Source organism: Paraburkholderia sp. TE9906 (assembly GCF_056279605.1).
The window spans coordinates 57,206-113,852 of sequence record NZ_JBWCCT010000021.1; the positions used below are offsets into that span (position 1 = coordinate 57,206).

General features: G+C 64.6%; 48 protein-coding genes and 1 pseudogene (1 of these 49 only partly in view). 33 read left to right on the forward strand and 16 right to left on the reverse strand.

Going from position 1 to position 56,647, the window contains the following annotated elements; genetic code table 11:
• On the forward strand, window positions 1-1,213 hold the 3' portion of the coding sequence (locus tag ACZ9H4_RS34330) for an ABC transporter substrate-binding protein (RefSeq protein WP_408150364.1). Its footprint begins 374 nt before the window's first position; only the last 1,213 of its 1,587 coding nucleotides appear in the window; its start codon lies beyond the left edge, outside the window; the stop codon is at window positions 1,211-1,213.
• An 86-nt stretch (window positions 1,214-1,299) separates the two neighbouring features.
• Here ACZ9H4_RS34330 and ACZ9H4_RS34335 read toward each other — a convergent pair whose 3' ends face one another.
• Window positions 1,300-2,373, reverse strand: a complete 1,074-nt coding sequence (locus ACZ9H4_RS34335) for an MBL fold metallo-hydrolase (protein ID WP_476122589.1) — start codon at window positions 2,371-2,373, stop codon at window positions 1,300-1,302.
• Window positions 2,374-2,563: 190 nt separating this feature from the next.
• On the opposite strand from ACZ9H4_RS34335, the gene ACZ9H4_RS34340 reads away from it, so the two are divergent.
• The 12 genes from ACZ9H4_RS34340 to bioB all read left to right on the forward strand — a co-directional run bounded on the left by ACZ9H4_RS34340 (window position 2,564) and on the right by bioB (window position 16,905).
• Window positions 2,564-2,968: a MerR family transcriptional regulator gene (locus ACZ9H4_RS34340; protein ID WP_168669483.1), complete on the forward strand. Its 405-nt coding sequence runs from the start codon at window positions 2,564-2,566 to the stop codon at window positions 2,966-2,968.
• Between the two features lie 295 nt (window positions 2,969-3,263).
• On the forward strand, window positions 3,264-5,105 hold the full coding sequence (gene aceK, locus ACZ9H4_RS34345) for a bifunctional isocitrate dehydrogenase kinase/phosphatase (protein ID WP_408157411.1): 1,842 nt from the start codon (window positions 3,264-3,266) through the stop codon (window positions 5,103-5,105).
• A 92-nt stretch (window positions 5,106-5,197) separates the two neighbouring features.
• Window positions 5,198-5,974: a carbonate dehydratase gene (gene can, locus ACZ9H4_RS34350; protein WP_408157409.1), complete on the forward strand. Its 777-nt coding sequence runs from the start codon at window positions 5,198-5,200 to the stop codon at window positions 5,972-5,974.
• On the forward strand, window positions 5,967-7,187 hold the full coding sequence (locus tag ACZ9H4_RS34355; RefSeq protein ID WP_408157407.1) for an acetyl-CoA C-acetyltransferase: 1,221 nt from the start codon (window positions 5,967-5,969) through the stop codon (window positions 7,185-7,187). Before can ends, ACZ9H4_RS34355 begins: the two co-directional genes overlap by 8 nt.
• A gap of 58 nt (window positions 7,188-7,245) precedes the next feature.
• A complete protein-coding gene (locus ACZ9H4_RS34360; protein ID WP_408149267.1) occupies window positions 7,246-7,923 on the forward strand; it encodes an SDR family oxidoreductase in 678 nt (225 codons plus the stop codon).
• Window positions 7,924-7,935: 12 nt separating this feature from the next.
• A complete protein-coding gene (locus tag ACZ9H4_RS34365; protein ID WP_476122593.1) occupies window positions 7,936-9,066 on the forward strand; it encodes an acyl-CoA dehydrogenase family protein in 1,131 nt (376 codons plus the stop codon).
• A gap of 7 nt (window positions 9,067-9,073) precedes the next feature.
• Window positions 9,074-9,523 (forward strand): YchJ family protein, encoded by a 450-nt coding sequence (locus ACZ9H4_RS34370; RefSeq protein WP_476122594.1) that lies wholly within the window; start codon window positions 9,074-9,076, stop codon window positions 9,521-9,523.
• A gap of 619 nt (window positions 9,524-10,142) precedes the next feature.
• Complete coding sequence (locus tag ACZ9H4_RS34375; protein ID WP_476122596.1) at window positions 10,143-11,450, forward strand: dienelactone hydrolase family protein; 1,308 nt, start codon at window positions 10,143-10,145, stop codon at window positions 11,448-11,450.
• Between the two features lie 1,052 nt (window positions 11,451-12,502).
• Window positions 12,503-13,864: an adenosylmethionine--8-amino-7-oxononanoate transaminase gene (gene bioA, locus ACZ9H4_RS34380; RefSeq protein ID WP_476122598.1), complete on the forward strand. Its 1,362-nt coding sequence runs from the start codon at window positions 12,503-12,505 to the stop codon at window positions 13,862-13,864.
• Complete coding sequence (gene bioF / locus ACZ9H4_RS34385) at window positions 13,864-15,048, forward strand: 8-amino-7-oxononanoate synthase (protein WP_408149257.1); 1,185 nt, start codon at window positions 13,864-13,866, stop codon at window positions 15,046-15,048. Before bioA ends, bioF begins: the two co-directional genes overlap by 1 nt.
• Window positions 15,045-15,785 (forward strand): dethiobiotin synthase, encoded by a 741-nt coding sequence (bioD, locus tag ACZ9H4_RS34390; RefSeq protein WP_476122600.1) that lies wholly within the window; start codon window positions 15,045-15,047, stop codon window positions 15,783-15,785. The genes bioF and bioD overlap by 4 nt, the downstream gene beginning before the upstream one ends.
• Window positions 15,786-15,822: 37 nt before the next feature.
• A complete protein-coding gene (bioB, locus tag ACZ9H4_RS34395) occupies window positions 15,823-16,905 on the forward strand; it encodes a biotin synthase BioB (protein WP_408323090.1) in 1,083 nt (360 codons plus the stop codon).
• Between the two features lie 93 nt (window positions 16,906-16,998).
• On the opposite strand, the gene ACZ9H4_RS34400 is transcribed toward bioB, so the two are convergent.
• Both ACZ9H4_RS34400 and ACZ9H4_RS34405 read right to left on the reverse strand, forming a co-directional pair.
• Entirely contained in the window at window positions 16,999-18,024 is a 1,026-nt protein-coding gene (locus ACZ9H4_RS34400; RefSeq protein ID WP_476122602.1) for a sulfate ABC transporter substrate-binding protein, read from the reverse strand.
• 141 nt (window positions 18,025-18,165) lie between these two features.
• Window positions 18,166-18,768: an RBBP9/YdeN family alpha/beta hydrolase gene (locus ACZ9H4_RS34405; RefSeq protein ID WP_476122604.1), complete on the reverse strand. Its 603-nt coding sequence runs from the start codon at window positions 18,766-18,768 to the stop codon at window positions 18,166-18,168.
• Window positions 18,769-19,073: 305 nt separating this feature from the next.
• Between ACZ9H4_RS34405 and ACZ9H4_RS34410 the strand changes: the two genes are divergently transcribed.
• Genes ACZ9H4_RS34410 through ACZ9H4_RS34435 form a run of 6 tightly spaced genes read left to right on the forward strand, consistent with a single transcriptional unit; the run spans window position 19,074 to window position 23,210 of the window.
• The gene (locus tag ACZ9H4_RS34410) at window positions 19,074-20,015 is read left to right on the forward strand and encodes a 2-hydroxyacid dehydrogenase (protein WP_408156622.1); all 942 of its coding nucleotides are present in this window, start codon (window positions 19,074-19,076) and stop codon (window positions 20,013-20,015) included.
• A gap of 52 nt (window positions 20,016-20,067) precedes the next feature.
• Window positions 20,068-21,000 carry a hydroxymethylglutaryl-CoA lyase gene (locus ACZ9H4_RS34415; protein ID WP_408323093.1) on the forward strand — a complete coding sequence of 311 codons (933 nt, stop codon included), beginning with the start codon at window positions 20,068-20,070 and terminating at the stop codon, window positions 20,998-21,000.
• A 51-nt stretch (window positions 21,001-21,051) separates the two neighbouring features.
• Window positions 21,052-21,573, forward strand: a complete 522-nt coding sequence (locus tag ACZ9H4_RS34420; protein ID WP_408149243.1) for a YbaK/EbsC family protein — start codon at window positions 21,052-21,054, stop codon at window positions 21,571-21,573.
• 4 nt (window positions 21,574-21,577) lie between these two features.
• Window positions 21,578-21,829 (forward strand): DUF1289 domain-containing protein, encoded by a 252-nt coding sequence (locus ACZ9H4_RS34425; protein ID WP_476122607.1) that lies wholly within the window; start codon window positions 21,578-21,580, stop codon window positions 21,827-21,829.
• Window positions 21,826-22,293: a MaoC family dehydratase gene (locus ACZ9H4_RS34430; protein WP_408323095.1), complete on the forward strand. Its 468-nt coding sequence runs from the start codon at window positions 21,826-21,828 to the stop codon at window positions 22,291-22,293. Before ACZ9H4_RS34425 ends, ACZ9H4_RS34430 begins: the two co-directional genes overlap by 4 nt.
• Window positions 22,290-23,210: an MBL fold metallo-hydrolase gene (locus ACZ9H4_RS34435; RefSeq protein ID WP_476122609.1), complete on the forward strand. Its 921-nt coding sequence runs from the start codon at window positions 22,290-22,292 to the stop codon at window positions 23,208-23,210. The genes ACZ9H4_RS34430 and ACZ9H4_RS34435 overlap by 4 nt, the downstream gene beginning before the upstream one ends.
• 330 nt (window positions 23,211-23,540) lie before the next feature.
• Here the strand turns inward: ACZ9H4_RS34435 and ACZ9H4_RS34440 are convergent, their stop codons facing one another.
• On the reverse strand, window positions 23,541-24,440 hold the full coding sequence (locus tag ACZ9H4_RS34440; RefSeq protein WP_476122611.1) for a DMT family transporter: 900 nt from the start codon (window positions 24,438-24,440) through the stop codon (window positions 23,541-23,543).
• A gap of 114 nt (window positions 24,441-24,554) precedes the next feature.
• On the opposite strand from ACZ9H4_RS34440, the gene ACZ9H4_RS34445 reads away from it, so the two are divergent.
• Complete coding sequence (locus tag ACZ9H4_RS34445; RefSeq protein ID WP_408149233.1) at window positions 24,555-25,025, forward strand: Lrp/AsnC family transcriptional regulator; 471 nt, start codon at window positions 24,555-24,557, stop codon at window positions 25,023-25,025.
• 52 nt (window positions 25,026-25,077) lie between these two features.
• Here ACZ9H4_RS34445 and ACZ9H4_RS34450 read toward each other — a convergent pair whose 3' ends face one another.
• The gene (locus tag ACZ9H4_RS34450; RefSeq protein ID WP_408156605.1) at window positions 25,078-25,968 is read right to left on the reverse strand and encodes an alpha/beta fold hydrolase; all 891 of its coding nucleotides are present in this window, start codon (window positions 25,966-25,968) and stop codon (window positions 25,078-25,080) included.
• 323 nt (window positions 25,969-26,291) lie between these two features.
• Between ACZ9H4_RS34450 and ACZ9H4_RS34455 the strand changes: the two genes are divergently transcribed.
• Window positions 26,292-27,263 (forward strand): NAD(P)H-dependent flavin oxidoreductase, encoded by a 972-nt coding sequence (locus ACZ9H4_RS34455; RefSeq protein WP_408156603.1) that lies wholly within the window; start codon window positions 26,292-26,294, stop codon window positions 27,261-27,263.
• Window positions 27,264-27,352: 89 nt separating this feature from the next.
• On the opposite strand, the gene ACZ9H4_RS34460 is transcribed toward ACZ9H4_RS34455, so the two are convergent.
• From ACZ9H4_RS34460 to ACZ9H4_RS34470, 3 genes are all read right to left on the reverse strand, one after another.
• Window positions 27,353-30,835: a methylmalonyl-CoA mutase family protein gene (locus ACZ9H4_RS34460; RefSeq protein WP_476122639.1), complete on the reverse strand. Its 3,483-nt coding sequence runs from the start codon at window positions 30,833-30,835 to the stop codon at window positions 27,353-27,355.
• Window positions 30,836-30,993: 158 nt separating this feature from the next.
• Window positions 30,994-31,926: a LysR family transcriptional regulator gene (locus ACZ9H4_RS34465; protein WP_408149225.1), complete on the reverse strand. Its 933-nt coding sequence runs from the start codon at window positions 31,924-31,926 to the stop codon at window positions 30,994-30,996.
• A 290-nt stretch (window positions 31,927-32,216) separates the two neighbouring features.
• The gene (locus ACZ9H4_RS34470; RefSeq protein WP_408149224.1) at window positions 32,217-33,302 is read right to left on the reverse strand and encodes a porin; all 1,086 of its coding nucleotides are present in this window, start codon (window positions 33,300-33,302) and stop codon (window positions 32,217-32,219) included.
• A gap of 123 nt (window positions 33,303-33,425) precedes the next feature.
• Here ACZ9H4_RS34470 and ACZ9H4_RS34475 point away from each other — a divergent pair, with 123 nt between their 5' ends.
• Window positions 33,426-33,710, forward strand: a complete 285-nt coding sequence (locus ACZ9H4_RS34475) for a hypothetical protein (protein ID WP_476122615.1) — start codon at window positions 33,426-33,428, stop codon at window positions 33,708-33,710.
• A gap of 264 nt (window positions 33,711-33,974) precedes the next feature.
• On the opposite strand, the gene ACZ9H4_RS34480 is transcribed toward ACZ9H4_RS34475, so the two are convergent.
• Window positions 33,975-34,520, reverse strand: coding sequence for a hypothetical protein (locus ACZ9H4_RS34480; RefSeq protein ID WP_476122616.1), 546 nt, complete (start codon window positions 34,518-34,520; stop codon window positions 33,975-33,977).
• A 562-nt stretch (window positions 34,521-35,082) separates the two neighbouring features.
• Between ACZ9H4_RS34480 and ACZ9H4_RS34485 the strand changes: the two genes are divergently transcribed.
• The 9 genes from ACZ9H4_RS34485 to ACZ9H4_RS34525 all read left to right on the forward strand — a co-directional run bounded on the left by ACZ9H4_RS34485 (window position 35,083) and on the right by ACZ9H4_RS34525 (window position 47,497).
• Window positions 35,083-36,111, forward strand: coding sequence for a bile acid:sodium symporter family protein (locus tag ACZ9H4_RS34485; protein WP_476122618.1), 1,029 nt, complete (start codon window positions 35,083-35,085; stop codon window positions 36,109-36,111).
• Window positions 36,112-36,392: 281 nt separating this feature from the next.
• Window positions 36,393-38,255: an EAL domain-containing protein gene (locus ACZ9H4_RS34490; RefSeq protein ID WP_476122620.1), complete on the forward strand. Its 1,863-nt coding sequence runs from the start codon at window positions 36,393-36,395 to the stop codon at window positions 38,253-38,255.
• A gap of 200 nt (window positions 38,256-38,455) precedes the next feature.
• Window positions 38,456-39,442 (forward strand): LacI family DNA-binding transcriptional regulator, encoded by a 987-nt coding sequence (locus tag ACZ9H4_RS34495; RefSeq protein ID WP_476122622.1) that lies wholly within the window; start codon window positions 38,456-38,458, stop codon window positions 39,440-39,442.
• Window positions 39,439-40,749, forward strand: a complete 1,311-nt coding sequence (locus tag ACZ9H4_RS34500) for an AGE family epimerase/isomerase (protein WP_408323102.1) — start codon at window positions 39,439-39,441, stop codon at window positions 40,747-40,749. Before ACZ9H4_RS34495 ends, ACZ9H4_RS34500 begins: the two co-directional genes overlap by 4 nt.
• Window positions 40,746-41,663, forward strand: coding sequence for a carbohydrate kinase family protein (locus tag ACZ9H4_RS34505; protein WP_476122625.1), 918 nt, complete (start codon window positions 40,746-40,748; stop codon window positions 41,661-41,663). Before ACZ9H4_RS34500 ends, ACZ9H4_RS34505 begins: the two co-directional genes overlap by 4 nt.
• A gap of 121 nt (window positions 41,664-41,784) precedes the next feature.
• On the forward strand, window positions 41,785-42,015 hold the full coding sequence (locus tag ACZ9H4_RS34510) for a hypothetical protein (protein ID WP_408149210.1): 231 nt from the start codon (window positions 41,785-41,787) through the stop codon (window positions 42,013-42,015).
• Between the two features lie 60 nt (window positions 42,016-42,075).
• Window positions 42,076-42,321 carry a hypothetical protein gene (locus tag ACZ9H4_RS34515; protein WP_168664289.1) on the forward strand — a complete coding sequence of 82 codons (246 nt, stop codon included), beginning with the start codon at window positions 42,076-42,078 and terminating at the stop codon, window positions 42,319-42,321.
• Between the two features lie 321 nt (window positions 42,322-42,642).
• On the forward strand, window positions 42,643-43,617 hold the full coding sequence (locus tag ACZ9H4_RS34520; protein WP_476122628.1) for an ion channel: 975 nt from the start codon (window positions 42,643-42,645) through the stop codon (window positions 43,615-43,617).
• A 292-nt stretch (window positions 43,618-43,909) separates the two neighbouring features.
• Window positions 43,910-47,497, forward strand: coding sequence for an indolepyruvate ferredoxin oxidoreductase family protein (locus ACZ9H4_RS34525; RefSeq protein WP_476122630.1), 3,588 nt, complete (start codon window positions 43,910-43,912; stop codon window positions 47,495-47,497).
• Window positions 47,498-47,623: 126 nt separating this feature from the next.
• Here the strand turns inward: ACZ9H4_RS34525 and ACZ9H4_RS34530 are convergent, their stop codons facing one another.
• Complete coding sequence (locus ACZ9H4_RS34530; RefSeq protein WP_476122632.1) at window positions 47,624-48,346, reverse strand: copper homeostasis protein CutC; 723 nt, start codon at window positions 48,344-48,346, stop codon at window positions 47,624-47,626.
• A gap of 35 nt (window positions 48,347-48,381) precedes the next feature.
• Window positions 48,382-49,659: a sensor domain-containing phosphodiesterase gene (locus tag ACZ9H4_RS34535; protein ID WP_408156584.1), complete on the reverse strand. Its 1,278-nt coding sequence runs from the start codon at window positions 49,657-49,659 to the stop codon at window positions 48,382-48,384.
• Between the two features lie 554 nt (window positions 49,660-50,213).
• Here ACZ9H4_RS34535 and ACZ9H4_RS34540 point away from each other — a divergent pair.
• Window positions 50,214-51,869: a Na+/H+ antiporter gene (locus tag ACZ9H4_RS34540; protein ID WP_408149201.1), complete on the forward strand. Its 1,656-nt coding sequence runs from the start codon at window positions 50,214-50,216 to the stop codon at window positions 51,867-51,869.
• Between the two features lie 137 nt (window positions 51,870-52,006).
• Here ACZ9H4_RS34540 and ACZ9H4_RS34545 read toward each other — a convergent pair whose 3' ends face one another.
• The 5 genes from ACZ9H4_RS34545 to ACZ9H4_RS34565 form a co-directional block, all read right to left on the reverse strand.
• Window positions 52,007-53,314, reverse strand: a complete 1,308-nt coding sequence (locus ACZ9H4_RS34545) for a solute carrier family 23 protein (RefSeq protein WP_408149199.1) — start codon at window positions 53,312-53,314, stop codon at window positions 52,007-52,009.
• Between the two features lie 240 nt (window positions 53,315-53,554).
• Entirely contained in the window at window positions 53,555-54,256 is a 702-nt protein-coding gene (locus tag ACZ9H4_RS34550; RefSeq protein WP_408149197.1) for an NAD(P)H-binding protein, read from the reverse strand.
• A 40-nt stretch (window positions 54,257-54,296) separates the two neighbouring features.
• The gene (locus ACZ9H4_RS34555; RefSeq protein WP_408323108.1) at window positions 54,297-54,437 is read right to left on the reverse strand and encodes a hypothetical protein; all 141 of its coding nucleotides are present in this window, start codon (window positions 54,435-54,437) and stop codon (window positions 54,297-54,299) included.
• 42 nt (window positions 54,438-54,479) lie between these two features.
• Complete coding sequence (locus ACZ9H4_RS34560; protein ID WP_408149193.1) at window positions 54,480-55,352, reverse strand: oxidoreductase; 873 nt, start codon at window positions 55,350-55,352, stop codon at window positions 54,480-54,482.
• A 58-nt stretch (window positions 55,353-55,410) separates the two neighbouring features.
• Entirely contained in the window at window positions 55,411-55,983 is a 573-nt protein-coding gene (locus ACZ9H4_RS34565; protein ID WP_408149191.1) for a TetR/AcrR family transcriptional regulator, read from the reverse strand.
• A 454-nt stretch (window positions 55,984-56,437) separates the two neighbouring features.
• Here ACZ9H4_RS34565 and ACZ9H4_RS34570 point away from each other — a divergent pair.
• Window positions 56,438-56,557: pseudogene (locus ACZ9H4_RS34570) on the forward strand (CHASE3 domain-containing protein); the annotation flags it as partial.
• Window positions 56,558-56,647: the final 90 nt, after the last annotated feature.

The following is a 56,647-nucleotide window of genomic DNA, read 5'->3' on the forward strand; positions in this document are numbered from 1 at the left end:
CAAGGTGACGGGCGCGAGCGGCTTTCCGCATGCGCAGTCGATGGGCTTGCCGAAGCTGATCAAGTCGATCAGCAAGGTCGACGACAACACCGTCAAGTTCGAACTGACTGTACCGAACGCGACCTTCGTGCCGATCCTGACGATGGGTTTCGCATCGATCTATTCGGCCGAATACGCCGACGAGTTGCTTAAGGCGGGCAAGCAGACCGATTTGAACGCGAAGCCGATCGGCACCGGCCCGTTCGTCCTGAAGAGCTACACGAAGGACGCGGTGATCCGCTACGACGTGAACCCGACCTTCTGGGGGCCGAAGCCGAAGATCGACCGCCTGATCTACGCGATCACGCCGGACGCCACCGTGCGCGCACAGAAAGTGAAAGCGGGTGAATGCCAGATCGCGCTGTCGCCGAAGCCGCAGGATCTCGCCGACGCGAAGCAGGACAAGTCGCTCGCGATCGTGCAGACGCCCGCGTTCATGACCGCGTTCGTCGCGTTGAACACGCAGAAGAAGCCGCTCGACAACCAGAAGGTGCGCGCGGCGCTGAACATGGCGTTCGATCGCAGCACCTATCTGAAGACCGTGTTCGACAACACCGCGACACCGGCCACGAACCCGTATCCGCCGAACACGTGGAGCTACAACAAGTCGATCAAGGGCTGGCCGTACGATCCGGCGAAAGCGAAGAAGCTGCTTGCCGATGCGGGCTATCCGAACGGCTTCGAAACGACCATCTGGGTGCGTCCGAACGGCAGCGTGCTGAACCCCAATCCGAAGGCCGGCGCCGAATTGCTGCAGGCCGACTTCGCGAAGATCGGCGTGAAGGCGGACGTGAAGGTGATCGAGTGGGGCGAGCTGATCAAGCAGGCCAAACAAGGCCAGCATGATTCGCTGTTCATGGGCTGGGCCGGCGACAACGGCGATCCGGACAACTATCTGACGCCGCTCTTCAGTTGCAACGCGGTGAAGTCGGGGATCAACTTCGCGCGCTTTTGCGATCAGGATCTCGACAAGCTGATCACCGACGGCAAGGCCACGCCGGACCAGGCCAAGCGCACCAAGGCGTATGAACAGGCGCAGCAGATCATCCACGATCAGGCGCTGTGGATTCCGCTCGGCTATCCGACCGCCTCGGCGATCACGCGCACGAACGTCAGCGGTTATCACGTGAGCCCGTTTGGCCGGGTCAACTTCGGGACGGTCTCGGTGCAGTAATTCGCGCTTGCCCGAAGGTACACAGAAAAAAGCCCGGTTTGCATAACCGGGCTTTTTTTATCGACGCATCAACGCGATCTCATCACTCACGACGCTGAAAAACGGATCACGCCGTCCGCGTCCTGAGTGCGCTTCAACTCGCCCGCGAGCCACAGCAGATGCAAATGCGCGAGCGCCTCACCCAGCGCGAACGTCATCTGATGGATGTCGAGCTGGCGCTTGAACATCAAAGGCACGATGTCGGCGGCGCTCCGCGGCTTCTGAGTACATGCTTCGCGCACTTCGGCCAACCGCGCGTCGTGATGCTCGCGCAGTTGCCGGATACGCGTGCGCACGCCGCGAAACGGCTTGCCATGCGACGGCAGTACCAGTGTCTCTTCAGGCATGGTCTCGTAGCGGCCGAGCGACTCCAGATACAGCGCGAGCGGCGAGCCTTCCGGTTCGATATCGAACACCGACACGTTGGTCGAAATGCGTGGCAGCACCATGTCGCCGGAAATCAGCACGCCGGTTTCTTCGCAATGCAATGCGCAGTGTTCCGGCGAATGGCCGAAGCCCGTCACCACCCGCCACGTCCTGCCGGCGATCTTCACGCCATCGGCTTCGCGCAGACGCCGGTATTGCCCCGGGATCGCCGGCACGAGGCTCGAGTAGTAGCTCTTGCGATTGCGCAGCTTCTCGAGCGAATCCTCATCGTTCAGACCGTGGCGCGCGAAGTGCCGCGCCGCCGCCTCGCCGCCTGCATTCGAACCGTCGCCGGCGGCCATCACGCGAGCCTGCATGTATTCGCCGAGCGTCATCCAGAGCCGCGCGTCCCAGCGCTTCCTGTCACCGCCGCTGCACACCCAGTGCGCGAGGCCGATATGGTCCGGATGGCAGTGCGTGACGATCACGCGCAACACCGGTAGGCCGTCGAGCAGCGAGTCGAACACGCTCTCCCAGTTCTGCTTGATCGTGTCCGACGTGATGCCGCAATCCACCACCGTCCAGCCCTGCTTGCCGTCGATCTCGTCACGCAGCAGCCACAGGTTGATGTGGTCGAGCGCGAAAGGCAGCGGCATGCGCAGCCAGAACACGCCGCGCGCGACTTCCATCGTCTGGCCGGCTTCCGGCAAGCTGTCGTTGAATGGGTATTGGAGTTGATGTTCGAGTGCATTCATTGGGGATGTCTTCCTCCGTCGGCCGTCCGGCATGGCGAGGTGTGCGATGCCGGTCGGCGTGGTTGTGGCGCGCGCTTGCCGTGTCGCGCCGTGGTTGCAGCAATGGTTGCGTTCAGCTCAGGTTGACGATAACGTAAACGTCGATTCTATCGTCCAATCCGATTTTCTGCCCGGCCACGGGATGCCCCGTATGAATACGCAATACACGATCACCGAGCTCGCGCGGGAATTCGACGTTACGCCACGCGCGATCCGCTTCTACGAAGATCAGGGTTTACTCTCGCCGAGCCGCGAAGGGTCGAGCGGTTTGCGGCGCGTCTATTCGGGCCGCGACAGAACGCGTCTGAAGCTCACGCTGCGCGGCAAACGGCTCGGCTTCACGCTGTCGGAAATTCGCGAACTGCTGGACGTGTATGAATCGCCGACCGACACCGTGCCGCAATTGCACGCGTTTCTTGCCACGGTGGCGCGTCATCGCGAGGTATTGGAGCGTCAACTGGAAGACCTGAACGCGACGCTCGAAGATCTCGCGCAATACGAAGCCCAGGCGCGCGCGTTGCTCGACGGTGGCGCACGCGAGGCGAAGCCCGCATGAGCGAAGCGTGACGTGGCACGGCGTGGCGTGGCGCGGCACGGCACGGCACGGCACGAGCCGGATAAACGCAACGTAACGCAGTCAAGCGCAGCACGAAGCAATTTTTTTGCCGGAATTTGCGCCGGTTAGCGATGCCAAACCGGCGCATTGAGCGAAGATAGCTGGAAAGTCGGTGAACGCCTGACAACGCCCACAAGGCGGCAAGGCGCGAGCCGAGCGGCGCGATGCGTCGCGGGCCCACCCGGACGATACAATCACGGGTGTCTTCACGACATGGGACGAATGCACGGTCGACATGAATCACTTCCCCAAACTGCTGTCGTCGCAAATCGGCTTTGACGTCGCCCAGACGATGCTCGAAGGATTCGACCGCCATTACCGGATCTTCCGCGACGCCGCGATCCACGCGAAGACGCTCTTCGAAACCGGCGACTGGCACGGCCTGCAAAGGCTCGCGCGCGATCGCATTACCTCCTACGACGAGCGCGTCGAAGAATGCGTCGAACTGCTCGAAGACGAATACGACGCGGAAAACATCGACAGCGAAGTGTGGCAGCAGATCAAGCTGCACTACATCGGTCTCCTGACCACGCACCGCCAGCCTGAGTGCGCGGAAACGTTTTTCAATTCGGTGTGCTGCAAGATCCTGCACCGCTCGTATTTCAACAACGACTTCATTTTCGTGCGCCCGGCCATCTCGACCGAATACATCGAGAACGACGAACCGGCCGCGAAGCCGACTTATCGCGCGTACTACCCGGCGAGAGACGGACTCGCCGCGACGCTCGAGCGCATCGTCACGAACTTCCAGCTCGACCCGCCGTTCGAAGACCTGACGCGCGACGTCGGCTGCGTGATGCAGACGATCCACGACGCGTTCGGCGTCTTCGACGAAGCGCCGAACTTCCAGATTCACGTGCTTTCGTCGCTGTTCTACCGCAACAAGTCGGCGTATATCGTCGGACGGATCATCAACGGCGACGCGCTGCTGCCGTTCGCCGTGCCGCTGCGCCATGTGAAGCCGGGCGTGCTCGCGCTCGACACCGTGCTGCTCAGGCGCGAGCAACTGCTGATCATCTTCAGCTTCTCGCATTCGTATTTCCTCGTCGACATGGAAGTGCCGTCCGCTTACGTCGAATTTCTCGGCACCATCATGCCGGGCAAGCCGAAGGCGGAAATCTATACGTCGGTGGGTTTGCAGAAGCAGGGCAAGAATCTGTTCTATCGTGACCTGCTGCATCACCTGTCGCATTCGAGCGATCCGTTCATCATCGCGCCCGGCATCAAGGGGCTCGTGATGCTGGTGTTCACGCTGCCGTCGTTCCCGTATGTATTCAAGCTGATCAAGGACAACTTCCCGCCGCCGAAAGACACCACGCGCGCGCAGATCCAGGCGAAGTATCAGCTCGTCAAACGGCACGACCGCCTCGGCCGCATGGCCGACACGCTCGAATATTCGAGCGTCGCGTTGCCGGTGGCGCGGCTCGATGAAGCGCTCGTGCGCGAACTCGAAAAGGAAGTGCCGTCGCTGCTCGAATACGAGGGCGAGAACCTCGTGATCCGCCATATGTACATCGAGCGCCGCATGGTGCCGCTGAACCTGTTCCTGCAAACCGGCAACGACGACGACGTCGAGCACGGCATCAAGGAATACGGCAACGCGGTGAAGGAACTGATGCAGGCGAACATCTTCCCCGGCGATATGCTGTACAAGAACTTCGGCGTGACGCGTCATGGCCGCGTCGTGTTCTACGACTACGATGAAATCGAATATCTGACCGACTGCAACGTGCGCGCGGTGCCGGCGCCACGTAACGAGGAGGACGAAATGTCGGGCGAGCCGTGGTACTCGGTCGGCCCCCACGACATTTTCCCGGAGACGTACGGCACGTTTCTGCTCGGCGACCCACGCGTGCGCCGCTCCTTCATGCAGCACCACGCGGACTTCTTCGATCCTGCGCTATGGCAACGGCACAAGGATCATCTATTGAAAGGCGAACTGCCCGACTTTTTCCCGTACGACAGCCACGAGCGCTTCTGCATCCGTTATCCGGAACGCTTTGCCGATGCATCGGCATCCGCTTCACCGGATGCACCGCACGCGCCACCCGACGAGCGCAGCGTGCGCGTGGCGTAAAGCCCGCGCCGCCCGCCTCGTTGAATGTCTCGTCCGAACTTTATGTAACGACTTCGACCGGTCAAGCGGTCGAAAAACCACCAAGACGCACCATGAACACAAACGCTTCAAGCTCCTCCCATCCGCTCTCGCATCTGTTCGACAACAACGACGCGTGGGTGGCCCGCAAGCTGTCCGAAGACCCCGAATTCTTCTCCCGCCTCGCGCATCAGCAGGCGCCGGAGTATTTGTGGATCGGCTGCTCGGACTCGCGCGTGCCGGCGAATCAGATCATCGGCTTGCCGCCGGGCGAAGTGTTCGTGCACAGAAATATCGCCAACGTGGTCGTGCATACCGATCTGAACTGTCTGTCCGTGATCCAGTTCGCCGTCGATCTGCTGAAGGTCAAGCACATCATGGTGGTCGGCCACTACGGCTGCTCCGGGGTCGGCGCGGCGCTGCACGGCCGCCGCGTGGGTCTCGCCGATAACTGGCTCGCGCACGTGCAGGACGTGCGCGCGAAGCACGCCGCGCTGATCGAAGAATGGCCGCTCGGCGAAGCGCGGCATCGGCGGCTCGTGGAACTGAATACGATCGAACAGGTGGTGAACGTGTGCCGCACCACCATCGTCAACGACGCGTGGGCGCGCGGCCAGGAACTGACCGTGCACGGCTGGGCGTACGGCGTGCATGACGGCAAGATCCGCAACCTCGGCATGACGATCAGCGACGCGGCCACGCTCGAAGCAACCTACAAGGAGTGCGTGGCCGCCGTGTCGGCGAGCGGCCCGCGCAACGCGGACAACGACGTGGTCGCCGCGGACGCGGCGCAGCTCGGCGACGTGCCGGCCATCGTCGAAGGTGTGATCAAGGAGCTAAAACATGAGTGAGACAGACATGACTGAAAAGCGAACCGAAGCGAGTGCCGATCCGGTTGTCATCGTGAGCGCCGCGCGCACGCCGATGGCGGCATTTCAGGGCGACTTCGCATCGCTCACCGCGCCGCAACTCGGCTCGGCGGCGATCGAAGCCGCCGTGCGGCGCGCGGGCCTCAAGCCCGACCAGATCGACGAAGTGGTGATGGGCTGCGTGCTGCCCGCCGGCCTCGGCCAGGCGCCCGCGCGGCAAGCCGCGCTCGGCGCGGGCCTGCCTTTGAGCACCGGCAGCACCACGGTCAACAAAATGTGCGGCTCCGGCATGCGCGCGGCGATGTTCGCGCACGATATGCTGGCCGCCGGTTCGGTCGACGTGATCGTGGCGGGCGGCATGGAGAGCATGACGAATGCGCCATATCTGCTGCCGAAGGCGCGCGGCGGCATGCGCATGGGTCACGGCCAGGTGATCGATCACATGTTCTACGACGGTCTCGAAGACGCGTACGAGAAAGGCCGTCTGATGGGCACCTTCGCCGAGGAATGCGCGGCGTCGTTCGACTTCACGCGCGAGGCGCAGGACGCGTTCGCGGTCGAGTCGCTCAACCGTGCGAAGCGCGCGAACGAAGACGGCTCTTTCGCGTGGGAAATCGCACCGGTGAAAGTGGCGAGCCGCAAGGGCGAAGTCACGATCGATCACGATGAGCAGCCGTTCAAGGCCAACCTCGACAAGATTCCGACGCTCAAGCCCGCGTTCAGCAAAACCGGCACAGTGACGGCGGCGAATTCGTCGTCGATTTCCGATGGCGCCGCCGCGCTCGTGATGATGCGCGAATCGACGGCGAAACGTCTCGGCGTCGAACCGATCGCGCGCGTGGTCGGCCACTCGACGTTCGCACAGGAACCGGCGAAGTTCACCACCGCGCCGGTCGGTGCGATTCGCAAGCTGTTCGAGAAGAACGGCTGGCGCGCTGACGAAGTCGATCTCTATGAGGTGAACGAAGCGTTCGCCGTCGTGACCATGGCCGCGATGAAGGAACACCGCTTACCGCACGAGAAGGTCAACGTGAACGGCGGCGCTTGCGCGCTCGGCCATCCGATCGGCGCATCGGGCGCGCGCATTCTCGTCACGCTGATCGGCGCGCTGAAGCGGCGCGGCCTGAAGCGCGGCGTCGCGACACTGTGCATCGGCGGCGGCGAAGCGACGGCGATGGGCGTCGAACTGGTTTGACGCGCGGATCGTGGCAATCGCCGCATCTGAAGCGGCGTCCTGAAAACTGGGGTATTCGATGAAGACAGTATTGATCGTCGGTGCGTCGCGTGGCATCGGCCAGGAATTCGTCCGGCAGTACCGGCATAGCGGCTGGCGCGTGCTCGCCACCGCGCGCGACGGCGCCGCGCTCGATGCGCTGAACGAACTCGGCGCGCAGACTTTCGCGGTGGACGTGACCGCGCCCGAGGACATCGCCGCGCTCGGCTGGAAGCTCGACGGCGAACGGCTCGATGCGGCAATTCTGGTGTCGGGTGTGTACGGCCCGCGCACCGAAGGCGTCGAGGCGATCACCGCCGAAGACTTCGATCACGTGATGCACACCAACGTGCGCGGTCCAATGCAATTGATGCCGATCCTGCTTCCCCTCGTCGAAGAAGCGGGCGGTGTGTTTGCGGTCATCTCGAGCAAGATGGGCAGCATCGCCGAGCCGAGCGGCACGAGCGGCTGGTTGTATCGCACGAGCAAGGCGGCGCTGAACGACGCGCTGAAGCTCGCGTCGCTGGAGGCAAGGCGCGCGACCTGCGTGTCGCTGCATCCCGGCTGGGTGCGCACCGACATGGGCGGTGCGCAAGCCGCCATCGACCCGGCGCGCAGCGTCGCCGGCATGCGTGACGTGCTCGCGCAGGCTGCGGGCGCACGCGATGCGTTCAACGGCCGCTTCTATCAATACGACGGCACGCAACTCGACTGGTGAGGAGACCGCGCCATGGTGCTTGATCAGGATCACCTGATGGTCCGCGACGCGCTGCGCACCTTCGTGCGCGACGCGATCACGCCGCATGCGGCCACGTGGGACCGCGAGCGCACCTTTCCGCGCGAGGTGCACCGCCAACTCGCCGAACTCGGCGCCTATGGCGTGCTGGTGCCCGAAGCGTACGGCGGCGCCGGCATGGATGCGCTGGCGCTCGCGCTGATCCTCGAAGAGATCGCGGCAGGCGACGGCGGCACGTCGACGGCAATCTCCGTGAACAACTGCCCGGTGTGCAGCATCCTGCTGAGCTACGGCAACGACGCGCAGAAACGCGACTGGCTCACGCCGCTCGCGCGCGGCGAGATGCTCGGCGCGTTTTGCCTGACCGAGCCGCAAGCCGGTTCCGACGCGTCCGCGCTGCGCACCACCGCCACCCGCGACGGCGACGCGTACGTGCTGAACGGCGTCAAGCAGTTCATCACGAGCGGCAAGAACGGCGACGTCGCGATCGTCATGGCGGTGACCGACAAGGCGGCAGGCAAGCGCGGCATCAGCGCGTTCATCGTGCCGACCAGCACGAAGGGCTATATCGTCGTGCGCGTCGAGGAGAAGCTCGGCCAGCATTCGTCGGATACCGCGCAGATCGTGTTCGAAGACTGCCGCGTGCCCGCCGCGAATCTGATCGGTGCAGAGGGCGAAGGCTACCGGATCGCGCTGTCGGGGCTCGAAGGCGGGCGCATCGGTATCGCGGCGCAAAGTGTCGGCATGGCGCGCGCCGCGTTCGAGGCAGCGTTGAGCTATGCGAAGGAACGCGAGAGCTTCGGCGCACCGCTCTTTTCGCACCAGGCCGTGCAGTTCCGTCTCGCCGACATGGCGACGCAACTCGAAGCCGCGCGCCAATTGATCTGGCACGCGGCGTCGTTGAAAGACGCCGGTCAGCCGTGCCTCACCGAAGCCGCGATGGCCAAGCTGTTCGCCTCCGAAGCCGCCGAGCGGATCTGTTCAGCAGCCCTGCAGATTCATGGCGGCTACGGGTATCTGAGCGACTTCCCGGTCGAGCGGATTTATCGCGACGTGCGCGTGTGCCAGATTTACGAAGGCACCAGCGACATCCAGAAAATATTGATCGCACGCGGTCTTGATTGAACGCTTAATGAATAAACCAATTTTGTCGATGCAAAGACCTTCCGACTGCCCCTGCGGCGGCACCGCGCCAGGGCAGCCCAGCGGCGTCACAGCGCCCCGCTTCGCGCAATGCTGTGGCCGCTATATCGACGGTGGCGAAGCGGCGCCGCGCGCGCTCGAACTGATGCGCTCGCGTTATAGCGCGTATGTTGTCGGCGCGACGGACTATCTGCGCGCCACCTGGGCGCCGCACACCTGCCCCGCCGATCTCGATGCGGATCCTACAGCGCCCGACGCGCCGCGTTGGCTCGGACTGCAGATCAAGGCCTTCGCCGAAACCGACGCGGATCACGCAACCGTTGAATTCGTCGCGCGGTACAAGGTGGGCGGCCGCGCGCACCGGCTGCACGAATTGAGCCGCTTCGTGCGCGGCGAGGATGGACGTTGGCGCTATGTCGACGGCGACGTCAGCGAGTAGTGCGCGGCACGCGAACCTTTCGCGATCTTTCACGATGCAGCGGCACGCATTGCGCCGCGATCGAATAAGGCCCTCATTGCAGGGCTTTTTTTTCGTGTTGGCCCGGCACCACAGCCCGCGTGCCGAGCCGCCTGTCGCTTGATCCGGCAATCATCCCGCCCTCGTCCAGCCGCTACGCAGTTACGCGGCGAGCGCGGCCTTTCAGCCGCGCTGAAATTAGCCCAAAACACGAGCGGCAATTTTTTCGGCGCGGGTTCTCCTTGATTGCACAAAACAAAATTGTCGTGCCAGGATGAGGCCGTAGCTTCATGACGTCACGTTGCGAGAGTCGGTCGAACCAGCTCCGCAAAATGCGCACGAAGCCCTGCCGCTCGCCAGACAGTGTGGGTGCGGCGGCGGCTCCGGGCAGCAGGTGTGGCGCTCATCATCGGCGCGTGGGGTCGCGTCGGCCGTTTGGGTTCATCCCGTGCGATCTCGATTGGCATGCGTGTGCTTGGCGCACTGCATACGCGAGTGTGTTTTTGTTTGTCGAAAACGCGGACGAAAGGAAAACGTCAGCAACTAAATCGGCGAGCGGACATCACGGTGTTCAGGGCAGGTCTTCGAGGCAGGTGCGTCAATGGTGTTCAGCAAGGTTCTGACGAAGTGTGCGGTGATCTGTGCAGCGGCCACGTGCGCTGTCGCAGTCGCGCACGCCGATCCGCTCGGTGAGGCGTACGCAGCCCCGCACGCCGACTCGCAGGCGGGACCGCTGGCACGTGCACACGTGCCGCGCATCGCGCTCGACGACGACGTCTACCTGCCCACCGCGCGTCTGAACGAACAGATCATCCGCGTGCCGGTGGACGCCGCCGGCACGATCACGCTCGAAACGACGATCTACAAACCGGACGGCGCTGGCCCGTTCCCGATGATCGTGTTCAACCACGGCAAGATTCCCGGCGATCCGCATACGCAGGAGCGCAGCAACCCGCTGCCGCTCGCACGCGAGTTCGTGCGTCGCGGCTACGTGGTGGTCGCGCCGAACCGCCAGGGCTTCGGTCATTCGGACGGCGTGTACGAGCAGGACGGTTGCGACGTCGAACGCAATGGCATTGGCCAGGCCGGCGACGTCGCGGCAACGATCAGCTACATGTCGAAGCAGCCGTATGTGGACGCGGCGCATATCGTCGTGGCTGGCACCTCGCACGGCGGTCTCGCAACGATGGCCTACGGCACCGAGGCGGCGCCGGGCGTGCGGGCGCTGATCAATTTCTCTGGCGGCTTGCGGCAGGATGCCTGTACCGACTGGCAGAGCAACCTGACGCACGCATTCGGCGCGTATGGCGAGAAGACCACGGTGCCGTCGCTGTGGATGTACGGCGATAACGATTCAGTCTGGAACGCGCCGCTGGTGGCCGGCATGTATGCCGCGTACAGCGCGCATGGCGCGAGCGCGAAGATGGTGGACTTCGGCAACTACAAGAACGACGCGCATCGGCTAGTTGGTGACCGCGATGGCGTGCATGTGTGGTGGCCGGCTGTCGAGGCGTTCCTTGCCCGCGTGGGGATGCCCACGGGCGTGCAGTATCGGGTGGCCGATCCGTCGGCGCCGAAGCCGAGCGGCTTCGCTGCCGTCGACGCGGTGGACGCCGTGCCCTTCGTCGATGAAGGCGGGCGCAATGGTTATCGGAATTTCCTGCATCAGTATCCTAGCCGCGCGTTTGCCGTATCGGATTCGGGCGCGTGGTCGTGGGCTGAAGGCGGGGATGATCCGATGTCGGTGGCAGTTGCCAACTGCCAGAAGCAGAGTTCGGATCCTTGCCGGTTGTATGCGGTGGACAACTCTGTGGTTTGGGGGCAGCAGTCTTCGCAGACGGCTGATGGGGGGCATGGTTCTGGCGATCGCGATGCCGATGGGCGGCGGGCTATTGCTAGTCGGAATTGAGGTTTTGGCATGCTCGGCGCTTTGGGTGTGCTTTTTGGGCGTTGGCCTTTCCTTGAATTCACGGTGGTCTATTAGCGTTGCCCCTGTGCGGGGCGGCACCTACTTTCTTTGCATGCCGCAAAGAAAGTAGGCAAAGAAAGCGGCTTCACACCGCCAGCCCATAAGCGGGTCCCCTGGCTTGGACGGGGCAGCGGCGCATCTGGAATCCGTGCATTCGCACATTCAGCCTCAGTGACAACGCAGTCATTCTTCCGGCGACGCTTCGCGCGCCGACGCGCTCGTTCCTAAAACCGCGAGCTAATTTTCTCGGCATGTGCCCTTCCTGAAGCCTTGAAGGCGGGCCAGCAACTGGCTGCTGGGTGCCACTCGCTTTTCTCGTCCGGCCGCCCCCTTCCAACACACCTCATTTGCACTCCTCGCCGAGGCGAAGCCGATAGCCCCACCGCACACGACCAACGCCGCTGGTTTCCCACGCAGACCCATCCGCGACGCACGCAGTGCGCAGTGGGAGCGGATGACGGCTTTGTCACGGGCGCGGAGTGTGCGCGGGCACTGATTCCAGATGGTCCACTACCCCCTCCAAGCCAGGGGAGCCGCTTATGGGCTGGCGGTGTGAAGCCGCTTTCTTTGCCTACTTTCTTTGCGGCATGCAAAGAAAGTAGGTGCCGCCCCGCACAGGGGCAACACCAATAGACCACCGTGAACTCAAGGAAAGGCCAACACCCAAAAAGCACACCCAAAACGCCGAGCAGGCAAAAACCCCAAGATTCCCACCTATACCCCCCAACTACTTTGCCGTCGCCAACTCCGCCGAACGGCGACCTTCCGCAACGAACACAAACCACCTGCACCGAACAGCGCCAAACCCCAGCCCCGCAAGAAAAAACGCCCATTTTGCCGCTAGTGCACAGCACGAAATAAACCGCTAATCTCGACCCCGCACGCTCGCCAAGGCCGTGCGCAGCGCCAGAAAAATGGCGCACGGCACGCCTGAAATGGCCCTTGAAAGCCACCCCGCGCAGCGCGCAAGAAAAGCACCTCGGAGTACCGTTTTGGAAAAATCAGCCCCATCGCCCGTCGCCCCTGAAGACTGGGTCGCCCGCAGCCTGCGTGCCGTATGGCACCCCTGCACCCAGATGAAGCACCACGAACGCCTGCCGCTCGTGCCCGTCGCGCGCGGTCAAGGCGCGTGGCTCTACGATCGCGCCGGCCATCGCTATCTCGACGCGATCAGCTCCTGGTGGGTCAACCTGTTCGGCCACGCGAACCCGCGCATCAACGCCGCGCTCAAAGACCAGCTCGATACGCTCGAACACGCCATGCTCGCCGGCTGCACACACGAGCCGGCCATCGAACTCGCGGAGCGCCTCGGCGCACTCACCGGCAACACGCTCGGCCACGCGTTCTTCGCCTCGGACGGCGCATCGGCCGTCGAAATCGCGTTGAAGATGAGCTTTCACACGTGGCGCAATCGAGGCTTCGCCGACAAGCAGGAATTCGTCTGCGTTGCCAACAGCTATCACGGTGAAACCATCGGCGCGCTCGGCGTCACCGATGTCGCGCTGTTCAAGGACGCCTACGATCCGTTGATCCGGCACGCGCACGTCGTGGCCTCGCCCGATGCGCGCCTCGCGCAGCCCGGCGAAAGCGCCGCCGACGTCGCGCGCCGCGCGCTCGATCACGTCCGCTCGCTGTTCGAAGCGCGCTCCACCCGCATCGCCGCGCTGATCGTCGAGCCGCTCGTGCAATGCGCGGCCGGCATGGCGATGCATGACGCGTCGTATCTCGCCGGCCTGCGCGCGTTATGCGATCAGTACGACGTGCATCTGATCGCCGATGAAATTGCCGTCGGTTGCGGCCGCACCGGCACTTTCTTCGCGTGCGAGCAAGCCGGTATCTGGCCGGACTTTCTGTGTCTATCCAAAGGCATCAGCGGCGGTTACCTGCCGCTGTCGATCGTGCTGTCGCGCGATGAAATCTTCGCGGCCTTTTATCACGACGACACCGCGCGCGGCTTCCTGCACTCGCATTCGTACACCGGCAATCCGCTCGCGTGCCGCGCGGCGCTCGCCACGCTCGATCTGTTCGCGAGCGACGACGTGCTCGCCGCCAACGCTCTCAAGTCCGCGACGCTGAAAGCCGCGCTCGCACCGCTCGCCGCGCATGAGCAGGTCCGCAACCTGCGCCAGTGCGGCACGATCTTCGCGTTCGACGCGGTGATCGACGATGTTCTGCATGCCAAAACGTTTTCGCGCCGCTTCTTCGAAAACGCGTTGCAGCGCGAACTGCTGCTGCGCCCGATCGGGACCACCGTGTATCTGATGCCCCCTTACATCCTCGACGACGAAGAACTCGCGCTGCTTGCCTCGCGCACACGCGAAACCTTCGACGCCACGCTCGCGGAGGTCCGCTGATGCATTTGCTCGACACCCTCACCGAAGGGCTCAAGGAACTCGACGAACGCGGTCTGCGCCGCCGCCGCCGCACCGCCGACACGCCGTGCGCCGCGCACATGACGGTCGACGGCCGCGCGATGATCGGCTTCGCCAGCAACGACTATCTCGGCCTCGCCGCGCATCCGCAACTGATCGAGGCGATCGCCGAAGGCGCGCGTCTGTATGGTGCGGGCAGCGGCGGCTCGCATCTGCTCGGCGGCCACTCGCGCGCGCATGCGCAGCTCGAAGACGATCTCGCGGCATTCACCGGCGGCTTCGTCGATAACGCGCGCTCGCTCTACTTCAGCACAGGCTACATGGCGAATCTCGCGACGCTCACCGCGCTCGCGGGCCGCGGCACGACGCTGTTCTCCGACGCGCTGAACCACGCGTCGCTAATCGACGGCGCGCGCCTGTCACGCGCCGACGTGCAGATCTATCCACACTGCGACATGGACGCGCTGAGCGCGATGCTCGACGCGTCGGAGGCGGACGTGAAGGTGATCGTCTCCGATACCGTGTTCAGCATGGACGGCGATATCGCGCCCTTGCCGCGCCTGCTCGAACTCGCGGAGCGGCACGGCGCGTGGCTGATCGTCGACGACGCGCATGGCTTCGGCGTGCTCGGTCCGCAAGGCCGCGGCGCCATCGCGCAAGCCGCGCTGCGCTCGCCGAATCTGATTTCGATCGGCACGCTCGGCAAGGCCGCCGGCGTCTCGGGCGCGTTCGTCACGGCGCATGCGACCGTGATCGAATGGCTCGTGCAGCGTGCGCGTCCGTACATCTTCACGACGGCGTCGGTGCCGGCTGCCGCGCATGCGGTGTCGGCGAGCCTGCGCATCATCGGCGGCGATGAAGGCGATGCGCGCCGCGCGCATCTTCAGCAATTGATCGAACGCACGCGAGTGATGCTCAAAGCGACGCCGTGGCTGCCGGTCGATTCGCATACGGCCGTGCAGCCGCTCATCATCGGTGCGAACGACGCCACGCTCGACATCGCGGCCACGCTCGATCGCGCGGGCCTGTGGGTGCCGGCGATCCGTCCGCCGACCGTGCCCGCCGGCACGTCGCGGTTGCGCATTTCGCTGTCGGCCGCGCACTCGCACGCCGATCTCGACCGACTCGAAGCGGGCCTGCAACAACTCGGAGCGCAAGCGGCATGAGCGGCGACGTAAACACCATCAGGCCTGCACTGTCGTTCTTCGTCACCGGCACCGATACGGAAATCGGCAAGACCTTCGTTTCTTCGGCGCTGTTGCACGGCTTCGTTCGCGAAGGCCTGCAAGCCGCCGCGATGAAGCCGATCGCCGCGGGCGCATTCGAACTGCACGGCGTGCTGCATAACGAAGACGCGGATCAGCTCGACGCCGCGTCGAACGTGCTGCTGCCGCCCGAGCTGCGCACGCCGTATCTGCTGAAGGAACCGGCCGCGCCGCACATCGCGGCCGCGCTGGAAAACGTCACGCTCGATCTCGATCACATAGTCGCGTGCCATGCACAGGCCGCGCAGCGCGCGGAGATCGTCGTCGTGGAAGGTGTCGGCGGCTTTCGCGTGCCGTTGACCGCCGCCCAGGACACCGCCGATCTCGCCGTCGCGCTGAAGCTGCCGGTCGTGCTGGTGGTCGGCATGCGCCTCGGCTGCATCAGCCATGCACTGCTGAGCGCCGAAGCGATCGCCGCGCGCGGACTCACGCTCGCCGGCTGGGTCGCCAATCGCGTCGATCCCGACATGACGTTCCCCGACGAAAATATCGCGTCGATCCGCGAGCATCTCGCGCGCGCCTACGACGCGCCGCTGCTCGGCATCGTGCCGCATCTGAATCCGGCCGCGCCCGAACTCGCGGCGGATCAACTCGACATCGACCGGCTTTTGCAGACGCTGCGCCACGCGCAGCGCTGAACCACACCCCATCTATCCATCCATGAGGATCGACCCCATGACGCAACTGAACATCACTCCGACGCAAGCCGACGCGGCCGCCGCCAACGCCAACGCCGCCCCGACCGCCGGCAAGCAACTCGCGCGCTGGCGCGTCGCCGACATCGTCGCGCTGTACGAACTGCCGTTCAACGACCTGATGTTCCGCGCGCAACAAACGCATCGCGAGCATTTCGACGCGAACACCGTGCAACTGTCGACGCTGCTGTCGATCAAGACCGGCGGCTGCGAGGAAGATTGCGCGTACTGTCCGCAGTCGGTGCATCACGACACGGGCCTTGCAGCCGACAAGCTGATGCCGGTCGACGAAGTGCTCGCCGCCGCCAAGGTCGCGAAAGAGAACGGCGCGACGCGCTTCTGCATGGGCGCGGCGTGGCGCAATCCGAAGGACCGTCATCTCGAACCGATCAAGGACATGATTCGCGGCGTGAAGGCGATGGGCCTCGAAACCTGCGTGACGCTCGGCATGCTCGAAACGCATCAGGCGCGGGCGCTGCGCGAAGCGGGCCTCGACTACTACAACCACAATCTCGACACTTCGCCGGAGTTCTACGGCCAGATCATTTCGACGCGCACGTACCAGGATCGACTCGACACGCTCGAACGCGTGCGTGACGCGGGCATCAACGTGTGCTGCGGCGGCATCGTCGGGCTGGGCGAATCGCGCCGCGAACGCGCGGGGCTGATCGCGCAACTGGCGAACATGGAACCGTATCCGGAGTCGGTGCCCATCAATAACCTGGTTCAGGTGGAAGGCACGCCGCTGACCGGCACCGAAGCGATCGATCCGTTCGAATTCGTGCGCACGATCGCGATTGCGCGCATCACGATGCCGAAGGCGATGGTGCGTCTGTCGGCCGGGCGTGAGCAGATGGACGAAGCGTTGCAGGCGATGTGCTTCCTCGCCGGCGCGAATTCGATTTTCTACGGCGACCAGTTGCTCACCACGAGCAATCCGCAAGCGGAAGCGGACCGCAAGCTGCTGGCGCGCCTGGGCATTCGCGCCGAGGCCGCGCAGCAGATGCCGCTGGATCAGAGCGACTGCGAGCATGGCTGCGATAAGCACAGCGCGCCGAACTGAAAGTGTGAGATGCGGCGTGCGCAATGACGTGCACGCACATGAAAAAAGCCGCCTGTTGCACAACAGGCGGCTTTTCAACTTCGAGTCAGAGCATCACTTCCGGTCGACGATGATCTGATCGAACGTCCCGCCGTCGGAGAAATGGGTTTGCTGCGCTTTCTGCCAGCTACCGAACATCTCTTCCACCGTGAACGTCCTGATCGGCTTGAACTCGGCCGCATGCCTCGCCAGCACGTTCTTGTCGCGCGGACGCAGATGATGCTGCGCGATGATCTCCTGCGCGGCCGGCGACCACAGATAGTCGAGATATGCCTGCGCCTCCTTACGCGTGCCGCGCTTGTCGACCACCTTGTCGACGATCGACACCGGCGGCGCCGCCAGCAGACTCACCGACGGATACACCGCTTCGAACTTGCCGTCGCCCACCCCCGAGCTGATCAACGACACTTCGTTTTCGAACGTCACCAGCACGTCGCCGATGTCGCGCTGGGTGAACGTGGTCGTCGCACCGCGGCCGCCGGTGTCGAGCACCGGCACGTTCCTGAAGATCGCCTTCACGAAATCGAGCGCCTGCGCGTCGGTGCCGCCGTGCTGCTTGCGATACCCCCACGCGGCCAGATACGCATAGCGCCCGTTGCCCGACGTCTTCGGATTGGCGATCACCACCTGCACGCCGGGCTTCGCGAGATCGTCCCAGTCCTTGATGTGCTTCGGGTTGCCCTTGCGCACGAGGAACACCATCGTCGTGGTGTACGGCGCGCTGTCGTCCGGCAGGCGCGCGCGCCAGTTGGCCGGCACCAGCTGGCCCTTCTCCGCGAGCAGGTCGATGTCATTGGGCTGGTTCATCGTCACGACGTCGGCCTGCAAGCCTTGCAGCACCGACAGCGCCTGCGCGCTCGACGCGCCATGCGACTGGCGGATCGACACGGTCGTGCCGCTCTTCTGCTTGTACGCGGCGATGAAGCCCGCGTTGATGTCCTTGTACAACTCGCGCGTCACGTCGTACGACACGTTGAGCAGCGATGTATCCGCGTGCGCCGCCGGCACGGTGCCCAGCGCGAGCGTGATCGCCGTCGCGCCGGCTGCGAGCCAGCGCGATATCCCCGTCTTGCCTGCCATGCTTGTCCCCGCTTATCGATGATGAAATTCCGTGGCCACACGAGCGTGCGGCGTGAAGCGGGATTCTAACGGATCGCTTACCTGGCCGATGGCGCGCTGCTTTGGCGCGTCGCCGCGTGCCGTGGCTACTGGGCCACCGGTTCACACGAACGCATGCTGCGCCGCTTCGAACGCCTCTTCGCGAAAGCGCAGCGGTGCCGCGCAATGCACGAGCGTATCCACGAAATATTTGGCGCGCGGCCACGGGCCGAAACCGGCGGCGGTGTTGATATGCCCTGCGTCGCCGAGATTGACGAACGCGCTGCCGAAGCGCTGCGCGAGATCGCGCGCGCCGGCGAGCGGCATCCACGGATCGGTTTCGCTGCCGATCAGGATGGACGGCACACCGAGACGGCGCGCGTCGAACGCTCCCGCGAAGGCGAACTTCTGCGGACTCGCGGGCGCCACGAACAACACGCCGACGACGTCGTTCGCATACGACGCCTGCTGCAGCGCATGCGCGGTCGCGAGGCAGCCGAAGCTGTGCGCGGCCAGCACGAACGGGCCGCGTTCACGCGCGAGCAGATCGCGCAGCGACTTCGACCACTGCGCGATGTCCGGCGCATCCCAGTCGGCCTGCTCCACGCGCAACGAGCGCGCGAATTGCCGCTCCAGCCATGTTTGCCAATGCGCGCCCTCGCTGCCGTGCAGGCCGGGAACGGTGACGAGACGCGGCGGCCATGTCGATCTGATGCATGAAAGCATAGGTGTGCCTCGCTGCGGGAATCCGGGGAGTCATTCTCGCGCTGGGGGCCGGGCGGGCGAACCAAGTTTTTGTGCTTTGGTTATGGCGCAAATGCTCGGGTCCATGCGGGCCGCCCCGGCAAGCGCACGCAAACGAAGCGGCACGGCCGTGCGCAAACGCGCGCGATCCGCGTCGAAAAAGTAGAATGAGGTCTATCCATAAAGGGAGGAGGCCCCATGCAGCAAGCGTCGTCGGAAGCGCCGCAGCCGTCGCACCGTGGCATTGCCGTCACCGGACCCGACCACGCAGGCGCCTGGCGGACCATATGAAGATCCTCTTCTACATGCCGCATGCCGATGCCGCCGCGTGGTTGCACGACTTTGCCCACGCGCTGCCCGAGGCCGAGTTGCGCGAATGGCAGCCGGGCGACACCGCGCCGGCCGATTTCGCGGTCGTCTGGCGTCCGCCACGTGAGATGCTGGCTGGCCGCGACCACCTGCGCGCCATTTTCAATCTCGGCGCGGGTGTCGATGCCATCCTCGCGCTCGAACACGAGCATCCCGGCACGCTGCCGCGCAGCGCCCAGCTGATCCGCCTCGAAGACACCGGCATGGCGCCGCAAATGGCCGAGTACGTGACGCACGCGGTGCTGCGCTATCTGCGCCGCTTCGATGAATATCAAGCGCTGCAAAACGAACGCCGCTGGACCGTGCTCGATCCGCATCCGCGCGAGACCTTCACGGTCGGCGTGCTCGGACTCGGTGTGCTCGGCGCGCACGTGGCGCAAACGCTCGCCGCGTTCGGCATGCCGGTGCGCGGCTACAGCCGCAGCGCGCGGACGCTCGACGGCATCGCGACGTTCGCGGGCGAAGCACAGTTCGACGCGTTTCTCGACGGCGTCAAGGTGCTGGTGAATCTGCTGCCGCATACGCCGGAGACACGCGACGTGCTGAACGCGCGAACCTTCGCGAAGCTCGCGCGCGGCGCGTATCTGATCAACGTCGCGCGCGGCGGCCATCTGGTCGAAGCGGATCTGCTCGACGCGCTCGCAAGCGGCCAGCTCGCCGCCGCCACGCTCGACGTGTTCCGCGAAGAACCGTTGCCCGCCGGGCATCCGTTCTGGCAGGAACCGCGCATCACGATCACGCCGCACGTGTCCGCGCTGACATTGCGCGAGGAAAGCGTCGGGCAGGTCGCGCGGAAAATCGGCGCGCTCATGCGCGGCGACACCGTGAGCGGCGTAGTGAATCTCGAACGCGGATACTGACACCTTCGAATTGAATGGACGAAGCGCCGCCTCGCGCGGCTGGAGACAGATCATGGCCCTACCCCAGCAAGTGAAAATCGTCGAAGTCGGTCCGCGTGACGGGCTGCAGAACGAGAAAGACTTCGTGCCCACCGCGATCAAGGTCGAGTTGATCAATCGCCTGTCGGCGGCGGGTTTTCGCAATATCGAGGCGGCCTCGTTCGTGTCGCCGAAATGGGTGCCGCAAATGGCCGACGGCGCCGACGTGATGGCCGGCATCGAGCGCCGCGCGGGCACGATCTACTCGGTGCTCACGCCGAACCTGCGCGGCTTCGAAGGCGCACTTGCCGCGCGTGCCGACGAGATCGTGATCTTCGGCGCCGCGAGCGAGGCGTTCTCGCAAAAGAACATCAATTGCAGCATCGCGGAAAGCATCGACCGTTTCGCGCCGGTCGCCCAGGCCGCGAAGGAGCATGGCGTGCGGATTCGCGGCAGCGTGTCGTGCGCGCTTGGTTGTCCGTATCAGGGCGAGGTGCCGGTCGCGTCGGTGGTGGACGTGGTCGAACGCTTCGCGGCGCTCGGCTGCGACGAGATCGATATCGCCGATACGATCGGTGTCGGCACGCCCAAGCGCACCCGCGAAGTGTTCGAAACGGTGACGCGTGTGTTTCCGCGGGAGCGTCTGTCGGGGCACTTCCACGACACCTATGGCCAGGCGCTCGCGAATATTTACGCGGCGTTGCAGGAAGGCATCGAGATCTATCACGCGTCGGTGGCGGGGCTCGGCGGCTGCCCGTATGCGAAAGGCGCGACCGGCAACGTCGCGACCGAAGACGTGCTGTATCTGATGAACGGCCTCGGCATCGAGACCGGCATCGATCTCGCGCAAGTCGTGGCGATCGGCGATTTCATTTCGACGTCGATCGGCAAGCCCAACGTCTCGCGCGCCGGCAAGGCGCTGCTCGCGAAGGCGAAGGCGCGCAGCGAAGCGGCTAATTGCGTGTGAGGGCGTGTGGCTTCACTCGCAACATTCACCCATCCATCAGGACCTGAAACGATGACTGACCAAGTGTCCCTCGAATCCGACGATCTCACCGCGCTGCCCGATTCGGCGCGCCGCGTCGCGCTGTTGCTGCGCGAACGCGGTCACTCAGGGCGCGTCGTGATGCTGCCGGAAACCGGCAAGACCTCCGCCGAAGCCGCCGCCGGACTCGGCTGCTCGGTCGCGCAGATCGCCAAGTCGATCCTGTTTCGCCGGCGCGACGACGATGCGCCGGTGCTGGTGGTCGCGAGCGGCGCGAATCGCGTCGACGAAAAGAAAGTGGCCGCGCAGGTCGGCGAGATCGGCCGCGCGGACGCGAAGTTCGTCCGCGAGAAAACCGGCTATGCAATCGGCGGTGTCTGCCCGATCGGCCACGCCACCGAGCCGGTCACGCTGATCGACGCTGATTTGCTCACGCTCGACAGCCTGTGGGCCGCCGCGGGTCATCCGCATGCGGTGTTCAATCTGACGGCGCAGGAACTGATCGCGCTGACGGGCGCGCCGGTCGTGGACGTGGCGCTGCGCGAGACGGCCTGACGCAATGACGGCGAGCCTCGATCACGAAGACGAACACGGCGCCGTGCCGTCGCCCTGCATCAACGTGTGCAGGATGGATGCGTCGACCGGCTGGTGCGAAGGTTGCCTGCGCACCATCGACGAGATCGCCGGCTGGTCGCTATTCGACGACGACGCGAAGCGCGCGGTGTGGGACGCGATCGAGGGCCGTCACGCGCGGCTCATGGCGAGCCAGGCCAATGCACAGACCAACACGCGGATCAGGGCGAAACGATGACCACTGCGCCGCGCATCGTCACGATTGGCGAGACGTTCAGTTCGACGCTTGAGTTGTCGGCGGATTCGGTGAAGTCGTTCGCCACGCTCGTCAACGATTTCAACCCGCTGCATCACGACGATGCCTATGCCGCGCAAAGCCGCTTCGGCGGCCTGATCGCGTCGGGCACGCAGCCGACTGCGCATTTCATGGCGCTGCTGGCGACGCATTTTTCGACCTACGCGCAACCGCTCGGTCTCGAATTCGATATCAAGCTGAAGAAGGCCGTGCATGCGCACGACACGCTGACCATCCGGTGGCGCGTGCGCGACGCTTACTGGAAGCCGAGCCTGAACGGCGATCTGACGCATCTGGACGGCACGGTGGTGAATCAGCGCGGCGAGACGGTGCTGGTGGGCAATTCGACCATTCTCGTGATGCCGAAGCCCGAAGCGTCCGGGCAAGCGCTGAGCCCCGCATCATGATCACGCTGCCGGAATCGGTCCGCGTATTCGAACGCGGCTGGCTGTCATCGAACAACGTGCTGCTGCTCGACGAGACCTGTGCCGCGCTCGTCGATACCGGCTATGCGACGCATGCGCCGCAAACCGTCGCGCTGGTGCGGCAAGCGCTCGGCGCGCGGCCGCTCGATCTGATCGTCAACACGCATCTGCATTCGGATCACTGCGGCGGCAATGCGCTGTTGCAGGCGACGTGGCCGTGCCGCACCGTGATCCCTGCCTCCGAAGCCGATGCCGTGCGCGCCTGGGACGAAGCGCGTCTCACCTTTCGCGCAACGGGTCAGACCTGCGAGCGCTTTACCTTCACCGAGGCGATCGCGCCCGGTTCGCACCTGCGGCTCGGCGAGCTCGACTGGCAAGTGCTCGGCGCGCCCGGTCACGATCCGCATTCGCTGATGTTGTACTGCGCGCACGAGCGCATCCTGATCAGCGCGGACGCGTTGTGGGAAAACGGCTTTGGGGTGATCTTTCCGGAGCTCGAAGGCGAAAGCGGTTTTGCCGAGGAACAGGCCGTGCTCGACGCGATTGCGAGGCTCGACGTGCGCGTCGTCATCCCCGGCCACGGCGCGCCGTTCACGAATGTCGAACAGGCGCTTGAACGCGCTTTTTCGCGGGTCGCGTGGTTGCGTGCCGATCCCGCGCGCAACGCGAGGAACGCGTTGAAGGTGCTGATCGTATTCAAGCTGCTCGAAGTGCGCACGATGAGTGTCGACAAGCTGCTGCAGATGCTCGACGACGCGGCCGTGATGCGCGCCGCCGCGTCGATGCTCAAGCCGAGGAGCGAGTGGCCGGCGCTGGTGAAGGATATCGTCGGGGAATTGGCCGCGAAGAACGGCTCGCTGGAGACGGATGGCACGCGCATCATCGCGCGTCAGGGCTGATGCAAACGCTCGTGCAGAAAACCCCTGCAAGCGTAAGGCCGACAAAACCGTCACCACAAAAAGAAAGCCGCTCGACAGTCAAGGCGAGCGGCGGAAATTCTGTCGGACGTGATCAGCGTCGCTATGAATGATACGCGTCGCGGTTTTTTGACCGCATCGGTGATTTCCCTACAGAAGTTTGACACTGCCTCTAAACCGCCTACACGTCGGCCTCGAAGCCCATGTAGTCGCGGCTTACGCGCCATTGATCCGCTCATACGAACAATCACGCCTCTCGCTGTTATTCTGGAATCCATAGCATTGCGACTGCCGGCATCGGCATGAGGTCGATCAAGTCGACGAGAGCCGCTTTTGCGGCACGATACGCCAGCCAAGATTGACGCCTGCCGCCGCCAGCAGAATCAGCACCGCGCCGAGCACCTGGATCCATGCGAGCGTCTGCCCGAACGCGATCCGATCGACGATGATCGCCACCACCGGATAGATGAACGACAACGCACCGGTCATCGACATCGGCAGCTTCTGGATCGCGCCATACAGCAGCACGTACATGAGGCCGGTATTGACGACGCCGAGCACGGCCAGTTCGAACCATTGAGCGCCGCTCGTCGGCAGCGCATCGAAGCGCACGAACGGCGCGAGCATCACCACACCGAGCGACACCTGGATCAACGCGATCAGATGCGGCGGCGTGCCCTTGAGCCGCTTCGTGATGATTGACGACACCGCATACATCGCCGCCGCGCCCACCGCATACGCGACCCCGACGAGGTATTGGCCCGGCACCGCCAGCACCGCCGGCTCGACCTTCACGACGAACACGAGGCCGATGAACGCGACCGCCAGCCACGCGAGCGTCGACGCGCTGATACGCTCGCGAAACACCAGCGCGCCGAGCGCGACCAGCATGAAGGGCTGGGTGTTGTAGACGGCCGTCGCCATCGAAATCGACGCGCGTGAATACGCGGCGAACAGCAACACCCAGTTGACGACGATGGCCGCGCCGCCGAGCAGCGCGAGGCCGAACATTTTCCACGAGAACAGCTTGCGCCTGAAGAGGCCAAGTACCGCGCAGACGAGCGCCAGCGTCGCGCCGCCGAAAATACAGCGAAAGAACACCACATTGAACGGACTCTGCTGCGACGACACCACCAGCCAGCCGATGGTGCCGGACATCAGCATCGCCATGGTCATCTCCGCGGCCCCGCGGCGAATTTCGTTTGAAGCCATGATTCGATCCCCGGATTGATACTTTCATGAGGAGCAGTGTATTTAATCCGACAGCGCGAATACATGGCTAAACTTAAGACTTTCGGGGAGTTCACCTAATAATCGAAGGCCATCATGAGCAAACGCCTTGCCGTTGCCACACCCGCCGCGCTCGACGACACCGACCGGGCGCTCCTTGCCGCGCTCGCGCAGGACGCCCGCCAGCCGGTCAGCGAACTGGCGCGTGTCGTGGGACTGTCGGCGCCAAGTACGGCCGAACGCATTCGCCGGCTCGAAGCACAAGGCGTGATCGAGCGCTTCACGGTGCAGATCGATCCACGCGCGCTCGGCTTCACGCTGCAGGCAATCGTGCGCGTGAAGCCCTTACCCGGTCAGTTGCATCTGGTGGAGGAGGTGCTCCGGCGCATTCCGGAGTTCGTCGAATGCGACAAGGTGACGGGCGACGATTGCTTCATCTGCCGCCTGGTCCTGCATTCGATCGAGCAGCTCGATGAGATTCTGTCGAAAGTCACCGAGCGCGCGGAGACCAGCACCGCGATCGTCAAGTCGACGCCGATCGCGCGCCGCCTGCCGCCGCTCGGTTGAACGAGGCGTGCAGCCGGCCTTGCTACGTTGGGCGAGCCGGCCTACCTTGACGCTACCGCTCGACCGCTTCGAAGAAGGACAGCATTTCGGCGACCAGTTCGTCCGGCGCTTCCTCGGGTATGTAATGCCCGCAAGACAGCGCACGGCCACTCACGTCGCGCGCCACATGACGCCATTCGGCGAGCGCGTCGAAGCACTTCTCGATCACCCCCTTGTCGCCCCACAACACGCGCAGCGGACAGCCGATCTTGTTACCCCGCTCGATGTCCGCCCGATCGTGCTCGAGGTCGATGCTCGCCGACGCGCGGTAGTCCTCGCACATCGCGTGCACCGCGCCCGGTTGCGAGAGCGCCGCGCGATAAGCGTCGAGTGCAGCGGGCTCGAACGGTGCGAGACCCGCGTGACGGCTGCCCATCACCGCATCGACATAAGCGGCCGGGTTCGCGCCGATCAACGTTTCCGGCAACGGCTCCGGCTGGATCAGGAAGAACCAGTGGAAATAGAGCGTCGCGAACGTGCGGTCCGTGGCTTCGTACATCGCGAGCGTCGGCGCGATGTCGAGCAGCATCAGACGCTCGACCGCCTCGGCATGATCCAGCGCCATCCGGTGCGCGACGCGCGCGCCGCGATCGTGCGCGCAGACGAGGAATTTCTGGAACCCGAAGTGCCGCATCACGGCAACCTGATCGGCGGCCATCGCGCGTTTGGAATACGGCAGGTGTGCCGCGTCGCTCGGCGGTTTGCCCGACGCGCCATAGCCCCGCAGATCGGTCGCGATGACGGTGAAGTGCTCGGCGAGCTGCGCGGCGCAGCGCGCCCAGATCAGATGCGACTGCGGATGGCCGTGCAGCAACAGCAGAGGCGGCCCTGCTCCGCCCTTCACTCCGAAAATATCGACATCGCCCACGGCGACGCGAAAAGGCGTGAAATTCTCGAAGGCCATGGCGTCTCTCTTTTGTGATTTGTGAGTGACTGCATTGTAGAAGCCCAATGTGTCCGTGCGGGGTGGGATAACCCACTCAAACATAGAACCTGAAGACTCCTTCCAACTGTTCCGCACGAAGCTGTCGGGCGCGGGCAACGCGCTTCGCCTATAATCGAACGATCGTTCTTAAATAGTCTGGTGGCCTGGCCCGACACATGTCCGTTGACACCGCAGCGTGACGCGCGTCAGCTTCGATACACCGCCGGCCATGTGCCGCTAAACTCATCAAACGCCGGGCGCTCAACGCCGCACCGGTCCGCCTAAAACAGGAGACTCGCACTATGGCATTGCCCGCCGTCCTGCAAAACCTTGCGCTGCCCGTCGTCGCTTCGCCGATGTTCATCGTCAGCTATCCCGAACTCGTGCTGGCCCAATGCAAGGCCGGCATCGTCGGCTCGTTCCCGGCGCTCAATGCGCGCCCGGCCGAATTGCTCGACGAATGGCTCACGCAGATCCAGACGCAACTCGCCGACCATAAGGCGGCCCATCCCGACGCAATCATCGGGCCGATCGCCGTCAATCAGATCGTCCATCAGTCGAATACACGGCTCGAGCACGACGTGCGCGTGTGCGTCGAACACAAGGTGCCGATCTTCATCACGAGCCTGCGCGCGCCCGCGCGTGAAATCGTCGATGCCGTGCATAGCTACGGCGGCATCGTGCTGCACGATGTGATCAATCTGCGCCACGCGCAAAAGGCGCTGGAAGCGGGCGTCGACGGTCTGATTCTGGTGGCGTCCGGCGCGGGCGGCCATGCGGGCACGACCTCGCCGTTCGCGCTGGTCGGCGAAGTGCGGCGCATCTTCGACGGCCCGATCGTGCTGTCGGGCTCGATCGCCAACGGCGGCTCGATTCTCGCCGCGCAGGCGATGGGCGCGGACCTCGCGTACATGGGGACGCGTTTCATCGCGACGAAGGAAGCGCATGCGGTCGACAGCTACAAGCAGGCGATCGTCAGCTCCACGGCGTCGGACATCATCTACACGAATCTGTTTACTGGCGTGCACGGTAATTACATTCGCGAAAGCATCGTCAACGCGGGGCTCGACCCGGAGGCGCTTCCGGAATCGGACAAGACCAAGATGAACTTCGGCAGCGACAAGGCGAAGGCGTGGAAAGACATCTGGGGCGCGGGCCAGGGCGTCGGCCTGATGGACGATGTGCCGAGCGTCGGCGAACTGGTGCAGCGTTTGTCGCGTGAATACGAGGATGCGAAGGCGCGGCTGGGGATCGGGCGGCAAGCGTCGCGCTAAGGCGCGGCCTGGCGGAGCGCGTCGGCGCGCTCCGTTGCTGCGGTTCGCTTCAAACTGTCGAGCGCAGCGCAGGCGATGCGAACACCCGGCTACATATTCCGCCGATACTGCCCGCCCACCTCGAACAGCGCATGCGTGATTTGTCCGAGCGAACACACACGCACCACGTCGATCAGCACGGCGAACACATTCTCATCATCGATCACCGCGCGCTTCAGGCGTTCGAGCGCCGCGGGCGCCGCTTCGCGATGCCGCGCCTGGAATGCGTGCAGACGCTTTAGCTGACTCTGTTTTTCCTCATCGGTGGAACGGGCCAGTACGATCGGCTGCGGCGCTTCATGGGGATGCGCGCTCAGGAACGTATTCACGCCGACGATCGGATACGACCCGTCATGCTTGCGATGCTCGTACAGCATCGATTCGTCCTGAATGCGCCCGCGCTGATAGCCGGTTTCCATCGCGCCGAGCACGCCGCCGCGTTCGGTCAGCCGGTCGAATTCGGCCAGCACCGCCTCTTCCACCAGATCGGTCAGCTCCTCGATCACGAAGCTGCCCTGATTCGGATTCTGGTTCTTCGCGAGCCCCCACTCGCGGTTGATGATCAACTGGATCGCCACCGCACGGCGCACCGAATCTTCGGTGGGCGTGGTGATCGCCTCGTCGAAGGCATTCGTGTGCAGCGAGTTGCAGTTGTCGTAGATCGCAATCAGCGCCTGCAGCGTGGTGCGGATATCGTTGAAGTCGATCTCCTGCGCGTGCAGGCTGCGCCCCGAAGTCTGCACGTGATATTTGAGCTTCTGGCTGCGTTCGTTCGCGCCGTAGCGCTCGCGCATCGCGACCGCCCAGATGCGGCGCGCGACGCGGCCCAGCACCGTGTACTCGGGGTCCATGCCGTTTGAAAAGAAGAACGACAGATTCGGCGCGAAGTCGTCGATCGACATGCCGCGCGCCAGATAGGCCTCGACATAGGTGAAGCCGTTGGCCAGCGTGTAGGCGAGTTGCGAAATCGGATTCGCGCCGGCCTCGGCGATGTGATAGCCGGAGATCGACACCGAATAGAAATTGCGCACGCCGTGCTCGACGAAATACGCCTGAATATCGCCCATCACCTTCAGGCTGAACTCGGTCGAGAAGATGCAGGTGTTCTGGCCTTGATCTTCCTTCAGGATATCGGCCTGCACGGTGCCGCGCACGTTTTCCAATGCCGTGCGACGGGTCGCGGCGAGTTCGTCGTCGGTAAGCGGGCGGCCTTGCTGCTGCTCCATGCGCGCGACCTGCTGATCGATCGCGACGTTGAAGAACATCGCGAGAAGGGTCGGCGCGGGGCCGTTGATCGTCATCGACACCGAGGTTTCCGGTGCGCATAGGTCGAAGCCGTCGTACAGCGCCTTCATGTCGTCGAGGGTCGCGACCGACACGCCTGAATTGCCCACCTTGCCGTAGATGTCCGGGCGTTCGTGCGGTTCTTCGCCGTATAGCGTGACCGAATCGAAGGCGGTCGAAAGACGTTTGGCCGGCATGCCTTCGGAGAGCAGTTTGAAACGGCGGTTGGTGCGCTGCGGATCGCCTTCGCCGGCAAACATGCGGGTCGGGTCTTCGTTCTCGCGGCGGAACGGGAACACGCCGGCGGTGAAGGGAAAATAGCCGGGCAGATTGTCGAGCATCAGCCAGCGCAAAATTTCGCCGTGATCGACGAATTTCGGCAGCGCGACTTTGCGGATTTCGGAGCCGGAGAGCGTCGTCACGGTAAGCGCGGTGTGGATTTCGCGCTCGCGAATGCGCACGATATGTTCGGCGCCGGAATAGGCGGCCACGGTTTGTGGCCAGCTGTCGAGGAGTTGGCGCTCGCGTTCGCCGAGGGCGGCGGTGCGTTGGGCGATCAGGGGGTCGAGGGCGGTGGGGGCGATTTGCGCGCTTGTGCCGGCAGCGGCGTTTGCGGCGGCGCTTGTGTTTGCGTTGGTACCGGCGGCTGGACTAGCGCGCGAGGCTGCGCTTGTCACGGATTCTGCTCTTGCGGCCGCATCGGCTTTTGCTCCTGCAGCCGAGCAAGCCCCCGCCCCTTCGCCCGCCTCCCCAAGCATCCGACGCGCCTCGACAAGCTGCCAACGCTCGCGCGCGATGCGCGCTTGCGCGTCGGCGCGCGCGCGGTAAGCGTGGACTGTCTGCGCAATATCGGCCAGATAGCGCACACGAGCCGGCGGCACGATCGCGTTGCGGCCGCTCGAAAAGCGCAGGCCCTCGGGCGTCGCGAGGCGTCCCCCGCCCGAACGCAACCCATGCCGGTGCAGCGCCTCGGCAACGTGGCTGTACAACGCGCTCACGCCGTCGTCGTTGAAGCGCGAGGCGATCGTCCCGAAAACCGGCATCGCGTCGGGCGGCGTGGCGAAGTCGGCGCGATTGCGCTGCACCTGCTTCGCGACGTCCCGCAATGCGTCCGCCGCGCCTTTGCGATCGAACTTGTTGATCGCGACGAAGCCGGCGAAGTCGAGCATGTCGATCTTCTCCAACTGGCTCGCCGCGCCGAACTCCGGCGTCATCACGTACAGCGATTCGTCGACGAACGGCACGATCGCCGCATCGCCCTGCCCGATCCCCGACGTCTCGACGACGATCAGATCGAAGCCCGCCGCCTTGCACAGCATCAGCGCGTCGGGCAGCGAGTCGGAGAGTTCGCTCGACGCTTCGCGCGTCGCCATCGAGCGCATGTAGACGCGCGCGCCGCCGCCCCAGTCGCCGATTGCGTTCATGCGGATGCGGTCGCCCAGCAGTGCGCCGCCGGACTTGCGGCGCGACGGATCGATCGCGAGCACGGCGATCGTGAGGGCGTCGCCGTAGTCGAGGCGGAAGCGGCGGATCAGTTCATCGGTGAGCGACGATTTGCCAGCGCCGCCCGTTCCAGTGATGCCGAGGATGGGAGTCGCGGCGGGTTTTGCGAGGGCCGACAGTTGTTCGCGGCTGGCAGGGTCGACGCTGCCTGCTTCGAATGCGCTGATGAGTTGCGCGAGCCGGCGGAAGGTGAGCGACGTGGCGGGGTGGGTGGCTGCGGTGTTCGACAGATCGGCCAGCCACTCGCCAACCGGCGTCTGTCCTGCGGCGATAACCACGCGCGCGCCTTCAGCACAACGCGCGATCATATCGTCGATCATTCCTTGCAGACCGAGCCGCTGCCCGTCCTGCGGCGAATAGATTTTCTCGACGCCGTAACGCTCGAGCTCGGCGATCTCTTCGGGGACGATCACCCCGCCGCCGCCGCCGAACACCTTGATGCGCTCGCCGCCGCGCGCGCGCAGCAGATCGACCAGGTAGCGAAAGTATTCGTCATGGCCGCCCTGGTAGCTGGATACGGCGACGCCGTCGGCGTCTTCATGCAGCGCGGCGGTGGCGACTTCATCGACGGAGCGGTTGTGGCCGAGGTGGATCACCTCGACGCCGCTCGCCTGCAGAATGCGCCGCATGATGTTGATCGACGCATCGTGACCGTCGAATAACGCAGCGGCGGTGACAAACCGCAGGCGGCGACCGGCGGGCAGCTTGTGGCTGCCGGCGCGTTGCGGCGTGGACAGATCGGTCATGTCTCCCCCAGATCGTTTACGCGTATGGGTGCTGGCAACCAGTATAACGAAATGGGTCGCGGCGCCTGGGCCGCTTCGGCGGCGGTTCTGAGTGCGATGAGGGCAGCGGCTCGCCGCCATTCGCAACGCCCCCAACTCCCGCGCCGCCAATACCTTCGTTAGCGCACCGCCAACGCTTTGATCTGCTCAAGCGACGGCCACAACGACTCATTCGCGAACCGCTCGGCGAGAAAGTCGACGAACGAGCGCACCTTCGCCGACAAATGCCGGCGGCTCGCATAGACGACGTGAATAGGCAGCTCGCGCGGCGGCACGTCGTCGACGAGCAGCGGCACGAGACGTCCCGCGGCCAGATCGTCGCCGATCACCTCGGTGCCGAGCATCGCGATGCCCGCGCCTTGCAGCACGATCACACGCTGCGCCTCCAGATGATTGACGATCAGATTGCCCGACAGACGCACGCGCGGCGACGCATCGCCGGTCGCAAGTTCAAGCGCCGAGACGCCCGCGTACTGGAGGTAGTTGTGGTTCGCGAGATCGGCGACGCTCTTCGGCGTGCCGTGCCGGCGCAGATACGCCGGCGACGCGCACAGCACGAGGTGTGCGGTCGCGATCTGCCGCGCGATCAGCGACGACGACTTCATGCCGCCCGGCGAAGCCCGGATCGCGACATCGAAACCCTCGTCGATCAGTTCGACCACACGGTCGGACAAGGTCATGTCGACGGTGACTTGCGGATACTGCGCGGCGTAGTCCGCCACCGCGGCCATCACGTGGCTCAAGCCGAACGCCGACAAGGACGACACCCGCAACCGCCCCTGCGGCACGACGCTGGCCGCGCCGACGGCCTGCTCGGCCTCTTCGAGTTCGCTCAGGACCTGGCTCAGCCGCTCGTAGTATTCGCGGCCCGCCTCGGTCGGCGCCACGCGCCGCGTGGTGCGGTTCAGCAAGCGCGCGCCGAGCTGCTGTTCGAGGTGCATCACATGCTTGCTCGCCATCGCCGCCGACATCTCCATGCGCTCGGCCGCGCCGACGAAGCTGCCGACTTCGACCACATGGCGGAACACTTTCATGCTGACGAGGGTATCCATCTCAATCGCTCGCTTCAGGAATCAATCGACTCCATTCTGCCGGGTTTATCAAAAGATGGTCGGCAAAGTCGCGCGATGCGAAGCCGGGGCGGCGAGTGAACAACCTGCGCAAACCCCTATCCGGGCGCCGGCCTGGCGGGCCCGCGCAAATACGGAGCTCAGAAAACGGCAAAGCCCGCCTTCCGGGAGGAAGCGGGCTTTGCCGTTGATGTCGCCCTACTGCGCTCTGCTGAAGTGCAGCAACCAGACGGGCTGCCGCACAAGCGGCGCGCCCCGGTCGCCTCAGACGCTCAGAACTTCGCGCGCAAGCCTGCGCCGTAGGTATTGCCGCTCGACTGGCCGGTGATGTGGTCGTACAGGTACGCCGCGTACACGTCCGTGCGCTTGGACAGCGGATAGTCATAGCCAATCGCGGCCGTTTGACGGGTCTGGTTGGAGCCGCCGCCGTTGCGCGAATAGGCGTACGACGCCATCACGGAGCCCGGGCCGAACGGCACCGTGACGCCGCCTTGTCCGGTGTTCACGTGCCAGCTCGTGACCTGCTGATTGTTGTACGTGTACATGTACTGGCCGTAGAACTTCACGAACTTCAGGTCGTACGACACGCCCGCTTGCGCGACGCTCTGGCTGCGCAGGCCGGGCACGCCCGAGGTTTCGAAGCTGCCGAGGTCGCCGGGGACGTTGTTGAAGTTCACGTACTGATACACAGCGGTCGCCGCGAACGGGCCGTGGAAGTACAGCACCTGGCCGCTCCACTTCTTCGCGCCGGTCTGCGTCGTGTTGCCGAGCGCGTACATCGCCGTCGCCGACAGGCCGTTGAAGTTCGGCGACGAGTACGACACCGCGTTGCTCCAGCCCGAATCGCCGGTCACGCCCTGGTCGGTGTCATAGGTCGGGAACGTGCCGAGGCCGAGGTACGTGTGATACACCATCGGCGAGAACACGTACGAATCGACGAACGGGTTGAACAGAATCGTCGACACGAACAGCGGCGTCGTCAGGCGGCCGGCCGTCACCGTACCGTACGGCGATTCGATGCCGACGTACGCATTGCGCGAGAACATCGTGTCGCCCGTGAAGCGGCCGTACTGGCCGTTTTGCGCGAGGAAGAAGCCTTCCAGCGCGAAGATCGCCTTGTAGCCGTTGCCCAGATCCTCAGCCCCCTTCATGCCCCAGTACGACGTCGACATGCCGCCGCCGGACACCACCACCGCGGTCTTGCCCCCGGGGAATTTCTGCGAGCCGACCCATTCGTCGACCTGGCCGTAAAGCTGCACGCTCGATTGCGCAAAAGCAGACGATGCACTGGCCAGCAGAGCGGCACACGCGGTTGCCTTGAGGGTGGTCTTCAGCGCACTGCTGATGCTTGTTTTCATGGATTCTCCAAGTCTTTGTCAAAAGGGTGGCCGTGCGAAAGGGGGCGCTCGCGCGAACCATTGTTGTTGTCCGTTCGGTCATCGAGCCAATCTGGGCGACGACCATCTTTGCGGACCATTTTTATGAACAAAAATATCGCTGGTTATTGCGGGTATATCGGTCTGATTAGTTTTGTCGCTTATCGGCCTGATACGGCCTGGCTGCCGACGCGCTCACGGGTGTCCGTCGGCTGCCTCGGCGCATCACGCAAAGCGGTACTGGCGCGGCGCCGGACCGGGCGTCACACATCAAATGACATGCTGATGACGCATCGCAGCGAAATTGCCCCGAATTTGACGACGGGAGCAGCTTGCCTGCCGAGCGTTTTCAAAAAGAGTGTGGCGTCGATACGTCACATTGGTGGGTAGCGTCGGGAATTGGCCGGAGGAAGACGCGCAGGTACGCGGTGTGAACGGCGGATGTTAGCTGCGGGGGTGCGGGGTGCGGGGTGCGGGGTGCGGGGTGCGGGGTGCGGGGTGCGGGGTGCGGGGTGCGGGGTGCGGGGTGCGGGGTGCGGGGTGCGGGGTGCGGGACGGGAAAGCAGCGTTGCGCCACCTTCGGCGCGAGTTCGACAACCCTCAGCCGCCGGTTCGCCGGCGCCCTCAGCGGGGGGCCGCCAGAGTCGCCAACCGCTAATTACGATACGGCGAGCCTTCCGGTTGACGCGGATCGTCTGCCTGACGCTGGCTCGCGCGAGCGGAACCGCGCTCTTCGTTGTAGCGGGCAACGTCAGCACGAATCGAACCACCGCGCACCGGCGCGTTTTGCGGCGGCCGCGGCACCCCGCGCGACTCGGCGCTGACCGGCGTAATGGCGCCGGCGTACTGCATGCGGCCACGGCCATCGCCGGAATAACCTGCCGGTCCGCCGGCGCGGCGCATAGCGGGGCGATAGATGCCGAAGCCGTCAGCGTAGTTGCCGCCCGCGAAATTCGCGCCGCCGTGGGGCACGCTCAGGTTGCGATCGGCCAACGAGTCACGGCCGGGTCTTGCCGCAGGGACGCCCTGGTGGCGCTCGCCATTGCCTGCGTCCGCCCGCCTCGTATAGTCCGCGGCATGCGAGTATCCGGAGACGCCACCGCCGTGCGGCATTCCCGGCGCTTTTGCATAGGCGAACGAACACAGCGCAGCGATGACCGCGCCTAACGCCCAGTGCTTCGTTCTCGACAACCCGTCCACCTGGTGACTCTCATGCCCGAAGACTTGCCTGAAGACCACCGTTCGAGCTGCGATGGACTTGTTCTGGGACTGCCAAAGACGCCGCGTTTCTGCCGCAGCGCCCGGATATCCCGACGGCCTTTGAACCGTAATTTATGGGCGTGGGCAAAGGGTGTCGAGCCAAAAAGTGTTAGGCCTCATCCTTGGATGTAACACCTTGTTACTGCGACGTTTTTCTGCGACACAGCCCTTGCACGAAAGCATCGAAACGGCCTGCGCGCGGGACGTTTGCGGGTTTTCCCGAACCCGTTGGCATGACGAATCAACGCCAAGTTTTCTGGACCCGATTGTCAAATCCGCATGGACCAATCAATCCACGTCGCCAATACTGACTACTGCCCCCTCGGCGCCGGCCACCGCTGTTGCCAAAACTTTTTGATGCACGATGATCATTAATCAATTCGGCAAATGAATTTGCTTTTTCAATCGATTTTCAACAACAATAGCCGTTTCCCATAGCCGGAGGCGGCGCCCTCACACGCGCACTCCGTGCCATTCCGCACCACCGAATCGAGATTCCGACATGGCTCGCCCGAAACTGCTTCCCGATAACTTCACCCTGTGCCTCGTCAGCACCGTGATCCTCGCCAGCCTCCTGCCGGTTCACGGCCAGGCCGCCGTCGGGTTCAACTGGGTGACCAACGTGGCGGTCGGCCTGCTATTCTTCCTGCACGGCGCCAAGCTCTCACGTGAAGCGATCATTGCGGGGGCGACGCATTGGCGTCTTCATCTGGTGGTACTTCTCAGCACGTTCGCGCTGTTCCCGTTGCTCGGCCTCGCGCTTAAGCCGATCCTTTCGCCACTTGTCACGCCGGCGCTCTATGCGGGGGTCCTCTTCCTCTGCACGCTGCCATCGACGGTTCAGTCGTCGATCGCGTTCACGTCGATCGCCAAAGGCAACGTGCCGGCTGCCGTATGCAGTGCCTCGGCCTCGAGCCTGCTCGGCATCTTCATCACCCCTGCGCTCGTGAGTGTCGTCGTCACCAATCAGGCGGGCGCCAGCGGCGCGTCGCCGTGGCATACGGTAGGCAACATCGTGCTGCAACTGCTGGTGCCGTTCGTGGCCGGACAACTGCTGCGCCCGCTGATCGGCAAATGGATCGAGCGTCATCGCGGCGTGCTGAAGTTCGTCGACCAGGGCTCGATCCTGCTGGTGGTGTACGGCGCGTTCAGCGAGGCCGTCACCGAAGGCTTGTGGCACCAGATCCCGTTGTCCGCGCTTGGCGGCCTGCTGCTCGTCTGCGTCGTGCTGCTCGCGCTCGCGCTGGCCGTGACGATCTTCGTCAGCAAGCGGCTGGGCTTCACCCGCGCGGACCAGATCACGATCATCTTCTGCGGTTCGAAAAAGAGCCTCGCCGCCGGCGTGCCGATGGCGAAGGTTATCTTCGCCTCGCACGCGGTGGGCGCGGTGGTCTTGCCGCTGATGCTGTTCCACCAGATCCAGCTGATGGTGTGCGCCGCGCTCGCGCAGCGTTGGGGCGCGCGCGACACCAGCGGCGAAACACCGGTCGCCTCGCGCGAGCGGCCCGCGGCCGCCGTCGCGCGCCGGTGAATACGCCCGCAATGCAAACAGGACATTCATAAGCGCCCTCCCTGAGCGTCGTTCCGAAGAAAGCCGCCTCGTGCGGCTTTTTTGTTATTTCACGCGCAAACGCGGGCGCTGTCGCCTCGGCCTGATGGCATAGGAGGATTCCTGGCCAGATGCCGCGGATCCGCCATCGGCCAGGAAGCGCGCGACACGCACCGCCACGGTGCCACGGGTCACTAAAAGTTCACTTAATTCGAGGCCAGAGGCGCCGATAAGCCGAACATCGATCGCTACGCCTTCCTGCCATGCAACTTCGTCCGCCCTCCCGATTCGCTGCGCCGCGCATCGAGGAGCTGATCGCCCGGCGTGATCTGTCCGCCGTCTTCCAGCCGATCATCGATTTCGAACACGGCGCGATCCTCGGCTACGAAGGCCTGATCCGCGGTCCGGCCGGCACCCCGCTCGAAACGCCGTTCGCGTTGTTTTCGCAGGCGTTCGCCGAAGGCTGCGCGATCGAACTCGAACGCGCCGCGGCGCGCACCTGCATCGAGGCGTTCGCCAAACTCGATTTCGACGGCAAGCTATTCCTCAATTTCAGCGCGGGCGCGATCCGCCAGTTGGCCGACGCGCGCGAGGACACGCTCGCGCTGCTGCGCCATCGCGGCGTCGATCCGCGGCGCATCGTGATCGAGCTGACCGAGCAGAGCGCGATTCCGGATGTCGGCAATTTCGTCCCGGTGATCACGGCGTTGCGCACCGCCGGCGCGCAATTCGCGCTCGACGACTACGGCACCGCGAACGCCAGCATGAATCTGTGGGTGCGTCTGCAACCGGATGTCGTGAAGATCGACCGCTTCTTCATTCACGACATCGCCTGCGATCCGCTCAAGTTCGAGGCCGTGCGCGCGATGCAGCACTTCGCGCAGGCGAGCGGGGCGCGGCTCGTCGCCGAGGGCATCGAGAACGAAGCGGACCTGATCGTGGTGCGCGACATGGGGATCGGCTGCGGACAGGGGTTTTTCTTCGGCCGTCCGCATGCGCGGCCGGCGCGCAACGTGACCGACGACGCCCGCGACGCGCTGCGCGCCGGCCACATCGCGGTATTTCCGGAGACCACGCGCACGGTGAGCAGCGCGTCGCCTTCGGGCGGCATGGCATCGGAGAAGATGCTGGTGCCGGCGCCCGCGCTGCCGCGCCACGCCACCAACAACGACGTGCTCGACCTGTTCAACCGTCTGCCCGATCTGCACGCGGTCGCGGTGGTCGAACGCGACGAACCGGTCGCCCTGATCAACCGGCGCAGCTTCATGGATCGCTACGCGCTGCCGTACCACCGCGAGCTGTTCGGCAAGCGCCCGTGCATGCAGTTTGCCAACGCGTCGCCGGTGGTGATCGAGAAATCGATGACCGTCGAGCAGATGGCCAAGCTGCTCGCGAGCGATGACCAGCGCTACCTCGCCGACGGCTTCGTGATCACCGACCAGGGCAGATACGCGGGCCTCGGTACCGGCGAGAATCTGGTGCGCGCGGTCACGGAGGTGCGCATCGAAGCGGCGCGCTACGCGAACCCGCTCACCTTCCTGCCGGGCAACATTCCGATCAGTTCGCACATTGGCCGCCTCCTCGGCAATGACGCCGGCTTCTACGCGTGCTACGTCGATCTGAACCACTTCAAGCCGTTCAACGACCAGTACGGTTACTGGCAAGGCGACGAAGTGCTGAAACTCGCCGCCGTCGTGCTCGCCGACGTGTGCGACCCCACGCGCGATTTCCTTGGGCACGTCGGCGGCGACGACTTCCTGATCCTGTTCCAGAGCGAAGACTGGCGCGAGCGCGTGCTGCGCGCGATTCACCTCTTCAACGAGGGCGCGCAACGCTTTTACGCGCCGGCCGACCGCCTGTCCGGCGGCATCCACGGCGAGGACCGGCGCGGCAATCCGACCTTCTTCGGCTTCGTGACGATGGCGATCGGCTGCGTGCGCGTCGAGCCGGCCGCCGGCGCGTCGCTCTACACCAGCGAGCAGATCGCGTCGGTCGCGGCGCTGGCCAAGCGCCGCGCGAAGCTGGAGACAAGCGGCTTCGTGCTGATCGATGCCGATGAAAGCGCGGCGCTGCTGCGGCGCCAAGCGGAAGCCGAAGCCGAGGCCGCGCCCGAATATGCAGACTGATGGTGCGCGCTTCATGCACGCGCTCGAAAGCGGACCTTGTTTAGCTAATTTTACTAAACAGCATATTTCGGGCCAACGTCAACATCTACGGGTATTCACGGGTATCCAGGCAAGGTGCGCCAAGCTGTTTTAGCACGGTTTTACTATACAATCGCCCGAACCCAAACACCGTGCGGCGCAGCCTGCGGCCGCTTCATTCGATGGCCACCACCATCCGCGACATCGCCCGCGTGGCGAGCGTGTCGATCGGCACCGTTTCGCGTGCCCTGAAGAACCAGCCGGGTCTGTCCGAGGCCACTCGCGAGCGCGTCGTCGCCGCGGCGCGGCAGCTCGGTTACGACGCCGCCCAGTTGCGGCCGCGCATTCGCCGCCTGACCTTCCTGCTGCACCGTCAGCACAACAACTTCGCCGTCAGTCCGTTCTTTTCGCATGTGCTGCACGGCGTGGAGGACGCCTGCCGCGAGCGCGGCATCGTCCCGTCCCTGCTGACCGCGGGTCCCACCGAAGACGTGATCCAGCAGATGCGTCTGCACGCGCCCGACGCCGTGGCCATTGCCGGCTTCGTCGAGCCGGAGACGCTGACCACGCTGGTGGCGATGCAACGCCCGCTCGTGCTGATCGATCTGTGGGCGCCCGGCCTGCGCTCAGTGAATCTCGACAACGCCGCAGGCGCCATGCTCGCGATGCGGCATCTGTTCGAACAGCAGCGCAAGCGCGTCGCGTTCATCGGCGGTTCGCTCGCGCACTTCAGCATCGCGCAGCGCGCGCTCGGCTACCGGCAGGCGTTTTTCGACGCGGGCATGCTGTTCGACCCGTCGCTGGAAGTGACCATCGACGCCGGCGTCGATCCCGACAGCGGCGCCGCGCGCGCGATGCACCGGCTGCTCGACGCGCCCGGCCCGCACCCCGATGCCGTGTTTGCCTACAACGACGCCGCCGCGCTCGCCGCGCTGCGCGCGTGCCTCGCACGCGGCCTGCGCGTGCCCGAAGACATCGCGATCATCGGTTTCGACGACATTCCCGCCGCCGCCCATGCCACGCCGCCGCTGTCGACCATGTCGGTCGACAAGGAAGCGCTCGGCCGGTGCGGCGTCGAACTGCTGCTTGAAGACGCACCCGCCGAGCTGGAAGTCCGCTTGCCCGTTCAACTCATTGCCCGCGCCAGTACTCTGGTGAAAACGCCATGACGCAACCCGATCCGCTTCATCCCGCACTTCATCCCGCCAACGACACCGCCGTGCCGCCCGTCGACAGTTTCCGCAGCCGCGACTTCCTGCTCGCGCACGTAGAAGACACGCTGCGCTTTTACGCGCCGAACGTGCTCGATCCGAGCGGTGGCTTCTTCCACTTCTTCCGCGACGACGGTTCGGTCTACGACACAACCACGCGGCACCTCGTGAGCAGCTGCCGCTATGTCTTCAACTACGCGATGGCATATCGCCAGTTCGGCGACCCCAAGCATCTGGAATACGCGCGCCACGGCCTGCGGTTTCTGCGCGAAGCGCATTGGGACGCGCAGCACGAGGGCTACGATTGGGAGCTCGAATGGCACGACGGCAAGAAGCGCACGCTCGATGCGACGCGCCACTGCTACGGCCTCGCGTTCGTGCTGCTCGCGTATTCGCATGCGGCGATGGCCGGTATCGAAGAAGCGAAGCCGATGATCGGCGCGACCTTCGATCTGATGGAGCACCGCTTCTGGGACGCCGCCGCCGGTCTCTACGCGGATGAGGCATCGCCCGAATGGCGGGTCAGCTCGTATCGCGGGCAGAACGCCAACATGCACACCACCGAGGCGCTGCTGGCCGCGCATGAAGCGACCGGCCATCTCGTCTACCTGGATCGCGCCGAACGCGTCGCGTCGAATATCACGCTGCGGCAGGCGAAGCTGTCGCAGGGTCTCGTGTGGGAGCACTTTCACGCGGACTGGTCGGTCGACTGGCATTACAACGAGGAAGACAGCTCGAACATCTTCCGTCCGTGGGGCTTCCAGCCGGGGCATCAGACCGAATGGGCGAAGCTGCTGCTGATTCTGGAGCGCTTCCGGCCGTTGCCGTGGCTGCTGCCGCGCGCGATCGAACTGTTCGACGCCGCGATGACCCACGCGTGGGACGAGGACCACGGCGGCCTCTATTACGGCTTCGGCCCGGACGGCACCGTGTGCGACCACGACAAGTACTTCTGGGTCCAGGCCGAAACCTTCGCGACCGCCGCGCTGCTCGGCAAGCGCACCGGCAACGAACGCTTCTGGGACTGGTACGACGAGATCTGGCGCTATAGCTGGGCGCACTTCGTCGATCACAAATACGGCGCGTGGTATCGCATCCTCACCTGCGACAACCGCAAGTACAGCGACGAAAAAAGCCCGGCCGGCAAGACCGACTATCACACGATGGGCGCGTGCTACGAGGTGCTGGCTCACGCGCTGCCCGACGGCGGCGAGGCCACGGCCACCACGGCCGCCGCGTCCGATTCAGCGGAGAAGACAAAATGAGCAATCCGAACCCAGGCGCCGAATTCCCCCTCTTCGTGTCGGCCGGCGACATCCTCACCGATCTCGTGCGCACCGGCGCCTCGCAATGGCTGTCGCGTCCCGGCGGCGCCGGCTGGAACGTGGCGCGCTGCGTCGCGCGGCTCGGTTTGCCGACCGCGTGCGCCGGCTCGCTCGGGGTCGACAACTTCTCCGACGAGCTGTGGAACGCGAGCGTCGCCGCAGGTCTCGACATGCGCTTCATGCAGCGCGTGGAGCGGCCACCCTTGCTCGCGATCGTGCATCAGACCCATCCGCCCGCGTACTTCTTCATGGGTGAGAACGGCGCCGACCTCGCGTTCGATCCGGCGCATTTGCCGGCGGGCTGGATCGGCCAGGTGAAGTGGGCGCACTTCGGCTGCATCAGCCTCGTACGGCAACCGCTCGGCGCCACGCTCGCCGCGTTGGCCGCCGAGTTGCGTTCGCATGGCGTGAAGATCAGCTTCGATCCGAACTACCGCAATCTGATGGAGCACGGCTACGAGCCGACGCTGCGCAAAATGGCGGCGCTCGCCGATCTGATCAAGGTGTCCGACGAGGATCTGCGCCTGCTGTTCAAGACCGACGACGAAGCCGCCGCCCTCGCGCAGTTGCGCGCGATGAACCCGGCCGCCACCGTGATGGTGACGCGCGGACCGGAGTCGGCGATGCTGATCGACGGCGCGACGGTGATCGAGGCGCGTCCGCCGCGGGTCGAAGTGGCCGACACGGTGGGTGCGGGCGACGCGTCAATCGGCGGACTGCTGTTCAGCCTGATGACCGCTCCCCAGCGCGCGTGGCCCGAGCACCTCGCGTTCGCGCTGGCGGCCGGCGCGGCCGCTTGCCGGCATGCCGGCGCGCATGCGCCATCGCTGGATGAGGTCGTCGCACTGCTGTAATTTTCCTGCCTTGCGCGGCGTGCATTGTCACGGACAGGGCGCGCCGCGTGAGCACAGAACCGAAGCTCCGTCATCGTGCTACGATGAAAAATCCGAAACCTTTGGAAGAAGGAGCGACGCCATGGATGACATCACCTACACCAAGGGCATCTACACGGCGACGGCTTCGATAAGGGACATCGGCCAGGATACCTGGCAGGGCGTAGTGACGCTCGCGCGCGACGAAGGCGACGAGAGCGTCGATCAGGAAACCACGCTCTACGAAGTGGACGCGACGTCGTCGACGCCGGAGGAGGCCCTCGAGGAAGCCAAAGCGCTCGCTCACCGCATCCTCGGGGAAATCGAACTCTAGGCAGACCGGCGCCGCGTCTGTCGCGCGGCGCCACGCTGAATCAACCGGATGGAGGCGTTCATGGCTGAACAGCTCTTCCTCTACGGCGTGTACTCGATACACGTCCGCCCTCTCGAACTCAACGGCGCGCGCTGGGATGCGGAGTACGAAATCCGTCATCGCGAGAAAGCCGTCAAAGCGTGGACCACGGTCGGCGGCGACGACGGCTATGCCGATGAAGCCGAAGCGGTGGCGTCCGCGCACCAGCAGGCTGTCGACGATATCGAGCACGGTGCGGGTATTCCCAAGCCGCGCGCTTTTCCGTAGCCTCGCACCGAGCGGGGCGCGTTGGTTGTCTGGTTGATGGGACGAGTCGTTCGCCACCTGGTGTCGCGCGGATTGGCAACGCGTTGCGCGGTGTCCGCGCGAGTGTGCAGCCGAATGCGTTGCATCTACCTCACGCGTGCAGTGCAAGCCATACGGACACAAGCACGAACGTCGCTGCACGCCCCCCCCCGTGAGTACCGCTGCGTGCATCACCCGCGCACGAACACCCACAACATAGCCCCTCCTTCGTCGCCGCCTGATCCCTTCTCCCGCCGCGTCACCGTGCTACGCTTTGTCCGTTTTCATCCCTACGAGCATGCGATGGCGACTGAATCGTCAGACCGTTTTTCCGGCATCGGCGAGCCCGAACCGAGCGCGCCAAAACGTCGTGCGCGCGGCAGCCGTGAACTCCGTCTGGACGATCGCGTGATCATCGCGCACGGCATGCCCACGCGGTTCTGGCAGGACCTCTATCAACGCGCGCTGGTGGTGCCCTGGCCGACGTTTTTCGTCTCGCTCGCGGTGCTGTTCATGTTGCTCAACATGACGTTCGCCGCGCTTTATATGCTTGGCCGCGCGCCGATCGCCAATCAGTATCCGGCGGGTTTCGGCGGCGCATTTTTCTTTAGCGTCGAAACGCTCGCGACGGTCGGCTACGGCGACATGCACCCGCAAACCGTCTACGCACACTGGATCGCGACGCTGGAAATCTTCGTCGGCATGTCCGGCATAGCGTTGGCGACGGGGCTGATCTTCGCGCGCTTTTCGCGTCCCCACGCGAAGATCATGTTCGCGCGCTACGCAGTCGTCCGTCCGCTCGACGGCCGCATGACGCTGATGGTGCGCGCCGCCAACGCGCGTCAGAACGTGATTGCCGAGGCCCGCGCGCGGCTGCGCATCATGCGCGAGGAAACCTCCGCCGAAGGATTCACGCTGCGCAAGCTCTACGACCTGACGCTGGTGCGCGATCAGCATCCGGTGTTCAAGCTGGGCTGGTCGGTGATGCATATCATCGACGAAAGCAGTCCGCTGTTCGGCGAAACCGCCGCGACGCTCGAAGCGAGCGACACGTCGCTGCTGCTCACGTTCGAAGGGGTCGACGAATCGACTTCGCAAACCATGCAGGCGCGCCACACGTGGCGTTGCGATCAGATCTACTGGCAGCATCGTTTCGTCGACATCATGAGCGAGAAGGACGGCGTGACCCATATCGACTATTCGCACTTCGATGAGATCGTGCCGCTCGATGCGGCGTCCATTGGCGCGAACGGCCCCGTCAAAGCCGCGGCTCGATAATTGGCTCGCTAATTGGCTCGATAAGCGTCGCAACAAGCGCGCATCCGGCAGCGCCGACAGCACCCGAAATGCACCAGGGCATACCCGAACCGCGCCGCCGCGTGGCAGATCCCTCTCAAAGACCCGCTAAAAAGCGCGGCTCGTCGCGCCTGCTTGCGGCTTAATCATCAAAGTAGAAAAAATTCTCTCTAATCGGCGCTAAAAAATAGAGTCTCTTCCGCAGCGTGCCTTTGTGGTCCCCACCCTCGCGCGCGGATGCAAAACAGCAATCACCTTGCATGGAGACTCACCCATGACCGCTCGTCTGCCCATCGACGGCACACCCGCTCTCGCCGACTACAAGCTGTCGGACAATCTCACCGCGACGCGCGGCCGAATCTTCCTCACCGGCACCCAGGCTTTAGTGCGCCTCGCATTGACGCAGCGCGCACTCGACAAGACCCGCGGCATGAACACCGCCGGTTTCATCAGCGGCTATCGCGGCTCGCCGCTCGGCATGGTCGACCAGCAGTTGTGGAAAGCGAACAAACTGCTCGCGGCAAGCGATATCCGCTTTCTGCCGGCGATCAACGAAGAACTCGGCGGCACGGCCGTGCTCGGCACGCAGCGGGTCGAAGCGGACCCCGAACGCACCGTCGAGGGCGTGTTCGCGATGTGGTACGGCAAGGGCCCCGGCGTCGACCGCGCGGGCGACGCGCTGAAGCACGGCAACGCGTACGGCTCGTCGCCGCACGGCGGCGTGCTGGTGGTGGCCGGCGACGACCACGGCTGCGTGTCGTCGTCGATGCCGCATCAGAGCGACTTCGCGATGATGGCGTGGCACATGCCGGTAGTGAATCCGTCGAACATCGCCGACATGCTCGAATTCGGCCTGTACGGCTGGGCGTTGTCGCGCTTCTCGGGCGCGTGGGTCGGCTACAAGGCGATTTCCGAAACGGTCGAATCGGGCTCGACGGTCGATCTCGATGCACTGCAAACCGACTGGGCCGTTCCACAGGACTTCACCGTTCCCGCCGGCGGCCTGCACAATCGCTGGCCCGATCTGCCGAGCCTCACGATCGAGTCGCGCATGCACGCGAAGCTCGACGCGGTGCGCCACTTCGCGCGCGTGAACAGCATCGACAAATGGATCGCGCCGAGCCCGCACGCGAACGTGGGCATCGTCACGTGCGGCAAGGCGCATCTGGATCTGATGGAAACGCTGCGCCGGCTCGATCTGACGGTCGCCGATCTGGAAGCGGCCGGCGTGCGGATCTACAAGGTCGGCCTGTCGTTCCCGCTGGAGATGACGCGCATCGACACGTTCGTGGCCGGCTTGTCGGAAGTGCTAGTGATCGAGGAGAAAGGCCCGGTCATCGAGCAGCAGATCAAGGACTACCTGTATAACCGCACGCAAGGCGCGCGGCCGGTCATCGTCGGCAAGCATGCCGAGGACGGCACCCTGCTGCTGTCGTCGCTCGGCGAATTGCGGCCGTCGCGCGTGCTGCCGGTGTTCGCGAACTGGCTCGCGAAGCACAAACCCGCGCTCGATCGCCGCGAACGCGTCGTCGATCTCGTCGCGCCGCAAATCCTCTCGAACGCAGCGGACAGCGTGAAACGCACGCCGTACTTCTGCTCGGGCTGCCCGCACAACACGTCGACCAAGGTGCCGGAAGGGTCGATCGCGCAAGCCGGTATCGGCTGCCACTTCATGGCCTCGTGGATGGAGCGCGATACCACCGGCCTGATCCAGATGGGCGGCGAAGGCGTCGACTGGGCCTCGCATTCGATGTTCACGAAAACGCGCCACGTGTTCCAGAATCTCGGCGACGGCACCTACTTCCATTCCGGCATTCTCGCGATTCGCCAGGCGGTCGCCGCGAAAACCACCATCACGTACAAGATTCTCTATAACGACGCGGTCGCGATGACGGGCGGTCAGCCGGTCGACGGCAGCATCTCGGTGCCGCAGATCGCGCGTCAGGTGGAAGCCGAAGGCGTGTCGCGTTTCGTCGTGGTCAGCGACGAGCCGGAAAAATACGACGGCCACCACGATCTGTTTCCAAAGGGCACGACGTTCCACCATCGCAGTGAAATGGACACCGTGCAGCGCGAGTTGCGCGACACGGACGGCGTCACCGTGCTGATCTACGACCAGACCTGCGCGGCGGAAAAACGGCGTCGCCGCAAGAAAGGCGAATTCCCCGATCCGGACAAGCGTCTGTTCATCAACGAGGAAGTCTGCGAAGGCTGCGGCGATTGTGGCGTGCAGTCGAATTGTTTATCGGTGGAACCGCTTGAAACGGCCTTGGGACGCAAGCGCCGCATCGATCAATCGTCGTGCAACAAGGACTATTCGTGCGTGAACGGCTTTTGCCCGAGCTTCGTCACGGTGGAAGGCGGCAAGCTGAAAAAAGCCGCGGGCGCCGCGTTCGATCCGCCGGCGCTGGCCGCTCGCGTCGACGCGCTGCCGATGCCCGCGACGCAGCTCGACGCCGCGCCGTACGACATTCTGGTGACGGGCGTCGGCGGCACGGGCGTGGTCACGGTCGGCGCGTTGATCAGCATGGCCGCGCATCTGGAAGGCAAGAGCGCTTCCGTGCTCGACTTCATGGGCTTCGCGCAGAAAGGCGGCTCGGTGCTGTCGTTCGTGCGCTTCGCCGCGCGCGACGAATGGCTCAACCAGGTCCGCATCGACACCCAACAGGCCGACGTGCTGCTCGCCTGCGACATGGTGGTCGGCGCGAGTGCCGATGCATTGCAAACGGTGCGTCATGGCCGCACGCGCATCGTCGTCAATACGCATGCGATTCCGAACGCGACCTTTGTGCAGAATCCGGACGCGACGCTGCACGCCGACGCGTTGATCGACAAGATGCGTCACGCGGCGGGCGCCGGGCGCATGTCGACGTGCGACGCCCAGGCGCTCGCCACGCGTTTTCTCGGCGACACGATCGGCGCGAACATCCTGATGCTTGGCTATGCCTGGCAACTGGGTCTGGTGCCGGTGTCGTTCGCCGCGATGATGCGCGCGATCGAATTGAACAACGTCGCGGTGACGATGAATCAACTGGCGTTTTCAATCGGCCGGCTGGCCGCCGCAGATCCGGCCGCGCTCGAATCGTTGTGGCAGGCGCGGCACGCGGCGAAGCAGACCGTGCGCGTCGATACGCTCGATGAACTGATCGCGCATCGCGAGGGACGTCTGCAGACTTATGGCGGCGCGACGTATGTGAAGCGTTATCGCACGCTGGTGGACGCGGCACGCCGCGCGGAGACCGCCGTCGATGCGACGAGCGAGCGCGTGACGCGTGCGGTCGCCACGACGTTCTATCGTCTGCTCGCGGTGAAAGACGAATACGAAGTCGCGCGTTTGCATACGGATGCCGCGTTCCGTGAAGCGCTCGAAGCGCAATTCGAAGGCGTGGCGGGCAAGGACTTCGGCATCAAGTTCAACCTCGCGCCGCCGACGCTCACGCGCGCGCAACCGGGTGTCAATCCGACCAAGAAAACCTTCGGTCAATGGATGTGGCCGGTGCTCGGCATGCTCGCCAAATGGCGCGGCCTGCGCGGCACGCCGCTCGATCCGTTCGGCCGCACGCTGGAGCGCAGGATGGAGCGCGAACTCGCGGGCGATTACGAAACCACGTTGCTGCGCGCGCTCACCAGGCTTGGCGCGAACAATCTGGAAGACGTCGCGAAGCTCGCCGATCTGCATGCGCGTGTGCGCGGCTATGGTCACGTGAAGCTGGCGAATCTGGCCGGCGTGAAGCGCGGCGAACGTGATCTGGCGGCACGCTTGCAGATCGATCCGGCGACGGGTGAAGCGGTGAAGAAGTCGCTGGAAGAGATGAAGGGCGCGGGACAGTTGCGCGGCATTCCGGTGGTGGTGACGAAGTAGTCGAAGTAGCCTTGCAATGGCGCTATACGCCGTCGTGCAATGTGAATGAGAAAAGCCGCTTCGAGTGCAATCTCGAAGCGGCTTTTCTTTGCCCTCTGAGGTGACGATGCCCTCGCGTCATCCACCTCACGCGGCGCTCGGACTCGCATCCAGCAATGCCCTGACTCGCGCGACTTTTTCCCCATCGACCGGTGCGAGGCCGTTGCCGCCCACGCGCACGCCTGATCCGAAATGCACCGCTTCCACTTGCGTTGCGCTCACGAATCCGGCAACCGCATCGACCGTCAAACCCGCACCGGCCAGCACCGTGCACGGCGAGCCGGAAGCTTGCCGCACCATCTCGCGAATCGTTGCTTGCGCGTGCAGCACCGACGGCTTGCCGCCCGACGTCAGCACGTTCGTCACCGTGTCGAAACCGAGCAGCACGTCGAGCGCTTCGCGCAGATCGCGGCTTTCGTCAAACGCGCGATGAAAGGTGATGGCCATGCCATCGGCCGCATCGATCGTACGCGCGAGTCCCTCGCGGTCGATCGTGCCGTCAGCGTTCAGCATGCCGATCACGATGCCGTTGGCGCCCGCCGCCTTGACCGCGCGCACATCGCGCAGCATCACCGCGTAGTCGTCGGCGTCGTACACGAACGAGCGGCTATGCGGCCGCACGATCACGTTCACCGGCACGGCGGCCGCAGGAATCGCGACCGCCGCGACCACTGCTTCGATCAGGCCGACGCTCGGCGTCAGGCCGCCCTCGCCCATCGCGGTGACGAGTTCGAGACGATCGGCGCCCGCTTGCGCCGCGACGCGCGCATCGGCAACGGTGGTGGCAATGACTTCGAGCAGAACGGACATGAGCGCAGCCAGGTGTCGTTAAAAACGACATCATCTCAGAAGCGCTCTTCGTCCACCCAGTCGATGTCGCCGCACAGCACGCAGGTCTGCTCTCCGACACGGGTTGCCACCGACAGCGTCACGCACGGCAACGCCTCGTTGATCGACAGATACGGGCGCGTCACATGCACGCGCTCCGGCGCATTGATCGCATCGCGGAAATACGGGCGACGCAGCCAGTTCGCCCCTTGCGCGTCGGCCAGCGGCAAAAAGCGCGTTTCATGCGCCGCGCGATCGGCGCGCAGCACAACGTTGCGGCCCGCCTGCCGGCCTTTCGCGTCGAGCAGGAAACAGCGCGCGGCGTGGTCGAGCGCAAGGAAATTCCAGCACACTTCCTCGAGCGGTTCACCGGCGGCAAGCCGCTCCGCCGCGCGCTCGAAGGCGCGCAAATACGGCGCGAGCCGGCTCGCGTTGCGGCGCTCGCGTGCTTCTGCCTGATCGCGATAACGCTCGGTCAGCTCACCAATGCAGGCGACCGCGTGCACCGGATCGACCGCGCCGGGATTTGGCCGGCCGAAGAAAAAGCCCTGCACGAAGTCGGCATTGCAAGCGAGCGCCATCTGCGCTTCATGCTCCGTTTCCACGCCTTCGATCAGCACGAGCTTGCCCGCTTCGTGCAGCAAGGCGACGAGCCCCGGCAGAATGGTCGCCATATCGGCGCGATGCGCAGCGTGCGACAGCATGATGCGGTCGAGCTTCACGATGTCGGGATTCAACTGCCAGATCCGTTCGACGTTCGAGTGGCCCGCGCCGAAGTCGTCGAGCGCGATCAGGAAGCCGCGCTCGCGGAACTGCCGCACCGCCTCGGCGAGCCGCTCCAGGTCTTCGGCGCTCTGTTCGAGCACTTCGAGCACGATGCGCCGCGGCGGCAGATCGAGCCGTTTCAGACTGGCGAGCAGTGCCGCGGAATGATACGGATCGGTGAGCGCGCCCGGATGCACGTTCAGGAACAGCCACTCGCGCTCGGCGCCGAGTACCTTGAAGTTTTCCAGATGCAGCGTCTGGGCGAGCCGATCCACTTGCATCACGTCGCCGAGGCGCGCGGCTTCACCGAACACGTCGAGTGGCGACACGGCGCGGTCGAGCGCGTCGTGCGCGCGCAGCAGCCCTTCGTAGCCGACCGCCCGCATATGCGACAGGCTGAAGATCGGCTGAAACACACTGGTGAGCGTCAGCTCGCCGTGCTGTACGGAATAACGTTGGAGGCCCGACGCTACCTCGACGTCGAAACCATGCGGCACGCTCGCCGTCCTATCCTGTTGCGCAATCGTCATGCAGTCCTCTCACGCAATAGCCGGCCCGGTCCGAACTCGGAAACAAATACCTCGGCGCCGCTTTTCAAATGTGCGTCATCGCTACTGCTTAAGCAAGCTCCATGCGCACGCTGGCGCACATTCGGTTGAAATTTGTTCGAAAGATTGCACCGGTGCAAGGGTTCATGCGCCGGACGTGGGCGTGAGGCGCACCGTTGAGGTGCGTGGCGAGGTGAGTGGGTTGCGCGGGGCGGTTGCTGCAGTGGGGGCTGGGTTTGCCGCCGCGTTTGTTGCTGCGTTTGTTGCCATGTTTTCTACCGCGTTTGCCGCTGCCGTTACCACCGAGCTTGCCGCTGCGCGGGCCGCATTTCCCCCGTGCTTGCTACCGTGTGTGCCGCCATGTTCACCGCCCTGCTCGCTCGCCGCCGCGCCGCCTTCACGCCGCGCTCGTAATGACCCAAGGCGTCATCGGGCTACACTTTGGCTCTGCGTGTCGTGAACGCTGCGCGGAGCCCGCGTCGAGCGGCCGCGTCGAAGTCTCCAGGAAACCCCGTTATATCCGCACCCACAGACCGATGGAAATAGTCTTCACCGTATTGATTCTCCTGCTTGCCGTCGCGGCTTCCGGCGTCCTCACCCGCACGCTGCCGTTCAAGCTGCCGCTGCCGCTCGTGCAGATCGCAATCGGCGCGCTGCTCGCCTGGCCGAAACTCGGATTGCACGTCACCTTCAATCCGGAAATCTTCATGGTGCTGTTCATTCCGCCGCTGCTGTTCGCGGACGGCTGGCGCATTCCCAAGCGCGAGTTCTTCATGGCGCGCCGCGCGATCCTGATGCTCGCGCTCGGCCTCGTATTCATGACGGTGCTGGCAGTCGGCTACTTCGTGCATGCGCTGGTGCCGGAGATCTCGCTGCCGGTCGCGTTCGCGCTCGCCGCCGTGCTGTCGCCGACCGATGCGGTGGCGCTCTCCGGCATCGTCGGCAAGGACAAGATTCCTGGCCGGCTGATGCATATTCTCGAGGGTGAGGCGTTGATGAACGACGCCTCGGGCCTGGTCGCGCTGAAGTTCGCGATTGCCGCGGCGCTGACCGGCGTGTTCTCGCTGCGCGACGCGTCGCTCAGTTTCGTGATCATCGCGGTGGGTGGTCTCGCGGTCGGCGCGGCGGTGAGCGCACTGTTCAGCTTCGTGTCGACGCGCTTTCTGAACCTCAGCGAAGATGGCGACCCCGCGCCCGGCGTCGTGATGACGCTGCTGATTCCGTTCGCCGCTTATCTGACCGCCGAGCGTTTCGAGTGGTCGGGCATTCTCGCCGCCGTCTCGGCCGGCATGATGATGAATTACGCGGCCGTGGCGAACGCGGGCTCGGTGGCGTCGCGCATCCGCGCCGCGAGCACGTGGACGATGATCGAGTTCGTCTTCAACGGCATGGTGTTCATCCTGTTGGGGCTGCAGTTTCCGCACATTCTCGGCCGGGCCCTGCTCGACGCCCACGAGACCAGCGACGCGCAGGTCGGTCTGCTGATCGGCTACATCGCGGCGGTCGCGGCCGCGCTGTATGCGATGCGCTTCGTGTGGGTGTGGTTTCTGCGCTGGTTCGCGAGCCGCGGCGCGGCGAAGCAAGGCGTGACGAACGCGGTGCCGGGCTTACGCATGGTCTCGGTGACGACGGTGGCCGGCGTGCGCGGCGCGGTGACGCTGGCGGGCGTGCTGTCGCTGCCGGTGTCGCTGCCGGATGGCTCGCCGCTGCCGGGCCGCGATCTGGCGGTTTTCATCGCGTCGGGTGTGATCCTGCTGTCGCTGCTGGTGGCAGTGGGCGCGCTGCCGGTGCTGTTGCGCGGCTGGCGGCGAGGCAAGGACCCGCATGCCGCCGAGGAAGCACTCGCCCGCACGATGGCCGCGCAAGCCGCGATTCGCGCGGTCGACGAGATGCACGACAAGGAGTGCGCGGATCTGGATGAATCGGAATCGGCGTATGCGGCGGACGTGACCGCGCGGGTGATGGATCTGTACCGGCGCCGCCTCGCCACGCTCGACGACGAGCAGGAGCGACGCGAACTGGCACGCCGCGCCGATGCGCTTGAGTTCAGAATGAAGCTGGCGGCCATGCGCGCCGAGCGCAAGGCATTGCTCGCGTTGCGCGAGACTCAGGAGATCAACGATGAGACGTGGAACAAGCTGATGCGCGAGGTGGATTTGTCGGAGACGGCGCTGACGGCGCGGAGAAAATAGAGCGAGTTTTGCGGCAGGCGAGGCCCCGGCTTTTCCCGGTCATGAGATGACACATGAAGCCGGCGCCGCTGGCCACCTGGCGCTAAGCGACGCAGGTCGCCTCGCTGCGTCAGCCAGCGCCTATCGACGAATGAAAATCAGGCCACCGGCCCTTGCGTCGGCTTCCTGCGCAGCAACGCGTACAGAATGATCGCGCCGAACGTCGCGGTGCCGATCCCGCCCAAGCCAAAACCGCCGAGCTTCAGCGAGAAGTCCCCCGCGCCGAGCACGAGCGTCACCGCGGCGACGATCAGGTTGCGGTTATCGGAGAAATCCACCTTGTTGACGACCCAGATGCGCGCGCCGGTCACGGCGATCAGCCCGAACACGACGATCGACACGCCGCCCAGCACCGGTCCCGGAATGGTCTGGATCACCGCGCCGAACTTCGGCGAGAAGCCCAGCACCAGCGCGATCACCGCGGCGATCACGAACACCAGCGTCGAGTAGATCTTGGTCACGGCCATCACGCCGATATTTTCCGCGTAGGTCGTCACGCCGGTGCCGCCCGCAAAACCGGACACGATGGTCGCGAGCCCGTCGCCGAGAAACGCGCGGCCGATGTAGCGGTCGAGGTTCTGGCCGGTCATCGCGCTCACCGCCTTGATGTGGCCGAGATTCTCCGCGACGAGGATCACCGCGATCGGCGCGAGCAGGGCCATCGCGTGCGGATCGAAGACCGGCGCCGTGAAGTGCGGCATGCCGAACCACGCAGCGTTCGCGACAACTGAGAAATCGATCGGCTTAGCCATGCCGAGGCCGTTCGTGACGATCGCGTAAATGACGTACGCCATCAGCAGGCCAATCAGAATCAGCAAGCGCTGCAGCATGCCGCGCGCGAACACCGCGACTGCGCCCACGCACAGCACCGTGACGAGCGCCATCCACGAATCGAAGTTGCTGCCGCTCACGCCGCGCACCGCGATCGGCGCGAGGTTCAGACCGATCACGCAGACGATCGCGCCCGTCACGACCGGCGGCATCAGCGTCTCGATCCAGCGGGTGCCGACCGCCGACACGATCAGACCGATGATCGCGTACACCACGCCGCACGCGATGATCCCACCCAACGCCACTGGAATGTTCAGATTCGGACCATGCCCGCCGTACCCCGTCACCGCGATCACGAGACCGATGAATGCGAAGCTCGAACCGAGATAGCTCGGCACGCGCCCGCCCACCAGCACGAAGAACAGCAACGTGCCGATGCCTGACATGAAGATGCAGAGGTTCGGATCGAAGCCCATCAGCAACGGGGCCAGCACGGTCGACCCGAACATCGCGACGACGTGCTGAATGCCCATCGCGAACATTTGCGGCCAGGCGAGGCGCTCGTCGGTACCGACGACGCTGCCCTCGGCCGCAGCGGACTGGCGGCGCCAGCGGGGGAAATAGGAATCGGCCATGGCGGGGGTTCTCCTCTGTTCGGCGTGACGGGGATGGGTGCCGGACGGCGCGTGGTCGGGCGTGGTCCGGGAATTACGCGCGAGTGTACGGAGTGCTATTGGGCCTGGCAAGCGTGGCGAGAAGCTTGCGCGGATGGGGTTGGCGGAGCGAAGAAAGTCTGGGGATGACGTGTGCCGCGGTGTCGCATGAGCATGCAACACCGCGCGGAGTCAGCTTTGCCCGCAGCTACCGATGATGCGTCAACCCGCGCGCAAATCGAGCGCGGGCGCGGATGCCCCGCGACTAAGCGCGCGAATGTCCGCGGTTTCGAGCACCGCTTTAGGCGCGCCATTGCGTGCGACCGCCAGCATCGCGAGCCCGATGTCCTCGGTGCTCAGCACCAGGTTGGGCAACAACGCGCGGAGCGTCGGCAGGAACGGCTTCGCCAGCGCGTAAAACAACCGGTATGAACGCGTCTTCGAACGCGCGCCGTTCAGCGGTTGAATCACGCCGGGACGAAACAGATACACGGCCTTGAACGGCAGCCGTTGCAACGCGTTCTCCGTGCGTCCCTTCACTCGCGCCCACATGCTGCGGCCGTGTTCGGTGCTGTCGGTGCTCGCGCCGGACACGTAGACGAAGGTCATCTGCGGATTGAGCCGGGCGAGCGTTTGCGCGGCCGCCATCGTGAGATCGTAGGTGAGCCGCGTGTAGTCCGCCTCCCGCATCCCCGCCGAGGAAACACCGAGGCAGAAGAAGCACGCGTCGAACCCCGTGAGCGACGCGTCCATCGCGCGATAGTCCATCATGTCCGGCTGAATCACTTCGACGAGGCGTGGATCGAGTTGGCCGCTACGCGTGCGTCCCACGGTCTGCACCACCTCGACGTCCGGCGCGCGCAGACATTCGCGCAATACGCCCTGCCCGACCATGCCGGTCGCGCCAAAAATAAGAACCTTCATGATGCGTGCTCCAGAGTCGCGCCGGTCCAGCGCGTGTTGGTCAATGCTTCCGATCTGTCCCACAGGCGCACGGCAATGCCAGCGCCAGCGCCGTTTCCAGAGCCAGCCCGCCGGTCGCGCCGGTGATCACCGCCCGCCGGCCGTTCTGGGGCGGAATGTCCGCCGTGGTCCAGCTCGTCATCTCGTTCGTCCTCGGGTTGCGTTGGGGCCGGCGGGCTCAGGCTTACGCCGATGCCTTGCCGGGAAAAACCGGCAGCGGCGCCGGCGCGGAGAAATCCGTCGCCGCGCTGACCGCGCGCCACGCGTCGGCACTCGCGGCGCGCGCCTTGTCGCTCTCACCGCAGAAATGCAATGCGTCGCTGCCGAGCAAGAGATGCGCCGGCAACGCGTCGTGGTATGCGAGCTTCAGCACGACTTGTGCGACCTTAGCCGGATCGCCGGTTTCGTGGCCCACGTACTGCTGCAACATCTTCGTCACCGCGCCGACCGACGGCACATAGTCCGGCAATAATTCCGGCGTCGCGCCGGCCGCCTCGGTGCCCCATTCCGTTTTCATGCCGCCCGGCTCCAGTGCGGTGACATGGACGCCGAACGGCGCGAGCTCCTGGCCGATCACTTCAGTGAAGCCCCCGACCGCCCACTTCGCGGCCTGGTACGCGCTCAGCCCCGCAATCCCCACGCGCCCGCCCACCGACGAAATCTGGATGATATGGCCGGCCCGCTGCTGCCGCAGAACCGGCAACGCCGCTCGCGTTACGTTCACGACGCCGTAGAAATTGGTGTCGATCTGCGCGCGGAAGTCGTCGTCGGTGGTTTGCTCGAACGGCGCGAGGTGACCGAAGCCCGCGTTGTTGACCACCACGTCCAACCGGCCGAATGTGTCGACCGCCGTCTGCACGGCGTGACGCGCAGCCTGCGGATCGGTGACGTCGAGCGCGAGCGCGCAAACCCGCTCGCCATAGCGCGCCGACAGATCCGCCAGCCGACGCGGATCACGCGCCGTCGCGACGACCCGCTCACCTGCCTGCAAAGCGGCTTCGACAATTTCGCGCCCGAGTCCGCGGGCGCTACCGGTAACCAACCAGACCTTGGCCATACTGTACTCCTTTCCATTTATTGAGTAAGTAATCACTCATTAACTGCTCAAAAAAACTTCAGTGCCGAACGATCGCGTTCCAGAACGCGTCGAAGCCAGCCTCGCGATAGCGCTCGGCGTCAGCCGGCTCCCGTGCGATGAAGTCCATCGTCGTTTCCGCCAATGCGCTCATGATCGCCGACACGAAAGCCGGGGGATGATCCCGCAACGCGCCGCTCGCGACGCTCGTCTGAATCATGTCGTGGATATCGGCGAACGACTGCATGCCGGTGGCCCGCGTATGGTCGGTGAGGCGCTCCGACACGCTCAACTGCGCCATCGCACGACGTTTTTGCGGCTGCGCCACGCCCCAATCGACGAACTGGTTCCATACATAGTGCGCACGTTCCCGCACGCTCGCATGCCTGGGATAGCGGCTCATCATCACGTCGCGCAGTTCGGCCTTGATGTCCAGATACAGCGCGTTTAGCAGGTCGTCCTTGTTGGCGAAGTAAGTGAACAGCGTGCCTTCGGCCACCCCCGCCAGCTTCGCGATACGCGCGGTGGGCGCGCCCAGCCCCTGTTCGGCGATCACCTCGGCGGCGGCCGCAAGGATGGCGTTGCGTTTGTCTTCACTTTTCGGACGGGCCATGCTGGGTTTGCCTCAACTGACGGCATTAAATGAGTGATTGCTCAATCATAACGATGAACGCCGTGCCGGCCAAGCTTTTTTTGGATTTCAGCGTAAGACTCATAGTCTGGCTACTGCGGTCGCCATGAAATGACATTCGACAACCCGATGTTTTCATCACGCGCCTAAGTACGCGAAAAGTAGCAAAAATTCCTTTTTCTTCGGTGATCGCGTGCAAGGTTATGAGCAAATACCCGACTCCCTTCAGTCGGGCTTCATTCGGCCCGATATCCAGTAGATGGGGTACCCATTTGGCTGATGTCAATGCGCTGCGGTTAATGGTGCGCGTGGCAATCAGTCTTGGGATCGACGCGCAAGGCCGCCATGGGGTTCGACGGCCAGATAGACGTTCCCTACCCGGACCTGAGAGTCCATGCGAACGCTTTCACGTTTCGTTACTGGAGAAAATAAAATCGTGACACTTAAGCACCTCACCATCAAAAACAAGCTGATCGCCGGGTTCGGTATGCTGTCACTCATCGTCGTCGTGGTGTGCGGCCTATCCCTGAAGGCGTTGAGCGATTCGACCGATGGAGTAGCCCCCTGAAACACCGGACACAGTCTCCCACTTAAAATAACGGGTAGGCATAAGACTGTGTTTTTGACTAACACCAGGCAGGAAATG

Excerpts from the sequence above, each read along its gene's own strand:
- ACZ9H4_RS34485 (WP_476122618.1), top strand. The coding sequence starts at position 35,083 with ATGGCTCGCCCGAAACTGCTTCCCGATAACTTCACCCTGTGCCTCGTC.
- ACZ9H4_RS34365 (WP_476122593.1), top strand. The coding sequence starts at position 7,936 with ATGGTGCTTGATCAGGATCACCTGATGGTCCGCGACGCGCTGCGCACC.
- aceK (WP_408157411.1), top strand. The coding sequence starts at position 3,264 with ATGAATCACTTCCCCAAACTGCTGTCGTCGCAAATCGGCTTTGACGTC.
- ACZ9H4_RS34530 (WP_476122632.1), bottom strand. The coding sequence starts at position 48,346 with ATGTCCGTTCTGCTCGAAGTCATTGCCACCACCGTTGCCGATGCGCGC.
- ACZ9H4_RS34335 (WP_476122589.1), bottom strand. The coding sequence starts at position 2,373 with ATGAATGCACTCGAACATCAACTCCAATACCCATTCAACGACAGCTTG.
- ACZ9H4_RS34490 (WP_476122620.1), top strand. The coding sequence starts at position 36,393 with ATGCAACTTCGTCCGCCCTCCCGATTCGCTGCGCCGCGCATCGAGGAG.
- ACZ9H4_RS34425 (WP_476122607.1), top strand. The coding sequence starts at position 21,578 with ATGACGGCGAGCCTCGATCACGAAGACGAACACGGCGCCGTGCCGTCG.
- ACZ9H4_RS34525 (WP_476122630.1), top strand. The coding sequence starts at position 43,910 with ATGACCGCTCGTCTGCCCATCGACGGCACACCCGCTCTCGCCGACTAC.
- ACZ9H4_RS34405 (WP_476122604.1), bottom strand. The coding sequence starts at position 18,768 with ATGCTTTCATGCATCAGATCGACATGGCCGCCGCGTCTCGTCACCGTT.
- ACZ9H4_RS34545 (WP_408149199.1), bottom strand. The coding sequence starts at position 53,314 with ATGGCCGATTCCTATTTCCCCCGCTGGCGCCGCCAGTCCGCTGCGGCC.
- ACZ9H4_RS34430 (WP_408323095.1), top strand. The coding sequence starts at position 21,826 with ATGACCACTGCGCCGCGCATCGTCACGATTGGCGAGACGTTCAGTTCG.
- ACZ9H4_RS34465 (WP_408149225.1), bottom strand. The coding sequence starts at position 31,926 with ATGGATACCCTCGTCAGCATGAAAGTGTTCCGCCATGTGGTCGAAGTC.
- ACZ9H4_RS34455 (WP_408156603.1), top strand. The coding sequence starts at position 26,292 with ATGGCATTGCCCGCCGTCCTGCAAAACCTTGCGCTGCCCGTCGTCGCT.
- ACZ9H4_RS34370 (WP_476122594.1), top strand. The coding sequence starts at position 9,074 with ATGAATAAACCAATTTTGTCGATGCAAAGACCTTCCGACTGCCCCTGC.
- ACZ9H4_RS34500 (WP_408323102.1), top strand. The coding sequence starts at position 39,439 with ATGACGCAACCCGATCCGCTTCATCCCGCACTTCATCCCGCCAACGAC.
- ACZ9H4_RS34400 (WP_476122602.1), bottom strand. The coding sequence starts at position 18,024 with ATGGCAGGCAAGACGGGGATATCGCGCTGGCTCGCAGCCGGCGCGACG.
- ACZ9H4_RS34510 (WP_408149210.1), top strand. The coding sequence starts at position 41,785 with ATGGATGACATCACCTACACCAAGGGCATCTACACGGCGACGGCTTCG.
- ACZ9H4_RS34470 (WP_408149224.1), bottom strand. The coding sequence starts at position 33,302 with ATGAAAACAAGCATCAGCAGTGCGCTGAAGACCACCCTCAAGGCAACC.
- ACZ9H4_RS34535 (WP_408156584.1), bottom strand. The coding sequence starts at position 49,659 with ATGACGATTGCGCAACAGGATAGGACGGCGAGCGTGCCGCATGGTTTC.
- ACZ9H4_RS34540 (WP_408149201.1), top strand. The coding sequence starts at position 50,214 with ATGGAAATAGTCTTCACCGTATTGATTCTCCTGCTTGCCGTCGCGGCT.
- bioB (WP_408323090.1), top strand. The coding sequence starts at position 15,823 with ATGACGCAACTGAACATCACTCCGACGCAAGCCGACGCGGCCGCCGCC.
- ACZ9H4_RS34550 (WP_408149197.1), bottom strand. The coding sequence starts at position 54,256 with ATGAAGGTTCTTATTTTTGGCGCGACCGGCATGGTCGGGCAGGGCGTA.
- ACZ9H4_RS34420 (WP_408149243.1), top strand. The coding sequence starts at position 21,052 with ATGACTGACCAAGTGTCCCTCGAATCCGACGATCTCACCGCGCTGCCC.
- ACZ9H4_RS34340 (WP_168669483.1), top strand. The coding sequence starts at position 2,564 with ATGAATACGCAATACACGATCACCGAGCTCGCGCGGGAATTCGACGTT.
- bioD (WP_476122600.1), top strand. The coding sequence starts at position 15,045 with ATGAGCGGCGACGTAAACACCATCAGGCCTGCACTGTCGTTCTTCGTC.
- ACZ9H4_RS34375 (WP_476122596.1), top strand. The coding sequence starts at position 10,143 with ATGGTGTTCAGCAAGGTTCTGACGAAGTGTGCGGTGATCTGTGCAGCG.
- ACZ9H4_RS34460 (WP_476122639.1), bottom strand. The coding sequence starts at position 30,835 with ATGACCGATCTGTCCACGCCGCAACGCGCCGGCAGCCACAAGCTGCCC.
- ACZ9H4_RS34435 (WP_476122609.1), top strand. The coding sequence starts at position 22,290 with ATGATCACGCTGCCGGAATCGGTCCGCGTATTCGAACGCGGCTGGCTG.
- ACZ9H4_RS34520 (WP_476122628.1), top strand. The coding sequence starts at position 42,643 with ATGGCGACTGAATCGTCAGACCGTTTTTCCGGCATCGGCGAGCCCGAA.
- ACZ9H4_RS34440 (WP_476122611.1), bottom strand. The coding sequence starts at position 24,440 with ATGGCTTCAAACGAAATTCGCCGCGGGGCCGCGGAGATGACCATGGCG.
- ACZ9H4_RS34415 (WP_408323093.1), top strand. The coding sequence starts at position 20,068 with ATGGCCCTACCCCAGCAAGTGAAAATCGTCGAAGTCGGTCCGCGTGAC.
- ACZ9H4_RS34515 (WP_168664289.1), top strand. The coding sequence starts at position 42,076 with ATGGCTGAACAGCTCTTCCTCTACGGCGTGTACTCGATACACGTCCGC.
- ACZ9H4_RS34475 (WP_476122615.1), top strand. The coding sequence starts at position 33,426 with ATGAACAAAAATATCGCTGGTTATTGCGGGTATATCGGTCTGATTAGT.
- ACZ9H4_RS34445 (WP_408149233.1), top strand. The coding sequence starts at position 24,555 with ATGAGCAAACGCCTTGCCGTTGCCACACCCGCCGCGCTCGACGACACC.
- ACZ9H4_RS34560 (WP_408149193.1), bottom strand. The coding sequence starts at position 55,352 with ATGGCCAAGGTCTGGTTGGTTACCGGTAGCGCCCGCGGACTCGGGCGC.
- ACZ9H4_RS34360 (WP_408149267.1), top strand. The coding sequence starts at position 7,246 with ATGAAGACAGTATTGATCGTCGGTGCGTCGCGTGGCATCGGCCAGGAA.
- bioF (WP_408149257.1), top strand. The coding sequence starts at position 13,864 with ATGCATTTGCTCGACACCCTCACCGAAGGGCTCAAGGAACTCGACGAA.
- ACZ9H4_RS34555 (WP_408323108.1), bottom strand. The coding sequence starts at position 54,437 with ATGACGAGCTGGACCACGGCGGACATTCCGCCCCAGAACGGCCGGCGG.
- ACZ9H4_RS34565 (WP_408149191.1), bottom strand. The coding sequence starts at position 55,983 with ATGGCCCGTCCGAAAAGTGAAGACAAACGCAACGCCATCCTTGCGGCC.
- ACZ9H4_RS34410 (WP_408156622.1), top strand. The coding sequence starts at position 19,074 with ATGAAGATCCTCTTCTACATGCCGCATGCCGATGCCGCCGCGTGGTTG.
- ACZ9H4_RS34355 (WP_408157407.1), top strand. The coding sequence starts at position 5,967 with ATGAGTGAGACAGACATGACTGAAAAGCGAACCGAAGCGAGTGCCGAT.
- can (WP_408157409.1), top strand. The coding sequence starts at position 5,198 with ATGAACACAAACGCTTCAAGCTCCTCCCATCCGCTCTCGCATCTGTTC.
- ACZ9H4_RS34505 (WP_476122625.1), top strand. The coding sequence starts at position 40,746 with ATGAGCAATCCGAACCCAGGCGCCGAATTCCCCCTCTTCGTGTCGGCC.
- ACZ9H4_RS34495 (WP_476122622.1), top strand. The coding sequence starts at position 38,456 with ATGGCCACCACCATCCGCGACATCGCCCGCGTGGCGAGCGTGTCGATC.
- ACZ9H4_RS34450 (WP_408156605.1), bottom strand. The coding sequence starts at position 25,968 with ATGGCCTTCGAGAATTTCACGCCTTTTCGCGTCGCCGTGGGCGATGTC.